General features: G+C 63.1%; 48 protein-coding genes, 1 tRNA gene and 2 rRNA genes (2 of these 51 running past the window's edge). 20 read left to right on the top strand and 31 right to left on the bottom strand.

The window, feature by feature from the left end; translation table 11 throughout:
* Window positions 1-446, top strand: partial view of a cupin domain-containing protein gene (locus JLZ96_RS00255; RefSeq protein ID WP_201009320.1) — the 3' portion only. Its footprint begins 817 nt before the window's first position; the window shows 446 of its 1263 coding nt (coding positions 818-1263); the start codon falls outside the window, past its left edge; its stop codon occupies window positions 444-446.
* A gap of 15 nt (window positions 447-461) precedes the next feature.
* On the opposite strand, the gene JLZ96_RS00250 is transcribed toward JLZ96_RS00255, so the two are convergent.
* Window positions 462-1223 carry an SDR family NAD(P)-dependent oxidoreductase gene (locus JLZ96_RS00250; protein ID WP_027497177.1) on the bottom strand — a complete coding sequence of 254 codons (762 nt, stop codon included), beginning with the start codon at window positions 1221-1223 and terminating at the stop codon, window positions 462-464.
* A 34-nt stretch (window positions 1224-1257) separates the two neighbouring features.
* Window positions 1258-3054 (bottom strand): acyl-CoA dehydrogenase, encoded by a 1797-nt coding sequence (locus JLZ96_RS00245; protein WP_032366162.1) that lies wholly within the window; start codon window positions 3052-3054, stop codon window positions 1258-1260.
* A 332-nt stretch (window positions 3055-3386) separates the two neighbouring features.
* On the opposite strand from JLZ96_RS00245, the gene car reads away from it, so the two are divergent.
* Together car and JLZ96_RS00235 are read left to right on the top strand one after the other, a co-directional pair.
* The gene (car, locus tag JLZ96_RS00240) at window positions 3387-6932 is read left to right on the top strand and encodes a carboxylic acid reductase (protein ID WP_201009319.1); all 3546 of its coding nucleotides are present in this window, start codon (window positions 3387-3389) and stop codon (window positions 6930-6932) included.
* Window positions 6933-7004: 72 nt separating this feature from the next.
* Complete coding sequence (locus JLZ96_RS00235; protein ID WP_032366161.1) at window positions 7005-7301, top strand: DUF503 domain-containing protein; 297 nt, start codon at window positions 7005-7007, stop codon at window positions 7299-7301.
* A 41-nt stretch (window positions 7302-7342) separates the two neighbouring features.
* On the opposite strand, the gene JLZ96_RS00230 is transcribed toward JLZ96_RS00235, so the two are convergent.
* On the bottom strand, window positions 7343-7906 hold the full coding sequence (locus JLZ96_RS00230) for a dihydrofolate reductase family protein (protein ID WP_032366160.1): 564 nt from the start codon (window positions 7904-7906) through the stop codon (window positions 7343-7345).
* Between the two features lie 103 nt (window positions 7907-8009).
* On the opposite strand from JLZ96_RS00230, the gene JLZ96_RS00225 reads away from it, so the two are divergent.
* The 4 genes from JLZ96_RS00225 (at window position 8010) to JLZ96_RS00210 (ending at window position 9604) form a co-directional block, all read left to right on the top strand.
* On the top strand, window positions 8010-8312 hold the full coding sequence (locus JLZ96_RS00225; protein WP_032400726.1) for a hypothetical protein: 303 nt from the start codon (window positions 8010-8012) through the stop codon (window positions 8310-8312).
* 48 nt (window positions 8313-8360) lie between these two features.
* Window positions 8361-8789 (top strand): hypothetical protein, encoded by a 429-nt coding sequence (locus tag JLZ96_RS00220; protein ID WP_201009318.1) that lies wholly within the window; start codon window positions 8361-8363, stop codon window positions 8787-8789.
* Window positions 8786-9097 (top strand): transcriptional regulator, encoded by a 312-nt coding sequence (locus JLZ96_RS00215; protein WP_032366157.1) that lies wholly within the window; start codon window positions 8786-8788, stop codon window positions 9095-9097. The genes JLZ96_RS00220 and JLZ96_RS00215 overlap by 4 nt, the downstream gene beginning before the upstream one ends.
* A gap of 87 nt (window positions 9098-9184) precedes the next feature.
* Window positions 9185-9604 carry a VOC family protein gene (locus JLZ96_RS00210; protein ID WP_032366156.1) on the top strand — a complete coding sequence of 140 codons (420 nt, stop codon included), beginning with the start codon at window positions 9185-9187 and terminating at the stop codon, window positions 9602-9604.
* Between the two features lie 24 nt (window positions 9605-9628).
* On the opposite strand, the gene JLZ96_RS00205 is transcribed toward JLZ96_RS00210, so the two are convergent.
* From JLZ96_RS00205 to JLZ96_RS00190, 4 genes are all read right to left on the bottom strand, one after another.
* Window positions 9629-10900, bottom strand: coding sequence for an MFS transporter (locus JLZ96_RS00205; protein ID WP_032366217.1), 1272 nt, complete (start codon window positions 10898-10900; stop codon window positions 9629-9631).
* A gap of 13 nt (window positions 10901-10913) precedes the next feature.
* Window positions 10914-11546, bottom strand: a complete 633-nt coding sequence (locus JLZ96_RS00200) for a GyrI-like domain-containing protein (RefSeq protein ID WP_201009317.1) — start codon at window positions 11544-11546, stop codon at window positions 10914-10916.
* A gap of 106 nt (window positions 11547-11652) precedes the next feature.
* Entirely contained in the window at window positions 11653-13197 is a 1545-nt protein-coding gene (locus JLZ96_RS00195; RefSeq protein ID WP_032370587.1) for a sodium:alanine symporter family protein, read from the bottom strand.
* Window positions 13198-13284: 87 nt separating this feature from the next.
* On the bottom strand, window positions 13285-14502 hold the full coding sequence (locus JLZ96_RS00190; protein ID WP_236253795.1) for an EAL domain-containing protein: 1218 nt from the start codon (window positions 14500-14502) through the stop codon (window positions 13285-13287).
* A gap of 172 nt (window positions 14503-14674) precedes the next feature.
* Here JLZ96_RS00190 and JLZ96_RS25115 point away from each other — a divergent pair, with 172 nt between their 5' ends.
* The 4 genes from JLZ96_RS25115 to JLZ96_RS00170 all read left to right on the top strand — a co-directional run bounded on the left by JLZ96_RS25115 (window position 14675) and on the right by JLZ96_RS00170 (window position 20689).
* Window positions 14675-16009, top strand: a complete 1335-nt coding sequence (locus JLZ96_RS25115; RefSeq protein ID WP_268963029.1) for a serine/threonine-protein kinase — start codon at window positions 14675-14677, stop codon at window positions 16007-16009.
* A gap of 31 nt (window positions 16010-16040) precedes the next feature.
* A complete protein-coding gene (locus JLZ96_RS00180) occupies window positions 16041-17384 on the top strand; it encodes an NAD(P)/FAD-dependent oxidoreductase (RefSeq protein ID WP_201009314.1) in 1344 nt (447 codons plus the stop codon).
* A 157-nt stretch (window positions 17385-17541) separates the two neighbouring features.
* The gene (locus tag JLZ96_RS00175) at window positions 17542-19605 is read left to right on the top strand and encodes an AMP-binding protein (protein ID WP_201009313.1); all 2064 of its coding nucleotides are present in this window, start codon (window positions 17542-17544) and stop codon (window positions 19603-19605) included.
* A 415-nt stretch (window positions 19606-20020) separates the two neighbouring features.
* A complete protein-coding gene (locus tag JLZ96_RS00170; protein ID WP_032366150.1) occupies window positions 20021-20689 on the top strand; it encodes a response regulator transcription factor in 669 nt (222 codons plus the stop codon).
* A gap of 7 nt (window positions 20690-20696) precedes the next feature.
* Here the strand turns inward: JLZ96_RS00170 and JLZ96_RS00165 are convergent, their stop codons facing one another.
* Window positions 20697-21065: a response regulator transcription factor gene (locus JLZ96_RS00165; protein WP_236254032.1), complete on the bottom strand. Its 369-nt coding sequence runs from the start codon at window positions 21063-21065 to the stop codon at window positions 20697-20699.
* A gap of 75 nt (window positions 21066-21140) precedes the next feature.
* On the opposite strand from JLZ96_RS00165, the gene JLZ96_RS00160 reads away from it, so the two are divergent.
* The 8 genes from JLZ96_RS00160 (at window position 21141) to JLZ96_RS25110 (ending at window position 30215) form a co-directional block, all read left to right on the top strand.
* A complete protein-coding gene (locus JLZ96_RS00160) occupies window positions 21141-22961 on the top strand; it encodes an ATP-binding protein (RefSeq protein ID WP_201009311.1) in 1821 nt (606 codons plus the stop codon).
* A 117-nt stretch (window positions 22962-23078) separates the two neighbouring features.
* Window positions 23079-23900: an alpha/beta fold hydrolase gene (locus tag JLZ96_RS00155; protein WP_032366147.1), complete on the top strand. Its 822-nt coding sequence runs from the start codon at window positions 23079-23081 to the stop codon at window positions 23898-23900.
* Between the two features lie 40 nt (window positions 23901-23940).
* Window positions 23941-24774 carry an NmrA family NAD(P)-binding protein gene (locus tag JLZ96_RS00150; protein WP_201009310.1) on the top strand — a complete coding sequence of 278 codons (834 nt, stop codon included), beginning with the start codon at window positions 23941-23943 and terminating at the stop codon, window positions 24772-24774.
* The gene (locus JLZ96_RS00145) at window positions 24771-26390 is read left to right on the top strand and encodes an MFS transporter (RefSeq protein ID WP_374758016.1); all 1620 of its coding nucleotides are present in this window, start codon (window positions 24771-24773) and stop codon (window positions 26388-26390) included. The genes JLZ96_RS00150 and JLZ96_RS00145 overlap by 4 nt, the downstream gene beginning before the upstream one ends.
* Window positions 26390-26770: a VOC family protein gene (locus tag JLZ96_RS00140; RefSeq protein WP_052060882.1), complete on the top strand. Its 381-nt coding sequence runs from the start codon at window positions 26390-26392 to the stop codon at window positions 26768-26770. Before JLZ96_RS00145 ends, JLZ96_RS00140 begins: the two co-directional genes overlap by 1 nt.
* A gap of 47 nt (window positions 26771-26817) precedes the next feature.
* Window positions 26818-27636, top strand: a complete 819-nt coding sequence (locus JLZ96_RS00135) for an Fpg/Nei family DNA glycosylase (RefSeq protein WP_027497198.1) — start codon at window positions 26818-26820, stop codon at window positions 27634-27636.
* Between the two features lie 303 nt (window positions 27637-27939).
* The gene (locus JLZ96_RS00130; RefSeq protein WP_201009308.1) at window positions 27940-29643 is read left to right on the top strand and encodes a DEAD/DEAH box helicase; all 1704 of its coding nucleotides are present in this window, start codon (window positions 27940-27942) and stop codon (window positions 29641-29643) included.
* 443 nt (window positions 29644-30086) lie between these two features.
* Window positions 30087-30215 carry a hypothetical protein gene (locus JLZ96_RS25110; RefSeq protein ID WP_268963028.1) on the top strand — a complete coding sequence of 43 codons (129 nt, stop codon included), beginning with the start codon at window positions 30087-30089 and terminating at the stop codon, window positions 30213-30215.
* Window positions 30216-30231: 16 nt separating this feature from the next.
* Here JLZ96_RS25110 and JLZ96_RS00125 read toward each other — a convergent pair whose 3' ends face one another.
* From JLZ96_RS00125 to JLZ96_RS00115, 3 genes are all read right to left on the bottom strand, one after another.
* Complete coding sequence (locus tag JLZ96_RS00125) at window positions 30232-30696, bottom strand: SRPBCC family protein (protein WP_027497200.1); 465 nt, start codon at window positions 30694-30696, stop codon at window positions 30232-30234.
* Between the two features lie 645 nt (window positions 30697-31341).
* A complete protein-coding gene (locus tag JLZ96_RS00120; protein ID WP_032387383.1) occupies window positions 31342-31764 on the bottom strand; it encodes a hypothetical protein in 423 nt (140 codons plus the stop codon).
* Between the two features lie 1726 nt (window positions 31765-33490).
* Window positions 33491-33670 carry a transporter substrate-binding domain-containing protein gene (locus JLZ96_RS00115; RefSeq protein WP_236253793.1) on the bottom strand — a complete coding sequence of 60 codons (180 nt, stop codon included), beginning with the start codon at window positions 33668-33670 and terminating at the stop codon, window positions 33491-33493.
* 264 nt (window positions 33671-33934) lie between these two features.
* Between JLZ96_RS00115 and JLZ96_RS00110 the strand changes: the two genes are divergently transcribed.
* Window positions 33935-37678, top strand: coding sequence for a DUF4365 domain-containing protein (locus tag JLZ96_RS00110; protein WP_201009307.1), 3744 nt, complete (start codon window positions 33935-33937; stop codon window positions 37676-37678).
* Window positions 37679-38437: 759 nt separating this feature from the next.
* Here the strand turns inward: JLZ96_RS00110 and JLZ96_RS00105 are convergent.
* From JLZ96_RS00105 to JLZ96_RS00010, 20 genes are all read right to left on the bottom strand, one after another.
* A tRNA-Pro gene (locus JLZ96_RS00105) sits at window positions 38438-38511 on the bottom strand.
* A gap of 85 nt (window positions 38512-38596) precedes the next feature.
* On the bottom strand, window positions 38597-40045 hold the full coding sequence (gene der, locus JLZ96_RS00100) for a ribosome biogenesis GTPase Der (RefSeq protein WP_032377998.1): 1449 nt from the start codon (window positions 40043-40045) through the stop codon (window positions 38597-38599).
* A complete protein-coding gene (cmk, locus tag JLZ96_RS00095; protein WP_032385014.1) occupies window positions 40042-40725 on the bottom strand; it encodes a (d)CMP kinase in 684 nt (227 codons plus the stop codon). The genes der and cmk overlap by 4 nt, the downstream gene beginning before the upstream one ends.
* Window positions 40725-41906, bottom strand: coding sequence for a pseudouridine synthase (locus tag JLZ96_RS00090; protein WP_201009306.1), 1182 nt, complete (start codon window positions 41904-41906; stop codon window positions 40725-40727). The genes cmk and JLZ96_RS00090 overlap by 1 nt, the downstream gene beginning before the upstream one ends.
* 12 nt (window positions 41907-41918) lie before the next feature.
* The gene (gene scpB, locus JLZ96_RS00085; protein WP_094652691.1) at window positions 41919-42602 is read right to left on the bottom strand and encodes an SMC-Scp complex subunit ScpB; all 684 of its coding nucleotides are present in this window, start codon (window positions 42600-42602) and stop codon (window positions 41919-41921) included.
* Window positions 42599-43435, bottom strand: coding sequence for a ScpA family protein (locus JLZ96_RS00080; protein ID WP_032384282.1), 837 nt, complete (start codon window positions 43433-43435; stop codon window positions 42599-42601). The genes scpB and JLZ96_RS00080 overlap by 4 nt, the downstream gene beginning before the upstream one ends.
* Window positions 43432-44451: a ParA family protein gene (locus tag JLZ96_RS00075; RefSeq protein WP_236253792.1), complete on the bottom strand. Its 1020-nt coding sequence runs from the start codon at window positions 44449-44451 to the stop codon at window positions 43432-43434. Before JLZ96_RS00075 ends, JLZ96_RS00080 begins: the two co-directional genes overlap by 4 nt.
* Before the next feature lie 110 nt (window positions 44452-44561).
* The gene (gene xerD / locus JLZ96_RS00070) at window positions 44562-45476 is read right to left on the bottom strand and encodes a site-specific tyrosine recombinase XerD (RefSeq protein WP_027497213.1); all 915 of its coding nucleotides are present in this window, start codon (window positions 45474-45476) and stop codon (window positions 44562-44564) included.
* 5 nt (window positions 45477-45481) lie between these two features.
* On the bottom strand, window positions 45482-46117 hold the full coding sequence (locus tag JLZ96_RS00065; RefSeq protein WP_201009305.1) for an NUDIX hydrolase: 636 nt from the start codon (window positions 46115-46117) through the stop codon (window positions 45482-45484).
* Window positions 46114-47847 carry a CTP synthase gene (locus tag JLZ96_RS00060; RefSeq protein ID WP_027497215.1) on the bottom strand — a complete coding sequence of 578 codons (1734 nt, stop codon included), beginning with the start codon at window positions 47845-47847 and terminating at the stop codon, window positions 46114-46116. The genes JLZ96_RS00065 and JLZ96_RS00060 overlap by 4 nt, the downstream gene beginning before the upstream one ends.
* A gap of 155 nt (window positions 47848-48002) precedes the next feature.
* Entirely contained in the window at window positions 48003-48950 is a 948-nt protein-coding gene (locus tag JLZ96_RS00055) for a copper transporter (RefSeq protein WP_201009304.1), read from the bottom strand.
* Window positions 48947-50131, bottom strand: a complete 1185-nt coding sequence (gene steA / locus JLZ96_RS00050) for a putative cytokinetic ring protein SteA (protein ID WP_032366203.1) — start codon at window positions 50129-50131, stop codon at window positions 48947-48949. Before steA ends, JLZ96_RS00055 begins: the two co-directional genes overlap by 4 nt.
* Window positions 50132-50215: 84 nt before the next feature.
* Window positions 50216-51985 carry a DNA repair protein RecN gene (recN, locus tag JLZ96_RS00045; protein ID WP_201009303.1) on the bottom strand — a complete coding sequence of 590 codons (1770 nt, stop codon included), beginning with the start codon at window positions 51983-51985 and terminating at the stop codon, window positions 50216-50218.
* Window positions 51986-51987: 2 nt separating this feature from the next.
* Entirely contained in the window at window positions 51988-52953 is a 966-nt protein-coding gene (locus JLZ96_RS00040; protein WP_027497219.1) for an NAD kinase, read from the bottom strand.
* Window positions 52950-53777, bottom strand: a complete 828-nt coding sequence (locus JLZ96_RS00035; protein WP_201009302.1) for a TlyA family RNA methyltransferase — start codon at window positions 53775-53777, stop codon at window positions 52950-52952. The genes JLZ96_RS00040 and JLZ96_RS00035 overlap by 4 nt, the downstream gene beginning before the upstream one ends.
* Before the next feature lies 1 nt (window position 53778).
* A complete protein-coding gene (locus JLZ96_RS00030; protein WP_032408217.1) occupies window positions 53779-54021 on the bottom strand; it encodes a hypothetical protein in 243 nt (80 codons plus the stop codon).
* Between the two features lie 64 nt (window positions 54022-54085).
* Window positions 54086-55075 carry an HAD-IIA family hydrolase gene (locus tag JLZ96_RS00025; RefSeq protein WP_032384277.1) on the bottom strand — a complete coding sequence of 330 codons (990 nt, stop codon included), beginning with the start codon at window positions 55073-55075 and terminating at the stop codon, window positions 54086-54088.
* Window positions 55072-55953 (bottom strand): M48 family metallopeptidase, encoded by an 882-nt coding sequence (locus JLZ96_RS00020; RefSeq protein WP_080729252.1) that lies wholly within the window; start codon window positions 55951-55953, stop codon window positions 55072-55074. Before JLZ96_RS00020 ends, JLZ96_RS00025 begins: the two co-directional genes overlap by 4 nt.
* Before the next feature lie 74 nt (window positions 55954-56027).
* Window positions 56028-56144 (bottom strand): 5S ribosomal RNA (gene rrf / locus JLZ96_RS00015).
* Window positions 56145-56279: 135 nt separating this feature from the next.
* Window positions 56280-57671, bottom strand: a 23S ribosomal RNA gene (locus tag JLZ96_RS00010); it runs 1394 nt beyond the window's last position.

Below are 57671 nucleotides of genomic sequence, written 5' to 3'. Positions count from 1 at the left end.
GGGACCCGACCGACTCCGAGTCCGTTCTCCCCCACGTACGCCGCGTGCTCGGCAACATGCGCCGAGCACTCGACGAGTTGGATCGAGATCCCGAGGCGCTGCATCGGATCACCGAGCGTATTGCGAGTCGGTACGACGAGCTGGTTCGACCCGAACCGGTGCGCCCCGTTCGCAGTGTTGCCCAGATGGGCGCACTGCGGGGTCAGGACTCGATTCGGCTCAGGGCCGGGGTGATCGCGCGAGTGGTGCGAACCCCCGAGTCCGCGGCTGTCGTGCTGCGCGACAAAACCGTGTCGATGCCGCCTCAGTGCGCCGATGCCCTCGAATTGTTGCTCGAAGGATCGCCGTGCCGGTTGGATTCTCTGCCCGGCCTCGACACCGACGATGCTGTCGTGGTCGGTCGCAGGCTCGTGCGCGAAGGCATCGCAGTCACCGCCATCGAGTGATGGTGACCCCGACCATCAGGTGATGGTCACGCCGCCGTCCACTGCGATGGTCTGGCCCGTCACGTATCCGCCCGCGTCGGAGGCGAGCCAGACCGCGGTGGCGGCCAGTTCTTCGGGGTCACCCTTGCGTCCGAGGATCATTCGGGGAGCCAATGCCTCGAGGTATCCCGGCTGGTAGGAATCGGTCATCTCGCTCTCGAAGAAACCAGGCGCAATAGCGTTGACGCGGATGCCTTTTCGAGCGCCCCACTGTTGCGCGAGGTCACGAGTGAGACCGACGATGGCCGCCTTGCTGGCACTGTAGGCAGCCTGAGGCAGACCGGCGGTGGTGAGCCCCAGAATGCTGGATATGTTCACGATCGAGCTTCCGGGCTGCATCACCCGTCCACACGCCTGAGCGGCCCAGTAGGAGCCGTTCAGGTTGATGTCGATGACAGAGCGGAACTGCTCGGGAGTCTCACGGGTGGCGGGGTACGCCGTGCCGACGCCGGCGTTGTTGATCAGCACGTCCACCTTGCCGAACTCGGCGACGGCGGCCTCGACCATGGCCGTGCACTGGTCGGGATCGACCACATCGGTTGCCACGCTCAGCGAACGCCCACCGACGCTGTCGATCAGTGCGGCAGTCTGAGCCAACTTGTCGACGCGACGGGCGGCCAGCACCACGTCGGCTCCGGCCTCGGCCGCCGCTTTCGCGAAAGACACTCCCAAACCGGACGATGCGCCCGTGACGATGACGACGCGGCCGTCGAGGCGGAATTTGTCCAAGATCGACATGTTCTGAAATCTCCTTGTATCGGGTGTCTCGTGCTCAGAACCAGGCGGGTGACATATCGAGGGTCGTGCGATCGAGTAGCGCCAGCAGATCGAGCTGTGCATCGACCTTCGGTAGCTCGTAGACGAAGAAGTACCGTGCAGCAGAGCGCTTTCCGTCGTAGAAGTCTCCGATTCGGTCTCCCACGGCAAGCAGCTGCTCGAGCCACATCCACGCGATGACCGTGTGGCCCATTGCCTCGAGGTAGGCCGTGGAATTCGCCAACGCCACGGCGGCGTCACCGGTACCCCAGACTGCGGCGGTGACCTCGACGATCCTCGAGAACCTGTTGTTCAGCTCAGTGCCGTACTGCTCGGCCGCTCCCCCGTGAGTCGATGCTCGCGTCACGGTCTCGGCGATTCGCTCGGAGAGCAGCGCCAACCCGGCACCGTTCTGCATGACGACCTTGCGGCCGAGTAGGTCCAAGCCCTGAATGCCGTGTGTACCTTCGTGAATGGGGTTGAGCCGGTTGTCGCGGTAGTGCTGTTCCACGTCGTAGTCGCGGGTGTAGCCGTAACCCCCGTGCACCTGAATGGCAAGACTGTTGGCCTCGAGACACCACTGCGAGGGCCAACTCTTGGCGATCGGTGTCAGTACGTCGAGCAACAGTGTCGATCGAGCTGCGTCGGCGGCGTCCGATGCCGAATCCTGGTGGTCCACCAAACGCGAGCAGTAGAGCCCGAGGGCCAATGCCCCCTCGACATACGACTTCTGCGCCAACAACATTCGGCGCACGTCGGCGTGCTCGATCAATGCGACCGGAGGCGCGGCCGGATCCTTGGCTCCCAGTGGCCGTCCCTGGGTTCGCGTCTTCGCGTACTCGACGGACTTCAGGTAGCCGACGTAGCCGAGTGCGATCGCCAGGAATCCGACGCCGATCCGGGCCTCGTTCATCATGTGGAACATGTACGACAGACCACGGTTCTCCTCCGCGACGAGATAGCCGACTGCCCCGGCTTTCCCACCGGGAGAATGGGTTCCGTCGCCGAACGCGAGCAGGGTGTTGGTGGTACCGCGGTTGCCCATCTTGTGATTGAGCCCGGTCAGCACGATGTCGTTACGTTCGGCGATGCCGCCCTCACCGTTCGGCAGGAACTTGGGAACGATGAACAGCGAGATCCCTTTGACGCCGGGAGGTCCACCCGGCGTCTTCGCCAGAACCAGGTGCACGATGTTCTCGGTCAGTTCGTGATCTCCACCGGAGATCCACATCTTGGTTCCGGTGAGCCGGTAGCTGCCGTCGTCCTGCGGCACAGCCTTCGTGGTGATGTCCGCCAGCGACGACCCGGCCTGCGGTTCGGACAAGCACATGGTGCCGAACCAACGCCCGTCGATCATGGGCCGCACGTAGTCGCGCACCTGCTCCGGAGTGCCGTAGGTGGCGATCAGATTGGCGTTGGCCATCGTCAGGAACGGATACGAGGACGTTCCAGCATTTGCAGCCTGGAAGAACGCCATCGCAGCACGAGAGACGGTGGCGGGCAACTGCATACCGCCGATCGATTCGTCGAACTGCCCGGCGATCAACCCCGCGGCGCGGTACACGTCGAGAGCGGCCTTGACCTCGGGGATCAGCTCCACCGAACCGTCCCTGTTCATGGTGGGCTCGTGTGCATCGGCCTTCTTGTTGTGCGGGGCGAAATGCTTGTGGGCGATGTCTGCGCTCAGGTCCAGTACCGCATCGAACGTTTCGCGCGAGTGTTCCGCAAAACGTGGCCGCTCCGTCAACGCAACCACATCGAGCCATTCGTACAACAGAAAATCCAGGTCGCGGCGTGAGAGAACGTCCGACATTTCGCTGCTCCGATCGAGAGGGGTGACGCGTGAGCCGACGGCGTGAGCTCTACGAGGGAGCGGCAACCGCGTCGCACGTGACGTGCAACTCACCATACAAGTCGAGTTCGGTCGTCCACATCGAGTACCTACGCCGCCCGGATACGCGACGGTTGCCCGGCGTAGCAATACGCGAGAAAGGTTGAAACACAGACATTTCCGGCCAACTGGACTATGAGCAGCGTCACGATTACCTACTCGGCCACGGGCATATACTTACCTTTGATAACGATATTCGACGTACGAGCACGATGATCCGGCGTCGTCCGGTGCATCGTGGAGGGGAGCGAAGCATGACCCGAACAATTGCCATGAAAAGCACAGGGGCCGTCGACAGCGAACACGATCGAGACATCCGCCAACGAGACCGTTTCCAGCATCTGCACGACAGCGATCCGGAGTTCCGGGCTGCCGAGCCGGATCGGTCGGTTGCCGACGCGGCTCGTGAACTGGCACCCAACCTCGCTCGCGTGGTTGCCGAGATCATGACCAGGTACGCCGACCGCCCCGCCCTGGGACGCCGCGCGCGCATGATCGAGGACACCGAAGGCAGCACTACCGCTCGCTTGCTCCCCCGATTCGACACGGTGACCTACGGGCAGGCCTGGGCCGACGCAGGAGCCTTGGCGTCCGCCCTCGGTCACGACGACGGCGGCATCGCTGCAGGCGACTTCGTGGCCACGCTCGGTTTCGCCGGCATCGACTACGTGATCACCGAACTGGCCACCATCCGTGTGGGCGCAGTCGCAGTTCCACTGCAGGCCGGAGCCACCGCGGGTCAACTGAGGGCCATCGTCGACGAGGTCGAGCCGGTGGTCCTGGCCTCCGACGTGGACAACCTCGCCGTCGCGATGGAGGTCGCCGGTCACTGCCGGTCGATCCGCACAGTGGTCGTACTCGACTACGACGACCGAATCGATGCCGACACCCGCGCGTTGACATCCGCGCGCGAGGGTGTCCACGGGTCCGGCATTGCTGTTCGACCGCTCACCGAACTGGTGGACGAGGGTTCCCGACTCCCCCAGGTGCCGTTGTTCGACGTCGAGGATCCCGAGCGCCTCGCCGCGCTGATCTACACCTCCGGCAGCACCGGTACTCCCAAAGGGGCGATGCATACCGAGCAGATCGTGTCCGGTGCGTGGACCGGGGCCTGGCATCGGACGGGTGCCTCGTCCGAGGGTGTCGACGAGCCGGCTTTTCCCGTCATCACTCTCGACTACCTACCGATGAGCCACCTTGCGGGCCGCGGGCTCGTTTTCTCGACTCTGGCGGCGGGCGGCACGGTTCATTTCGCCGGCTCCAGCGACCTGTCCACGTTGTTCGAGGACTTCGCTCTCGCGCGCCCTACGCTGGCGTTGTTGATTCCGCGGGTGTGCGAGATGATTCGCCACACCGTGCTCGCCGAAATCGATCGTGCGGTCGACGGTACCGATGCGGGCGAACACGAGCAGATTTCGCGAGGCGTGCTCGAGCGCGTGCGGTCCGAGCAGTTCGGTGGACGAATCCTGGCTGCAATGGTGGGCACCGCACCCATCGCCGCCGAGGTCAAGGATTTCGTGACCGACTTGCTCGACGTTCGGGTGCGCGACAATTACGGTTCGACCGAAGCCGGAATGGTACTTCTCGACGGGATCGTCGCCCGGCCACCGGTTCTCGAATACAAGTTGGACGACGTGCCCGAACTCGGCTATTTCTCCACCGACACTCCCCATCCACGTGGTGAGCTCCTGCTCAAGACGACGTCGATCATCCCCGGCTACTACAAGCGGCCCGATGTGACCGCAGACGTCTTCGATTCGGACGGGTTCTACCGCACCGGCGATGTCGTGGCCGAGCTGGAACCGGACCGGCTCGCATACGTGGATCGTCGCAAGAACGTATTGAAGTTGGCCCAGGGCGAATTCGTCGCGTTGGCGCGCCTGGAAGCGGTGTTCGGTACGAGCGAGCTGGTGGACCAGATCTTCCTGTACGGCAACAGCCAGCGGTCGTATCTGTTGGCGATCGTCGTTCCTGCCCACGCGAACTCGACTGCGGGCGCGATCATGGAGTCGTTACAGCGGATCGCTCGCGCGGAGTCGTTGAATTCGTACGAGATACCTCGCGAGGTCGTGCTCGAACGCGAGCCCTTCACTCAGGACAACGGTCTGCTGTCGGGTGCCGGAAAGCAGTTGCGTCCCAAACTCGTCGAGCGGTACGGCGACCAACTCGAGCGTCGCTACGCAGAACTCGAATCGGGGCAGACCGATCGACTGCGTGAGCTCCGGCGTTCCGGTGCCCAGGCACCCGTGCTCGCCACGGTCGGGGACGCCGCCCAGGCTCTGCTCGGCTGTTCGGGCGCGGACATCCGGCCCGATGCCCACTTCACCGATCTCGGTGGTGACTCGTTGTCGGCGTTGACGTTTTCCACATTGCTGCGCGACATCTACGACGTCGACGTCCCGGTCGGGGTGATCACCGGACCCGCAATGGACTTGGCGGCTCTTGCCGACTACATCACGTCCGCAATCGACAACGATTCCGACACAGCGACATTCGCGTCGGTTCACGGACGCGACGCTTCCGTCGCGCACGCATCGGATCTGACCCTGTCGGCATTTCTGGACGCCTCACTGCTCGATGCCGCTCATCGAATTCCAGGCCCTCGGACGGTAACGAACACCGTGCTGCTGACGGGAGCGAATGGCTACCTGGGCAGGTTTCTGTGCCTCGAATGGCTCGAGAAGATGGCAGCCGCCGGCGGAAGAGTCATCTGCCTGGTGCGCGGACGCTCCGATGCCGATGCCCGCGCTCGGCTCGACGCCGCCTTCGACAGCGGGGACGCGACGTTGTCCGATCGATACCGCGCCTTGGCCGACGCCGCACTCGACGTGATTGCAGGCGATCTGGGCACTCCCCGGTTCGGGTTGACCGACGATGTCTGGGAGGAACTTTCCCGCCGCGTGGACCGCGTCGTGCACCCGGCAGCACTGGTCAATCACGCGCTGCCGTACGAGCACCTCTTCGGACCGAACGTCGTCGGAACGGCCGAGGTGATCCGGTTGGCCTTGACCGACCACATCAAGCCGGTGACCTACCTGTCGACGGTCGCGGTTGCCGTCGGTGTCGACGACTTCCACGAGAACGGTGACATTCGGGTGGACAGTCCGCAACGAGCAGTCGACGAGTCGTACGCCAACGGTTACGGAAACTCCAAGTGGGCAGGCGAAGTGTTGTTGCGCAATGCTTTCGACGAGTACTCGCTTCCCGTCTCGGTCTTCCGGTCCGACATGATCCTCGCCCACAGCACCTGGTCCGGTCAGCTGAACGTCCCCGACGTATTCACGCGACTGATCCTGTCGGTGGTCGCAACCGGGCTGGCACCGAGAAGCTTCTATGCCACCGACACCGGAGCGCCCACCGACGAGCAGGGCAGGCCACTGGCTCATTACGACGGATTGCCTGCGGACTTCAGTGCAGCGGCCATCACCTCGATCGCGGGCGACGACGTGGCAGGCTACCGAACCTTCGACATCCTGAACCCCCACGACGACGACATATCGCTTGATACGTTCGTCGATTGGCTACGTGACGCGGGCTGCACCATCGAGATCGTCGACGACTACGACGAATGGTTCGAAAGGTTCAGCGCGGCAGTTCAGGAACTACCGGAGAAACAACGGTCACACTCGTTGTTGCCGCTGATCCACTCCTACGCGCATCCCCAGCACCCGTCGTCGGGAGCAATCCTGCCGGCAGACGAATTCGCGTCGGCTGTCGGCGATATCCCACACCTCGGGCGAGAATTGATCGAGAAGTATCTGGCCGATCTGGTAGCACTCGGCCTGGTGGCCAAGAGCTGACCGTTACCTGGTGCGGGCCCTTCGGCTCGCACCAGGTAGCCCCGCCCACTGCCGCGGTACAGTCGAAAGCCTATGTGGATCGGATGGATAGAACTGGATTTTTTGTTGGGCGACGTGCACTCCCTGAAGGAGAAGCGCTCGGTGATTCGGCCCGTGATCTCGGAGCTGCATCGAAAATTCGCGGTGTCGGTCGCCGAAACCGACCATCGCGACCTGCACAGACGGGCCGAAATCGGAGCGTCGGTGGTAGCCGGCGACCTCGAGCACGTGACCGACATCCTCGACCGGGTCGAGCGGATGGCGGCGTCCCGACCCGAGCTTCATCTCGTAGCCGTTCGGCGGCGCACCCTGAAGAGCGACGACATCTGAATCGCGCGCTGTCGACGAATCCGGGTCTTCGACGATTACGGTTATCGACGGACGTCGAACACCTGCTTCTGGATGCCGTTGCCGTACACCTCGTGCTCCACCAGATCCAGGTGGGTCGTGGCCTTGTCACTGGAGCTGAACAGCCGCTTGCCCGCGCCGAGCAGCATCGGGAAGACCAACAGGTGGTAGCGGTCGACGAGACCGGCGTCGGCGAGGCTGCGACCCAGCGTCGCGCTGCCGTGCACCGAGATCGGCCCGCCTTCGGTCTCCCGGAGTTCGGCGACGTCGTCGATGCTGCGCAGAATGGTTGCCGGCCAACGGTCGTCGCTGCGCTCCAACGTCGTCGACACCACGTATCTGGGCATCGAGTTGTACCCGGAGAAGTCGTCCATTGTGGGCCAGATCGGGGCAAATGCCTCGTAGGAGGTTCGGCCCAGCAGCATGGCCGTGGCCTCGTCCTGCTCACGGCCCTTGATTTCGTACGCCGCAGGATCGAATTCGATGTCCTTGAACGTCCACCCTGCGTTGCGGTAGCCGACTTCCCCACCCGGTCCCTCCATGACGCCGTCGAGCGAAACGAACGCGGTCACGATCACGGTGCGCATGGGCAATCCTCAGTTCGGTTCAAGGAGAAAGCGGAGCAGGTGCCGGAATCGTAAACCACGCGTCGAACCGACCACAGACGTTGCTGGGTGGCAAGGTGGTCTCATGGCCGAGCAAGTGGAACGCACCGAAGACGGTCACTATGTCGTCATCAAGGGTCGACGGTGGCGCGCTACCGATCCCGATATTCCCGAGGATCGCAACGCCGAATTGCGCTCGATCCTCATGGCGTGGCGCAGAGACGTCAAACGCACCTCCGGTGCCACAGAGTCTCGCGCGGGCGTTCAAGCCGCCAAAGTCGCTCTGGGAGAACGAGGTACACCGTGGTGGGAACAGTCCCCGGACGAGCGACGGGCTCGATGGGAGGCCGAGGTGCCACGGCCGACCGACACCGGTCCCGAGAACTGATCACACGAATCGTTGCCATATCGGAAACTATCCGATATGGTTTCCGATATGGAAAGCATCGATACGCCCACCTCGTCCGAAGCTCGAACGACTCTCGACGACATCGACCGAGTGCAACGCGCCGTGCGCGACACTCCGTGGCCGGCCTGGTTGTACGCCGTCAACGCAGTGCTCATCGGTGCGTTGGCACTCACGCCGCTGCTCACCGACTCCCACCGCACTGTCGCCCTGCTGATTCTGGCCGCGGCCATTGTGGCAACGAACGTGGTCACCGGGTACCGAATGGGCACACCGTGGGCGCTGCCTACCAGCCGTGGATTTTTGGCGTCGGTCGCACTGTCCGTTGCTTTCGTGGTGGTAGCACTCGCATTCGCACAGCCATCCCTGCCGAGCTGGGCGTTGGTGCTCCTCGCTGCAGCAGCGACGGCGACCTACTCGTTCGGTTCGATCGCTCACTACCGGAGCACACACCGATGACGGACGATCTGGATCCGATCATTCATCCGGCGAACCGGCTGCGGATCTGCGCGCTGCTGGCGGCCGGTACGACGCTCGAGCTCGCCGTCGTCAAGGAACACAGTGGATTGAGCGCATCCGCGCTGAGCAAGCAGGTGGCGGCTCTGGTCGACGCCGGCTACGTGGACCAGCAGAGATCACGCACCGACTCGCGGCGGATGTGGTTATCGCTGACGAGGGAGGGAAAAAACGCCTACCGCCGCCATGTGGCTGCCCTCCGCGCCATTCTCGCGGAGGCCGACGCGAGCCCATCCGAGCCCGGGCGGTGAGTTCTCCCCCAGCTCCGTGTCTATCTTTCGACGGATGCAGTCGATGCAGCCCGCACTGGTCGTTCGATTCGAGAAGGAGTCCCTGCCATGCCCACACTCAGTCCGTACCTGTCGTTCCGTGACAATGCGCGCAACGCTATGGAGTTCTACCGCACGGTCTTCGGTGGAGAACTCACCATGACAACGTTCGGCGAGGGCCAGGCCACCGACGATCCATCCGAGAAGGACCTGATCATGCACGGCCAGTTGACAACTCCCAGCGGATTCACACTGATGGGGGCCGACACCCCGCCGTCGATGGAACACACACCCGGAAACACGATGAGCGTCTCGCTCTTCGGTACCGAGCACGAGGAATTGACGGGCTACTGGAACGCGCTGGCCGTCGACGCACAATTCACGATGGGTCTCGACGCAGCACCGTGGGGTGACGTATTCGGCATGCTCACCGACAAGTTCGGTGTGCAGTGGATGGTGAACATCTCCGGCTCGGTCGTCGAAAGCTGAGCGACGGAGGAGCAGTGGGCACCTTCAGTGGGTGCGCGATTCGACAGAGATGACCTCGTGCAGCCCTGTCGGCCCCCAGCCCCTGTCGAGCGCCACGATCAGCACCGCGCAACCGACTGCGGACAGCACCAGTGCGGAACCGAACAATGCGGTGTAACCGAACACGTCGCCGATCACGCCCGCCGTAAGTCCGGACGCACCCTGCGCAAAGACGATTGCACAGGCCATCAGTGTGTAATCGCTTCCTGCATAACGTTTTTCCGATGCGTCCATCATCAGCGCGAAAACGGCAACGGTTGCCGCGCCGCCCAGCACGTGTTCGGTGACGTTGGCCGCGACCAGAAGCGGAAACCCGCCGATGCCGAACGATGCCGCTACATACAACGCAAGACTGAGGGTTTGGGCGATTCCGCCGACCAGCAGAGCCTGACGACGTCCGAAGCGAAAGGACAACCACGCGCCGAGCGCAGCACCTCCGAGTGCTGCCACCGACGACAGGCCGCCCTCGACCAGCGCGATCTGAGTCAAGGTCAGTCCGTTGTCCGAGAGGAACGGGCCGACCAGCGCCGAGCCCATCGAGTTTCCGAATTTGAAGCCGACGATGAGAAGAATGAACGCGACCATGCCAGGCCTGCGCAATCGGGACCACCAGGCCACAGCAAGTCGCGCCGGGCTCTCGGACTCGGGCTGCCGGTCGGTGTCCACGTCTGCCGCGGCCAGTTGCCTGTTCATGAACCAGACCGGGGCCGTCGCCAACAGGATCAGCAATGCCATCGCAACGAAGAGCACCTGCCATCCGGCAAAGGTGAACAGCCACAACAGCACTCCCCCGCCGCACACCATACCTATCCGGTACGCGCCCACCTGCAGACCGTTGCCCAGGCCGCGTTGCGACACCGTCAACGTGCGGACCGCTATCCCATCCGTTGCGATGTCCTGGGTGGCCGACAGCGCGTTGATGACGAAAATCCCGACGAAGAGCCAGCGCAGCGTCGAAGACAGATCGAGCAACGACAGTGCAAGCGCCACCAGCGCGGCGGACACCTGCAACGTCAGGAGCCACCGCCGCCTGGAACCGTAACGATCGACGTACGGTGCCCACAGAAATTTCAGCGCCCACGGCAGAAACAACACCCCGGTTGCACTGATCTTCACCAGCGAGAAACCCGACTCTCGAAGCACGACGGGCAGGGCCTGCGTGAAGAAGCCGAACGGCAGACCCTGTGCGAAGTACAGGGCCCCGAGCAACGTGAGGGTGCCGACGGTGAACGACGCCGGACGCACCGCATTGGTCATGCCGGTCATCGTGTCAGAGCGAGGCCTCGTCCGCCGAGTACCGCACCGGTTGCCGAAGAATGGTGCGCAGCTTCGCCGGTTCGACCCGTCGTGGGTCACTGAGGTAGATCTCGTGATGACGACCGGTCATCGTCAGCCCGGCCTGCGGGATGTAGTGGTCGTGCATCTCGTCGAGCACCGCGGCCTCGTCATCGTAGGAACCGATGTGCAGAGTTTGCACGCACAGGCCCTCGTCGAGAGTGTCGAAGCGCATTCGGGCACGTCGGTCCGAACGGTTCTCGGATGCGGCGACCCCTACGGCGTGCTCGAACATCGTGTGGTCGATCCAGTCGGGCACCATGATCATCACAGTCCAGAGCCAGTTCGACTTGTCCCGGCGCGTGGTGAAGGCCGCCATGTCCGGCGCCCACCACAAGGCTTCGAGCGGTGGGACGACGTAGTCGCGCTCCAGGTCGTTCTTACTGATGAATTTCAGCCGATACGCAACGGGGAACAGCGTAGATACAGCATCGGCATATTCCGGCGCGGTGTTCGGATCCCCGTGTCCGTCGATCATCAAGTATTTCGTCGGTGGCACGGTCAGAACTCGAAACACGTTGCGCCGTGCCGAATACGAGTCGAGGGTCTTCTTGAAATCCGTCTTCATGCCCTCACCTCCTGCCGACTGCGCGTCAGTGTACCGACACTCCGGGCTGGGGTGCCATGGTGAACGCTCTCCTGTTCGGAAGCAGTTGGTCGGTCGACCGACACTGTCACAGCTCGGCGTCGACTGCCTTCGATTCGCCCCGACGCACTGCCATGTAGTCGGACAGTTCCCGTTTGACGACCGGCAGCAGCAAGTAGAGGCCCGAGATGTTGACCAACGCCAGGAGGAAGAGTGTGGCGTCGGCGAAGTCGAGCACCGAGCCGAGCGACAGTACGGTGCCGATGACGGTGAAGGTACAGAACATGAGGTTGAAGAAATTACGCGACAACCGGCTGCGACCGAACAGCGATGTCCAGGCCTGTAGTCCGTAGTACGCCCAGGTGATCGCCGTGGACAACGCGAACAGTGCCACGGCGAGAGTGAGTACGTACGGGAACCACGGCAGGACGGTCTCGAAGGCGTCGGAGGTGAGCGTGACGCCGCCCGCCGGCAACTCACCGGTTTCGGCAACTATGGCGCGCTGGTCCTGCCAGGACACAGTATTGGCGATCACGATGGTCAGGGCCGTTGCCGTGCAGATGACCACAGTGTCGATGAAGGGCTCGAGCATTGCCACGAATCCTTCGGTGACCGGATGTCTGGTCTTGACGGCCGAGTGAGCAATGGAAGCCGATCCCAACCCGGCCTCGTTGGAGAAGGCCGCGCGCTGGAACCCGATGATCATCACTCCGAGTACTCCGCCTGCCACGCCCTCGGGTGAGAACGCGCCGTCGAAGATGGCACCGAACGCCGTCGGAACGGACCGGAAGTTCACGGCGATGACGACGCCGCACGCGACGACATAGACCAACGCCATGGAAGGAACGAGTTTTGCGGTGACGGCCGAAATGGACTTCATGCCGCCGATGATGACCAGGCCGATGATGAGTGCGATCACGAGTCCGAACACTGCCTTCGCACCGTCCGAACCGAGGAAGCCTTCGTCGCCACCGGTAACCGAGCGGACCTGCGCGTACGTCTGATTGGCCTGAAACATGTTGCCGCCACTGATGGCGAAGAACGTGATGATGACGGCGTAGAAGACAGCCATCACCTTCCCGACCTTTGCAAGACCTCGCTCGGCGAGTCCCTTGGTGAGGTACTTCATCGGCCCGCCCGAGACGGTGCCGTCCTCGTTGATATCCCGATATTTCACGCCTAGGGTGCACTCGACGAACTTCGAGGCCATTCCCAGCAGTCCGGCGAGGATCATCCACAAGGTCGCCCCTGGTCCACCCAGCGTGACTGCGACCGCCACACCTGCAATGTTCCCCAGTCCCACGGTTCCGGACACTGCGGCCGTGAGAGCCCGGAAGTGGCTGACTTCGCCTGGTGCATCGGCTTCGTCTTCTTTGCCGCTCACCAGGATCAGAGATCGCTTGATACCGCGGAACTGAATGAACTTGAACGTGACGGTGAAGACGACGGCACCCAGAATCAGCCACAGAACGATCAGTGGAACTGCGGCACCACCGATGTTCACGGTGAAGAACACGAAGCTGGAGACAGCGGCGGAGATCGGATCGAAAGCATTGTTGATCGCTGTCTCGATGGAACTGATCGTGCCTCCGTCCGCGGCCGAATAGTCGATGGCGAGACGGTGAAAACTCATGACGTCGAGTCAACATCATCCCGGGCACACGTCACGGTCTTTATCAAAAAACGGGCAAATATTTACATATTCTTGACTTGCAGCGGCTCATTCACGGGTCCGAGCGGGCAATCGGCGGAGCAGAAGCGTCGCCGCATCGAGGACCATGTGTCGGTCGTAGGTCAGGCAGTAGTCGTACAACACGCTTCCGTCGTGGGCAGTTCCGCTCTCCACCGCGATGAGAGCAACGCTGGACATCGGTGCCACGATGACAACCGAGCGCTCCGACGCCAGTGGTTCGTCCTCACCGACCGCAACGGTCCGAAACCGATGCTCACCCGGCATCGGCCGCGAGTCGAAGACGGCCAGGAGAGCCGTGCGCACAGCGAGGTCGTCGAACAACGCGACACGCTCGGCGGTCGACCCGGCCGACGCGTTCGTCGTCGCCAATACGACGGTCGACGCACCTGTGCCGTAGACACTGCGAAGCAGACCGTTCTCGATGTCGTCGAGAAGCCGTGCGTCAGCGCGTCGACGGGTTCCGAATCGATGGACCAGACCGTACGGCGTCACGGCAACAGGGGCCCGGACGGTTATTGCCGGCTCCAACTCGAGTGTGTCGGCCGTACCGCCGGTGGCTCCGAAGGTGGGTAGATGAGTCGGAGCGCCATACAAGTAGCCCTGGCCGAGAACCGCACCCATGTCGTGCGCAGTCGCTTCGTGCTGCTCCGTTTCGATTCCCTCGGCGAGCACCAGCGCACCGCTGCGTTCGGCCTCTGCGGCGACCGCGGACACCACGGACGCCGTGGCATAGCTCGAACGGCCCTGCACGAGAGACATATCCAGCTTGATGACGTCGGGCCGGAGCAGCGGAATAAGTGCCAGACTCGACGAGTCTGCACCCACATCGTCGAGCGCGACCCGCCATCCCAGGTCGCGGGCATGCTCTACCGCACGCAGCAGCCCGGCGGGGTCACCCATCAGATCTCGCTCGGTGATCTCGACGATGATCGACAACCGAGATGCCTCGGCCATCAATGGCAGGCACTCTCTCGGAGGTGGCGCGTCCAGGGCGGTGGGTTCCGCGTTGACGAACAACGCGAGTCCTTCGGGGAAACCGGCCTCGACAGCCCCGCTCAGGGCGCTGAGTCTGCACCGCCAGTCGAACTCGGCCGACTCGCCTCGATCGGCCGCCTCGCGCAGCAGCTGCGGCGGCGAGATCGCTTGCGCGTCGCCGCAGGTCCGCACCAGGGCTTCGTAACCCACTACAGCTCGGCCGTCCAACGCGACGATCGGCTGGTAAGTCGACGTGATATCGATCGTCATCGGCGAAAATTGCGCGTGCGAGGCGTCACGATGCACAGGCGGACCTCCCTCGGTACCCCTCGACGGTCCCCACCCGGGGAACCATCATGCCCGATGGTCGCCGGCCGCGCCCTCTTCCCTCGCCGACGGGCTATAGGGTGCTCGGAAGACTTCGGATCGGCGGTGAACATTGGTGGGTGCGAACTCCGACGATCACCTGTTCGCGGGCAGATATCGTCTGGGCAACGTCGTGGGGCGCGGCGGAATGGCAGATGTCGTTCGAGCCGACGACGACGTCCTCGGTAGGCCCGTTGCCGTGAAGATATTCCGTCAGGGTGAACCCGCACATACCGATGCACGGATCGATGCCGAGATCAGGACGCTCGCGTCGCTGTCGCATCCTGGCCTGGTGACGTTGTACGACGCGGGTACCGCCCCCGACACCGGCGGTATCCGAGTGCCGTTTCTGGTGATGGAGTTCGTCGACGGCCCCACTCTGAACGGCTACCGCGCAGGCCGCGCACTACCGGGCGATCTCGTCGCCCGGATGGGACACGAGATCGCTCGAGCCCTTGCCTACATCCACCACCGCGGCGTCATCCACCGCGACATCAAACCGGCCAACATCCTGGTCGCCCGAGAGCCGGCGTCGGGCACGGGGCACTGCGTGAAGCTCACCGATTTCGGTATCGCTCGCATCGTCGACGCCGACCGCCTCACCGAGCACGGCACCACCGTCGGCACCGCTCACTATCTCAGCCCGGAACAGGCGACGGGCACCTCTGCGGGGCCTGCAACCGACATCTACAGCCTCGGATTGGTTCTCATCGAATGTCTCACCGGCGAACTGGTGTTCGACGGCAGCGCGGTAGCCGCAGCCGTGGCGCGCTTGCACCGCGACCCCGAGGTACCAGAGCAACTCGGGCCCCAGTGGCATTCGCTGCTGACGACGATGACGGCCAGACATCCCGAAAACAGGCCGACGGCGGACACCGTGGCCGACGCCTTACACAGTCTCTCCAGCGAACCGCCACCACTGCCGGCCACTGCGGTCCTGCCCCTCGCGAACTCGACAGCGGTTGTCGCCGAGCAGGATTCGGCCCCTCGACATACGGAGGGTTCACGGCGTCGCGGTCTTGTCCCTCTGGCTGCGGCTGCACTGTTCGTCGCCGTCGCGTCGGCAATTGCCTGGATGGCAACCGGAACAGGCGACGAGCCGATCGAGACATCGCCGTCCACATCGGTCACCGCTCCGACTAGCCCGGCACCCGTGACAACCTCATCCGAGTCCTCGATGCCGGTTGTCTCGAACCTCCCCCAGGACGTGCCCGCCCGCGCCGTCGAACAGGTGCCCGCCGAGCCGACACAACCTGCGGCTCCACCGCGAAACGGGAACAACGGCAACGGTAATGCGGGCAATGGCAACTCCGGCAACGGGAGTCCAGGCAACAGCAACGGCAACGGCAACGGCAACGGCAATTCAGGCAACGGGAACTCCGGCAACGGCAACCCCGGCCGTGGGAACTGAGCATGTCGGCAACCAATGGAACGGACAGAGCATGACGCACGTCGACACCGTGGTGGTGGGAGCCGGCATTTCCGGCCTCACCGCAGCACGCATTCTGCACCGTGCGGGTCACCGTGTGGTCGTTCTCGAAGCCCGCGACCGCGTCGGCGGACGAGTGCACACCCTGCGGACGAACGGACAGATTTTCGATGTCGGTGCGTCCTGGGTTCATGGAATCGACAACAATCCGCTGGCCGACGCAGTACAGGCTTTCGGCATTCCGACCAGTGAGTTCACGGTGGGGAGTTTTCAGCCGGACGGACGACCCATCGCGTACTACTCACCGAACGGACGGCGTCTGAGCGAGGACGAGGTTGCGAGCTTCGCGTCGGACGTACACGTCGTCGACGAGCTGCTGGCGGCGACCATAGCGACATCGACCCTGGGCACGTCGTACAAGGATGCCGTGAACAGCACCGTGAAACGGCTCGCATGGGATCCTGATCGAATCGAACGGGTCCGGGAGTTCCTGGGTCACCGGGCCGAGGAACAGCTGGGTGTCGACCAGGGGATGCTCGATGCGCACGGGTTGGACGACGACGCGATCGAGGGTGACGAGGTCGTGTTCCCCGAGGGGTACGACCGGCTCGCGGTCTGTCTGGCCGACGGGCTGAATGTACGACTCGGCCATGAAGTGACACGCATCGCGTGGGGATCGAACAGCTCCTCCGTCGAGACTCTCACCGAGACGTTCTCGGCCGACCACATCGTGGTGACGGTTCCGATCGGCGTCCTGAAGTCACCGACCTTGCTTATCGAACCGCCTCTTACCCATCCGGTGTCGACTGCGCTGGACGGACTCGAGATGAACGCGTTCGAGAAGGTGTTCCTACAGTTCCCGCATGCATTCTGGGACGAGGACGTCTACGCGATTCGGCAGCAAGGGGAGGCCGGGCGTTGGTGGCACTCGTGGTATGACGTGACCGTGCCGCAGGGGTTGCCCACGCTGCTCACGTTTGCGGCGGGGCCGTGTGCGCAGACGATCCGGCAGTGGTCCGACGCACGTATTGCCGAGTCGGTGCTCGACGCGCTTCGTGGCCTCTACGGCGAACGCGTGATCTCCCCGCAGCGGGTGCATGTCACGCGATGGCAGGACGACCCGTTCTCCCACGGTGCTTACTCGTACCCGGCGGTCGGCTCGCGACCGAGCGACCACGACGATCTGTCGACCCCGGTCGGCGGAGTTCTACACCTGGCCGGCGAGGCAACGTGGACGGACGATCCGTCGACGGTGACCGCGGCATTCCTGTCGGGACACCGAGCGGCGGAGCGAATCCTGGCCCGCACGGTTCCGTTCGACGAGATCTGGGGCGGCGGCGAACTTCGTCCCAATTAGACGTAGATTCGCATTTCCTTCCCGAAACCGCGCACCGGGATTACTATGACGACTTCATCCAGGCGGATGACCCGTTACCGATGTGCGCTGCCATTCTTCTGGTCGGTGCCGATGTGGCAGCGGCGCTGTTCGACACGGCAAGGCACAGGGGTGGACCATGGTTTCCGACGTCATCGACTGCAGCACGGTCTTCGCACACGACGTCGAGCAAGTGTGCGGGGTGCTCAGTGCGGTCGAACTGTACCCGCGATATTTCCCCGGACTCGGGTACTGCCTTCTCAGCGAGTCGGCGAACCGCTACACGTGCGGCGTCGGTGGGGTCGAGCACGCACTCGAAGTCGTGGTGAACAGACGTAACCGGCCGATCATCACCGTCGAGCACGTCGAATCCGGCGGTTTCATCAGATTCACCCTCAGCGCGCGTTCACCGAGCGAGACCAAGATCGATGTGACGATCTTCAGAGCCGGCCTGGCCGGAACCTACTCGCCGCAACCCGAACACAATCGGGCAGTGGTCGACTGGGTCATGGGTGGCCTGAACAGGTTGGCCGAGTCCCTCTCCGGCGCAACGACATCGATCGTGTCCAACGCCGGCGATTCCCGGTCGCTACAGCTTGCGGTCCTCAAAACGATGATCGGTACCGGCGTCGTTCGCGCCGCGCGTCCTGATCGCGCATACCGGCAGCTGAACTCGCTGGCGAAATGGGGCTTCACCCTCGGCGGTGGCTTCGCGGCCGCCGCCGCCAAGTCACCGGACGAAATTGCCGTGATCGACGATCGCGGTACTCGCACGTTCGCAGAAATCCACCTGCGATCGCATCGGATAGCAGCAGGGTTCGCCGCATCCGGAATTCGCCCGGGAAGCACGGTAGGAGTCCTGGCCCGCAATCACACTGCCATGATCGAATGCGTCGTCGCCTGCGGCATGCTCGGTGTCGAGGTCGTACTTCTCAACACCGGCCTCGCGGCCCGCCAGATCGAGACCATCTCGAGTCGTCACCAGCTGCAAGCGTTGTTCGTCGACGACGAATTCGACAAGATGGTTCGCTACCTCCCCAACGACGTCCTCCGCGTCAGCCTGTCGGCTCATACCGTCGTCGCGGGCCGTCGCACTCTGGAGCATTTCGTCGCGGCTCCGTCCGCCACGTTCGACAGACCGCAACGGCCCGGATCCGTTGTCGTGCTGACCTCGGGCACCAGCGGGTCTCCCAAAGGTGCACTTCGCCCGACCCCACGCGGCTTCGGGACCGTCGCGGCCATGTTGTCCCGCATGCCACTTCGTATGAACGAGCGCATGCTGATCGCCGCGCCGATGTTCCACAGCTGGGGGCTGGCGGCGTTGCAGATCAGTACACCGCTGCGGGCAACCGTGGTTCTGCAGGATCGATTCGATCCGGAAGAGTGCTTGCGGGCGATTCAGACTCATCGGTGCACGTCGCTGATCGCTGTCCCGATCATGTTGCAGCGCATTCTCGATCTACCCGAAGCCGTGCGATCGCGCTACGACACGTCCAGCTTGAAAGTCGTCGCGTGCAGCGGTTCGGCGTTGACGGGGTCGACCGTCTCGCGGTTCATGGATGCGTTCGGAGATGTTCTGTACAACTTCTATGGTTCCACCGAGGTCTCGTGGGCGACCATCGCCACACCGCAGGATCTGCGTGCAGCTCCCACTACCGCGGGTCGGCCGCCGCTCGGCACGACCATCGCCGTACTCGACGCCGACGGCGCAGTGGTTCCGACCGGCACTCTGGGCCGGATATTCGTAGGTAACGACATGCTCTTCGACGGCTACACGAACGCCGAGCCACCGTCGACTGCTTCGGCTCGCGGTGCAGCACTCATGGATACCGGCGACCTCGGGTACATCGATTGCAACGGGCGGCTCTTCGTGTGCGGGCGGGACGACGAGATGATCATCTCCGGCGGCGAGAACGTGTTTCCCGGGCCGGTGGAGGACGCCATCGCCAACCTTCCTCAGGTCGGCGAGGTAGCGGTGGTCGGTGTACCGGACAACGAGTACGGTCAGCGCCTCGCGGCGTTCGTCGTCGGTCGGGGTGCTGCAGGCCTCGACGCAGATATGGTGCGGGCCTACATCCGAAATCGACTGAGCCGGTTCTCGGTGCCGCGAGACATCACGTTCCTCGAAGAACTCCCCCGAACCGCGACCGGCAAAGTGATCAAGAGGATGCTGATCGAACCTCCCACGGCCGCCGGTATGTAAGCCGGCACGTCGACTTCCTCACCACCCCGCCTTCCGACTCCACCCCGAGAACTCTCAGTTGTTTGACTGTTCAGAATCTGAGACTATTTGGGGAGGAAGCGACACCCGTTCTGCGGGTAAGGGACGGAAGGGACGGAATGGCGATGTCGAGGTCATCGGATGAACCCCGTCAGGCTCGCGCCGCCCAGCCCGGGGATGCGTCGTCGTCCTTCCTGCAGTTGTTTTTCGAGGCAACCCGTGAGAACGACCTCTCCCCCGGGCCGAGTCCGAACCGTGGAATCCACGACGACCGATCGAGCGACTGAAGAATCGCGAAACCGAGTCGACACTCGAAGCGCGCAATAGAGTCGAATGACTGATGACAGCTCACGACGCCGCAGCCGATACTTCGAACCCGACGGGTTCGAGGAGCGTGATGTCCCAGATACGAGTAGTCATCGCCGATGACGACGTGTTGCTGCGAGAAGGCCTGGCCAGTCTGCTCACCCAGGCGGGCCTCGATGTCGTGGGCCGGGCCGGTGACGCCGAGGAGTTACTGGCGTTGCTCGAGAAAGATCCACCGGACCTGGCGATCATCGACATCAGGATGCCGCCGACCTACACCGCCGAGGGGCTAGACGCGGCCGTGAAGATCCGCGACCGTTTCCCCGACGTCTCTCTGCTGCTCCTGTCTGCTCACGTCGAAGTCGATCACGCACTCGAACTGCTCGACAGCGCGAACAACACCGCCAAGGGTATGGGTTACCTGCTCAAGAGCCGTGTGACCGACATCGCCGACTTCGTCTCGACGATAGATCGGATCGCGGCAGGATCGTCGGTCATCGATCCTGCTCTTGTATACGAACTGGTTGCGGCCAAGCGCCGAGGTGATCCCCTCGGCGCGTTGAGTTCTCGCGAACGGGACGTCTTGACCTTGATGGCCGAAGGGCTCTCCAACGCGGGCATAGGCAGACGCTTGTGGATCACCGAAGGAACCGTCGAGAAGCACGTCCGAAGCATCCTGACCAAGTTGGACCTGTCGGAGACGGCCGACGATCACCGTCGCGTGCGAGCGGTGATCCTGTATCTGGACACCGTCGGGTGACCCGCCGTCAGGTGCCCAGCAGGGCTTCGATCGCGCTCGCCGACAGCTCGAATTTCGACAGGAAACCCAGGGCAGAACTGTTGTTCACCAGGTCTGCGAAGTCCTCCTCGTCGTGTGTCGACACGAGAATGACGGCAGGCGGAGGCGTCAGATCCTGGGCGTCGATCGCTTCGACCACCTCGAATCCACTGTCGGCACCCAAGTCGATATCGACCAGCACGAGATCGGGGTGGGTGGACAGCACTGCATCGATCGCCGAGGCGAGTGAGGTCGCCGTGCCGACCACCGACATCCCTGCCGATTCCAACAGTCGGCGTGCAGCGACACAGAAAGCGTCGCTGTCGTCGACGATCAGGCACTGCAGGCGGGAGGGCATCACTCTGTCGAGAGTGTCAGAGACTGCTCGGGTCGGCATTACCGCTAGCGGTAATTCGAGCAGTCGGATGTGCCGATGACGTCGGACACCGCCCTCCGCGACCGGCTCGTCACTGTGATACTCCGGCCGAGTGCGCCGCCGGTCGCCTGCGGAATCGCAGTGGCCGCAGCCGCCATCGCCGTCGAGATACTCGTTGTGCTGACGCTCAAACGGGTGTCACCCGAGAATGCTTTCGGTGCGATATTCCTGTTCGGAGTGCTGATCGTGTCTGCGGGGTGGGGCTTTCGTCTGTCGATCGCGACATCGGTCGCCAGTGCCGGCGCGTACGCCTACATCCATGTACTCGAAAGCAGTGAGAGCCTCGTCCCTGCACTGATCGTGTTTCTGGCACTGGCGCTTCTGACCAACGTGCTGGTTGGCCAATCACGTTTGCGCGCAACCGAATCCGATCAACGTCGACGAGAAGCAGATATGTTGGCGGCGTTCGCCAAGACCATCTTGCGCTCGGACCACACCCCGACGATGCTCGATGTTGCCAGCACCCGCCTGGCTGCGGTCCTCGACCTGCCCTTCGCGGTGTTGAAGCAAGGGAAGGCCGACGCGTCCGTGGGGCAGGAGAAAATCCTGCTTCGGGACGGGGACGTCGTCACCGCGTCGCTGCTGGTTCCCGCCGATCTCGATAGCGTCGATGCCCGCCGTATCCGCCGTGTCGTGCCTTCGTTGGAGGCTCTTCTTGCCGCCGCCCGCGACCGTCAGGACATGCACCTGCGTACCGTCGCGCTGGCACGCCAGCAAGCGTCACTTCGGAAGGTCGCAACATTGGTGGCGCTGCGGGCCGATCCGGATGACGTGTACCTCGCAGTCGCACACGAACTCACCGTCGGGTTGGACAACGAACATGTTTCGGTGATCCGCTACGGCGACGGGTATTACACGATTCTGGCGATCCGCGACGAATCCGCCGGTGAGCGCGTGCAAGCCGGTGACCGACTGCCGATCGGTGGGCAGAACGTGGCCACGATCGTCGCCGACACCGGCCGCGCCGCTGCCGTCGACTTCACCGAAGCGACCGGCGGTATCGCTGAGCGACTGGAGGGCAGGGGTATTCGCTGGGTCGAAGGTGTACCGATCACTGTCGACGGCAATACCTGGGGTGCCGTCATCATCGGCACGACAGCTACGCAGTATGCGGCCGGCGGTGAGACCCGAGATCGACTGGCCGACTTCGCCGACCTCGTTGCCACTGCGGTCTACAACCACGACACACGAGTTCAGCTGACGCGGTCCCGGTCCCGCGTGGTCGCCGCAGCCGACCAAGCCCGCCGAGGTATCGAGCGTGACCTGCACGACGGTGCCCAACAGCGAATCGTCTCTCTCGGAATGGAATTGCGCGGCGCCCAAGCCGCTGCCCCGGAGAACCTGACCGAGCTCCGCGCGATGTTGGACCGCAGCGTCGAGACGCTGTCGCAGGTGCACACCGACCTCCGCGAACTCAGTCGCGGCATCCATCCCGCAATCCTCTCGCGCGGAGGACTCGCACCGGCACTCAAGACGTTGGCCAGACGCAGTCCGATTCCCGTTGCCCTCACCGCCGACATTTCCTCCCGGATGGACGAATCGGTGGAAGTGGCTGCGTACTACGTGGTCGCCGAGGCGCTGACGAACACGGCCAAATATGCCGAGGCCACCGAAGTCGACATCACCGCGCACCTGACCGAGGACAGCTTGGAACTGACCGTAACCGACAACGGCCGCGGAGGTGCCGATCCGAGCACAGGGTCGGGTTTGATCGGACTACAGGATCGGGTGGCCGCAGTCGGCGGCGAACTGACCATCGTCAGCCCACCCGGGGGTGGCACGACACTGTCGGTCCACATCGGTCTGTCTACCGGCTAGCAGGTAGCGGCGCCACCGGAATCTCCTCCCCCGCGTTGGATGGCAGCGGCGACGCTTTCGACCCGGGAACGGACGAATGTTGTCGGTATCCAATCGAACCGAACCAGGGAGCAGGCCATGCCGTACATCACCACCACCGACGGAACCGAGATCTACTACACCGAGCAGGGCACCGGAAAGCCAGTTCTGCTCAGTCACGGCTGGCCACTGTCCTCGGATGCCTGGCAGCTCGAACTGAAGCTTCTCGCAGACGCCGGCTACCGCGCCATCGCACATGATCGCCGCGGCCACGGCCGGTCCTCGCAGACTGCCGTCGGCCACGACATGGACACCTACGCCAAGGATCTGGCCGAACTGGTCGAGGCCCTCGACTTGCAGGAACTCACCCTCATCGGACACTCGACCGGTGGCGGCGAGGTCGTGCGGTACGCCGCGCAGCACGGTGGCAGCCGCGTCGCTCGGGTGATCACTGCCGGTGCCGTTCCCCCGGTCATGCTGAAGTCCGAGGCCAACCCCGAGGGCACGCCGATCGAAGCACTCGACGACATCCGCAACGGCGTTCTCTACGATCGATCGCAGTTCTACAAGGACTTGTCCGAGCCGTTCTTCGGTGCCAACCGTGAGGGCTCCGCCATCTCCCAGGGCGCCAAGGACGACTTCTGGCGACAGGGGATGCTGGTCAATCTGACTGCTGCATACGACTGCGTGAAGGCGTTCTCCGAGACCGACTTCACCGAGGATCTCAAAGCGCTGACCGTCCCGATCTTCATCGCCCACGGTGACGACGACCAGATCGTGCCGATCGCCGCGGCGGCACTGAAAACCGCAGAACTCGTCCAGCACGGCACCCTCAAGGTCTACCCCGGTGCACCGCACGGAATCTACGGCGATTACCAGAAGGCCTTGGACGCAGACATTCTCGCCTTCATCGCCCAGTAGCAGCCCCGCTCTCGCCCTCCGGAACAAAGGTGACAACACGATGATCAGACCGTACGCAGTCGTCGGAGCAACCGGAGGGCAGGGCGGCGCGGTGGTGGATGCCCTGCTGGCGCAGGGGCTACCGGTGCGCGCAGTGGTGCGGCGTCATTCGGCCCGCGCGGATCGGCTACGTGAGCGAGGTGCCGAGATCATCGTCGCGGACATCACCGATCGGGAATCGTCCGCGGCTGCACTGAGAGACGGTGCCGGTGCGTTCGTGATGACGACGCCGTTCGAGGACGGTCCCGCGGCCGAATTGGCTCAGGGCGCAGCCCTCGTCGATGCGGCGATCGCCGCGGAGGTTCCGCACGTGGTGTTCTCCTCGGTTGCGAGCGCTGACCGCCGCACCGGCATACCGCATTTCGAGACGAAGGCCGAAACCGAGGCATTGCTGCGTCGAGCTGGGCTGTCGTACACGATCGTCGGCCCCACCTACTTCTACGACAATCTTCTCGGCGGACTGGACGACGTCAGGGCCGGCCGCCTCGATCTGCCCTTGCCGCTCCACACTCCACTGCAGCAGCTGTCGCGGCGGGACCTGGGGCGGTTCGTCACCCTCGTGTTGACCGAACCCGCGCACTTTCGCGAGATGCGAATCGATCTCGCGTCGGACGATCCGACGTTGGAGACCATGGCGAACACTCTCGGCGACGTTCTCGGAACCTCGGTGCAGCCGTATTCGAGCCGGGCACGGGACATAGGTTCCGAGGACATGAGAGCGATGTTCCAATTCTTGACCGACGTCGGATACGACGCGGACATCGACGGCTTGCGCACCCGTTATCCCGAGGTCGAATGGCAGACATTCGCGCAATGGTCGGCGGGACTGGCGTGAGCACCACCGACACCACGCCGGCAGCACCGTCCGCGTGGTCGCCGCTCCGAAATACCGTCTACCGCAGCCTCTTCATCGCACAGCTGGTCTCGAACATCGGCGGCTGGATGCAGACCGTCGGTGCGCAGTGGTTCCTCGTCGAACGTGAGGCGTCGACCACGATCATCGCCGCCGTGCAGACAGCAAGTCTGTTACCCACCCTGTTGCTGGCTCTGCTGGCAGGCGCGCTCGCCGACGCGCTCGATCGCCGCGTTCTGCTCATCGCGGTCGGTGCCGGCTCGATGCTGACCGGAATTGTGTTGACCGCACTGGCATGGACCGACACCTTGTCTCCGTGGGGATTGCTCGCCTGCACATTCGTATTGGGTTGCTGGACATCACTGTCCGCTCCCGCCTGGCAGGCGATTCAGCCCGAGCTGGTGAGCCGTGAAGAAATCCCGGCCGCCTCGGCGCTGGGCAGCGTGACCGTCAACGGGGCGCGGGCCGTCGGACCGGCGCTTGCCGGTGTACTGGTGGCATTGGCCGGGCCGACGTTCGTGTTCGCCATCAACGCCGCCTCCTTTCTAGCAACGTTGAGCGTGCTGATTGCATGGAAGCGCCCGAAACATCCACAAACGGATCGAGAAGGCCTTGCCGAGTCGATCCTGTCCGGGGTCCGCTACATCCGATCCGGCCCGATCGTTCGACGAATCATTCTGCGCTCGGCGCTGTTCGCCTTCCCCGCATCTGCATTGTGGGCGCTACTGCCATCGGCTTCGTCGTCGGTACTGAAACTGGGCTCGGTGGGATACGGCGTGTTGTTGGGCGTACTCGGGGTCGGAGCCGTGATCGGCGTTGCCGCGACGCCGATGCTCCGAAAACATTGCGGCGCAAACACCTTGCTCGTCGGCTCTGCTGTCGGGTACGGCGTGGGAATGGCAGCGCTGGCGTGGCTTCCGCTGTGGGCGGTGGTCCCGGCGCTGTTGTTGTCCGGCATTGCCTGGATCACGACGTTGACCGCACTGAATGCGTCTATCCAGCTTTCGCTCGCCACCTGGGTTCGAGCGCGCGGGATGTCGGTCTACCTCCTGGTCTTCATGGGTTCTCAGGCCATCGGCTCGCTCGTGTGGGGATGGTTGGCGTCGAAGATCGGCATCGTCGACGCACTCGCGGTCGCGGTAGCCGCCTTGGCATTCGTCGCTGCGAGTGTCGCAGTCCTCCCCCTGCGACCCGAGACCGGCGTGCTCGACCGTGCGGTGTCCATGGCGTGGCCGACCCCGACCGTGATGTTCGAACCCGATCCGGACGACGGGCCGGTGCGGATCACCGTTACGTACCGAGTGGTCGACGACGCTCTGGAGCAGTTTCTGACGTCGATGGCTCCGGTCGGGATCGCGCGGAAGCGAACGGGGGCGTACGCCTGGAACCTGTACCGGAGTCTGGACGTCGAGGACACCGTGGTCGAGCAGTTCACTGTGCCGTCGTGGAGCCAGTACCGACGTCAGCGAGAAGAACGGTGGACCGGCTCCGACCACGACGTGGTGCAGAAAGCGCTGGCCCACACCGTCGACGGTGCTACGCACACCGAAACCCATGACATCGCACTGTCGGTGCGAGCGAACCCGAACGGACAATGATGGACAACGCACTCTCGGGCGTGGGGAACGTCTTCTACTTCGCAGACGACCTCGCCGCCGCCGTCGACTGGTACCGAACGCTCCTGGGCACCGACCCCGTCGACGTACACGAGCAACTCGCCGCGTTCGACGTCTCCGGTACGCGACTCACCGTCCACGTCACCGATTCGTACAACCGCCCCGCGGGGACTGCAGGATCGGTCTCGTACTGGAACGTCGACGACGTGGACGCAGTGGTCGCCAACTGCGTCGATCGCGGAGGCGTCGTGCATCGAGGGCCGAAATCGGTGTTCACCGGTGAACGTCTGTGCCAGGTTCTCGATCCGTTCGGCAACCTGATCGGCTTCAGACAGTTCGCCAACGGTAGGAAGCGCGCCTGACGACACAGGCTCGCGCATAGAGCCGGCGAATTGGGTACACCCGCTCCATGCCCGAACTACCCGAAGTCGAAAACGCTCGACAGGTCGTCGAAAAAGCCCTCGGACGCGTCATCGTCGATATCGATGACACCGACTCGTTCGAGTGCCGTCCACACATGCCGGGCGATATCGCTCACGCCCTGAAGGGCGGCAAGCTCACCGAGGCATGTCGACGTGGCAAGGCGATGTGGTGCGAAACCGTCACCGCCGACGGGTCCAGCGGTCCGACGCTGGGAATCCATCTCGGAATGGGCGGCCGCGTCATCGTCACCGCTCCCGACGGCGATCGCACGTCGCAGTACGGAGGCGGCGATCCGCACGTGGGCGAGCGCGACACCGACAAGCCCGAGTGGACGCGCTTTGCCATGACGTTCGAAGACGGGGGTCAGCTCCGGCTCTTCGACAAGCGCCGGCTCGGCCGAGTGCGCCTCGAACCCGATATCGATGCGTTGGGGCCCGATGCTGCGGAGATCACGCGCGACGACTTCCGGCACCGAATCGGTTCCAGCGGAGCACCTCTGAAGGCACGTTTGCTGGACCAAGCAGCAATCGCAGGCGTCGGCAATCTGTTGGCCGACGAGGTGCTGTGGCAGAGCGAGCAATCTCCGTCCAGACGGGCAAAGACTCTCACCACCGAGGAACTCGACGAGCTCCGCGTTGTTCTGCGTCGCGCCATCAGGTCGGCGATCAAGAAGGGTGGCGTGCACACCGGTGAGATCATCCCGTTCCGCAAGGCGGACGCGGCGTGCCCACGCTGCGGTGCTCCGATGACTCGCGGAACGGTGGGCGGCCGCACCACGTGGTGGTGTTCGCGCGAGCAATCCTGATCGGTTCCACGCCGCTGCCCGCTGCTCGATAGCGCTGTAGGACAGCACTTTTCGGAATTGTCAAGCACTGTTGAATGCGGCGAAATCCCGTTCGGGCACGTACCGTGTGGGCAGCTTCGGGTCTACCGAAGCGTTCACTCGGCTGGAGGTTGCATGCTTTCGACGACCGATACGGGCCTCGCTCCGCAGGTCACCTACCTGCCCCGTCGACACTGTTTCGCTGTCTGGCAACCTGATTCCACAAGGACGGCCACCGCAGCGACGACGCCGATCGACCTAGCGATACCCGATACGGGCGGCTCCGTGACCGTACGGACCGTCGAAGCACAGCTCGTCGATCCGCGTCGCGTCGAACTCGAAGCGGCACTGGCACCATCGGCAGGCCTCCCGGAAAGCGCGTCGGCCCGGGGGTGGCTGGCGGTTCTGGACCACCTGGAACATCGGCCCCACTACGCCGAGATTCCTGCATCGCTGCTGGAGTCACTCCCCCCGGCCGCGTACGCGGTACCCAACACGGGTGGGTCCAGCGTGTCGACCGCGCACGGTGCCGTCGACGCCCTACGCACCAGCCTGCACATGCAGGCCAATCTGGGCGACAGTGCGTCCACCTTCACCCCGCGGCCGTATCAGGTGCACGGTGCGTCCTGGATTCCGACCGTCGGAGAAGCCGGGGGTGGAGGAATTCTGGCCGACGAGATGGGGTTGGGCAAGACTCTGCAAGCCATCTCGCACATGATTGTGGGAGCCTCGCGGGGTGAAGGCAATTTTCTGGTGGTGTGCCCGACATCCCTGATCAGCAATTGGCGACGCGAGATCGAGAAGTTCTCCGCCGGCGACCTGACGGTCAATGTCTACCGGGGACCGAACCGCTCGCTCGGTGGATGTGGCGAGGTCGGCTGCGTGACCGTGACCGGATATCCGACATTGCGCTCCGACACCGACCGTCTGGCCGAGATCAGTTGGAACACGGTCTTCTTCGACGAAGCGCACGTCATGAAGAACTCGCGCACGCAGGTTTCCCGTGCCGCGCGACGACTGAGCTCGACAACTCGCATCGCACTGACCGGCACCCCGGTCGAGAACCGCATGGACGAACTGTGGGCCCTGATCGACCTCACCAACCCGGGTCTGCTCGGGACCAGAGCACGCTTCACTCGGCGATTTTCCGCACCCATCGAGAACGCAGGTTCGGCGGCTGCGCTTGCGCACTTGTCCCATTCCATAGCTCCGGTCGTCCTCCGACGGACGAAAGACGAAGTGGCGACCGACCTTCCACCCAAACAGCAGATAGACGTACTGTGCCCGATCACGAACGAGCAAGCGATGCTGTACAACTCGACGGTCGAGGCTGCATTCGACACCGGTTTCGGTTCTACACAACGCCGAGGGACTGCGGTGCTCGCTTTGCTGACCTCTCTGAAACTGATCTGCAACCACCCGGGTCTCGTGAACGGCGACATGTCTTCGTCGCCCGACCGTTCCGGGAAACTGGACAGGCTCACCGACATCATCGAGGAGCTCGCCGAATCGTCGCAGACAGCATTGGTTTTCACCCAGTATCGCAAGACCGGTGAGTTTCTCGCCGACCATCTCGCGCGTGTCACTGGAGCCGCCATACCGTTCTTCCACGGCGGACTCGACGTGGACCAGCGCGAGAAGATGGTGGACGAGTTTCAGGGCGGTAGCTGTCCCGTGATGGTGCTGAGCCTCAAAGCGGCCGGCTATGGGTTGAACCTCACCCGGGCCAGCACCGTCATCCATTACGACCGGTGGTGGAATCCGGCGGTGGAATCGCAGGCAACCGACCGGGTACATCGAATCGGACAGACCTCACCTGTGACAGTCATGGCGCTCACCACCGAAGGAACGTTGGAGGAGTACATTGCGTCGCTGCACGCCCGGAAGAAAGCAATTGCAGGGTTGACCGAGGGGAACAACGAGACAGCGCTTGCCGCACTGGATGATTCGACACTCAGACAGACGTTGTCGCTCTCGGTGGCACGGTGATGGCATCCACTCCCCAGCCCCCGCCGTTCGGTGCGACTCCATGGGGCAAGGAATGGCTGCGTCGAGTCGAGCCGATCACTGCTACCCGACCCAATCCCATGCTTCCTCGAGCGCGGAGCCTGGCTCGTAGCGAGTCGGTCATCGTGGATACCAACACGATCGGTTCTATTCGCTGCGTGGTCTCAGCAGGAAAGAAAATGGAGACCGCGACACTCACGGTGCCGCGCTATTCGGCGGCTCACAAAAGGACGGCTCTGCGCATCGTCACCAGTCATCCGACTCACGGCAGAGGAAGCGGGGATCTGCCTGACGCGCTTCACGCGGAGCTGGTATCGGGGGGTCTGGCGCCGGTTCCCACGGACGTCGACACGGCATGCACCTGTTCCAGCAGAACTGATCCTTGCGTTCACGTCACCGCAGCAACGTACGCGATCAGTCTGATCGTGGACCAGTCACCCACGACGGCGTTGGCTATACGTGGCCTGGACCTCGCCGAAGCCGCTGCGCCGACGGACTTTCCAGCTCGATGGATGCCCATCGAGCGCGTCGACGCAGCGGCGTTCTACGGCTGAACGTACGCCCGAAAGATCAGGACGTTGCCTCGACAGCGAGGCGTGCAAGTGTGTCGTTCAGCTGATCCTCGGTGACCAGGGGAAACCCGATCTGCTGGAGAAGCTTCTTGTCCGTGACCTTCGACCAGTCGTAGGTGTGCCGCACCAATGTCTCGTTGGGTCCCTGAGACTCCAGTTCCCACAACCATTCCCATCCGGGAGGCTCGTTGCCGGCCGGCGCGGTCTTCCATGCCAGTAGCTTGTCCTTGGCGTACCCGGTGACGACATTGTCGGTCTGGTATTCCCCACCCATGTGATCGCCCTGCATGTTCATCGTGAACTTCTCGCCGACCTTCTGAATTCGGTCTGCGTGGTCCACGCCGCGTACGAATCCCGAGCCGTCGAGTGCCTGATGCCGCTCGGGGTTGGACAGGACGTCGAAAATTGCGTCCACGGGCGCTTCGATGGTGCGTTCCACTGTCAGCTTTGCGTTCTCTGTCATATCTGCACGATGCCCAATACGCCGGATCCTCAATCATGAATACAGCCGAAAACAGGTGGACCGCGAAGGCTGCCTGGTGAGATGCTCGGCCGACACCGGGATTGCGGCACCCAGCGCAGCGGGACGGAGGCATGACGAGAATGTCCACCGATCTTGCTCCTTCCACTGCCACCTGGGTTCTCGAACACCTCGAACCCGGCGAACGTGTGACGGCCGTGGACTCGATGACCGGAGGCATCACGGCCGAGCTGCGTCGGCTCACTGTGGCAGATGATCAGCACGCCGTTCGCGTGCTCGTGTTGAGGAGCTACACAGCCGTGTCCGTCTCGGCTAACTGTCGTTGCCGAAGAACCACCAAGTGAGGACAATCGCTACGACTGCGGCAACAGTAAAAAGGACGGCGTTGAGCCAATGTGGGTTGCCAGTATCGAGATCTGCCAGTGCCATGATACTCGCCCATCTGTCCGCCCTAGTGGACAAAACCGACTTCTGCAGTCGAGCCTATACACAATGGAACGGATAAGTCCTCATCGTTCGACATCTATCCGATCAATCAATCGCGCGCCATCGTGGTCATTGGAATCGAGCAGACTTCGGGAATCTTTATTCCAAGGCTGGGCCGACTCGCCGTACCGATGCGTGGGTCTACTTTTCGGCCAGACCTGTTGCCGTCGCCAAGTATTCGCGTGAATCTCGAAACGTCTGCGCTACACCGCGTCCTGCGATCGCGTGATACCGACTGATTTGGTCGTCATCGAGAGCATCGAGAACAGTGCTGGAATCTGCGTGCATCCAACCACCATCTTGGACCAGTTCATGGGCGCGTTTGCCGTGCAGGGCAGAAATTCCCTCGACTCTGATCCCCTGGGGATCGGTCGACGCCGCAAGGTAGTAGGCCTTCTTGCCGGGGTAACCGGCCTTGACCTTCTCACGCAACCGGAAGACGGCGGCGGCTGCGTCGTCGATGGCCGACGCCTGCTCGTCGGACCCGGATTCGGAGGCCGAAACTCGCGCGATCTCCGCATCCAGCGCAGCGAGCAAAGTGGCGAGGTACTCGAGATCACTCATAGGCCCATGATGCCCTAGTGCAGTGTGCTCTCGAACCAGCACCTGACGGAAAGAAATCGACGATGCCCCCGTCTCGGGGTCCGCGACGCGACGTACTGACACGCCGACCGTCTACAACTCCGTGACAGCGCCGGGGTTTGTCCCTCGCAGTTCGGGGGTCAAAAGGGTCCTGTCGGAAGTCCCGATACCCGACGATAGGGTCATGAGCCGCCGACGACGCGGAGCTGTCCGGACGGTTCGTTGCACCACCTGCAGCTCCCGTCGATGTAGTCGTGGCCGTCTTCACGTTCGCACTCATCCACCGCGCATCCGCTGCCGCAAGACAGCATCTGTCCACGTTTGCACCGCTCGCCGTCGCACCCTGGGTGTGAAGCGTTCGCGGCGGGGAGTCGCCAGCGACGAGTACGTCCGCCGAAACAGACGGCCACTGCGCCGGAAACCGCTCAAGGCAACCCTGACTCATCCGGATTTGTCTCAACAACAATATCTCTCAGCCTCGATCGCCTCATGGAGAGTACTAACATAGTCAAAGCTGTCGCCATTGCTGCCATGAATCGCTATTACGTGCTGGCCGGCCACAACCTTCAGGAAGATTAGAATCCCTTTCCAAGCCGGACCAAACCTCCCTCATCAGGACACCCACCATTGCCCAGTGGCCTTTCCCCATACAACCTCACATGTCCTCGCCGACGCGTATCGAGTAGCAAAGATGCGTACCGACACAGCTGATCCGCGCCTCGGTCCCAGCCTAAGGATCGGGCGCTGTATGCGGGGAAACGACCGAGGCTAGACCGGGTCGGTTGGCGGTGTTCGGCATTCCTTATCGCGGCGACGGATCGCGTTGCTGATACCCGCCCGGACGCGGCACCACAAACAGCGACAGTGAGTCCGAGCCGGATTCGGTTCAGATCGCCGAACGCAGCTCGGCTTCGCTGACTACTGAACGGTTTTCGTCGTGGCAGACATGTTGCCCAGCGAGAAGGCCGGCTAGGACGACCGCGCGTGCCGCATGGGCCAAGATCTCACCTGGTAGCGGTGGACCATCGAGGGTTCGAATTGGCATGGTTGTCGGTATCGCGTTGGGTACCGACAAGGAGCTGTCCCGCGACACTTCCGGTGCGGCTATGGGGGTCCGTGGGGTGTCCATGGCATGCATACCTCGCGCATTCTCAACCGGTGCATGTGCGGTGGCCGTATCGCGCCTCGCCCAAACCGCCTGTTTCGACTGGCGGTCTGCCCTGCAGACAGGCCCTTGGGCTTAGGCGACCAAGGTGGCCGTTCGGATGGAGATGGCCGGCCGACCAGGCATCGAGGTCGAGGGGCTGCACTTCCCATCCCAGCACCTGACCCTCGCCCTGGCTGCGCTTCTTCCTGATCGCATCGATCGAGGCCAGCGTTGCGCTGAATCGATCGATGTCACCGACACCTCTCCAGAGGACAGTCCAAGTGGAGGTCAGCAGGAGCGGCATTTGGCGCGCGATGCCGGATCTATCGGCCGGAAGGACCGACGGTCGGTACCTCGCTAGTTGCTCGAGCGCCCGGTGGTCAGGACGGCCGCTCCAGTGATGGATCTCCGGGGCGTCGTCCCGGTCCTCGGGACAGGCGCATATCGCGTACCAATGCCATCAGCACCTCCCGCCAAAGTCTATCGAGCCAGTGGTAGATCGGTTGGCACCTCATCTGGTCCGGCGGCTTCGTGCAGGAGCGTAGAACATTCCGGTGTCGATCATGTCCCACCTGCCCGCTTGCAGAACGGAGATCTGCGCCCTGAACTCGATGTGACGAACTTCGGAGTCAGAAACAGGCGCTTGGAGGTCTCCTTGCCGAGGTCGATGCGCATGCCGATCACGTCGCCGTTCGGATCGACGTACTGCATGGGCGGCAGCGTTGCATTTCCGGCTGACATGGCTTCTGCGCGATCATGCACGGACGCCCCGCCCACTGCAGGGCTCTCGTCGCGCGAGCGGATCCGGGGCACGACGAGGGCATGCCAGTCAACCAATAGAAGGTCTACCGCCCCTGGAAGAAGGAGGGTCTCTAGGACCTACCATCCCGCAAGCGCGCCGGCATCAGCTCCTATCCACAAAGCGAAGCAGATGCACCGAAAGTGGTGCCAGCGATGCACGGTAGGTCCACCCCACGTAACGTGACTTCATATAGAGAATCGGTCATGGGGGAGGTAATAGCAATCGTCGATACCAGCGGAACCGACAGGGAGGCAGTCCATCTTTCCGGTCTTCGAATCGAGCGCACGTTCAAATTCGCTTTTCGCGAACAACAAACTTCCGACTACGGCATCGACGCCCATGTCGAAATCAAACGCGCTGCCATCGCGACGGGTCGCCTCGTAGGACTGCAGATCAAAGGTGGGGATTCTTACTTCAAAGAGGAGAATTCCGATGGTTGGAAGTACCGTCCCTCTAAACGACACGTCTCATACTGGCTTGAGCACTCACTGCCCGTTTTCCTGCTTCTCGCCGATCTGACGACCGATGAGATTTACTGGCAGGAAATTTCGGAGAGGACGATTGAATCCGGCCCCCGAGACGGTTTGTTTATTCTGGTTCCACGCGCGAATACCCTGGATTCGGCAGGCGCGGCATGGGAGGCCGCGGCTGATCGCTTCGCCGATACCGCCTACGAACAGTTTGAAGACAACCTCAGCAGGCTGCCACCACAGGTCGCTGACAGACTTAGGGGCGCGGCCGAAGAAATGCGAGAGAGTGCGGCATTGCTGGCAGCCCACCTCGCACACGGCCGTCGAGCTCCGAGAGCTGTGCTGGAGACACTACTGGATAGCGATCCTCCCTGGTTGGCGGCATTTGGGCCAAGCCGAGGCCTTTTGTCAATGGCGGACTACGCGCACGCACACGAGATAAATGACCTCAGCGCAGATATTTTCGTCAAAGCCGCCGAACTAGATGCGAAGAACGCATGCCGTTACATCACGAACGGTGGTCTCGTGCTGCTGGACTCAGATAATGACAGAGCTCAGAATCTGTTTCGCCGCGCGGTCGCTATTAGCAAGGAAGTTACAGATCCGCGACTTGCGGTTGGCCTCGCAATCCTCGAACATCCCGCCAATAGCGCCAAGCCGGTCAGCCTTGCTTCCGATGTCGAGGCCTTACTCGAAGCCAGTAACGATGATTCGGTCGTGTTGAGCTTTTTGGCAAGACGCAAAGAGTTCGGACGCGATTTGAATGGTGCCGTATCAATCGCAGAGCGCGCCCAAATACTGGCACCGAAGTCTGCTGGCGTCGCAGAAATGCTCGCCGATATACTAATCCAGCGAGCGATGTCGAATTGTAGCGTACCTGGAGACCTCAAGCGCTCACTAAGTTTGGCTCAAGCAGCAGTAGACCAGATACACGAATGGAACGGGCCAACGAAGTCGGCCCTCACCACCCTTCTCAAGTGCCTGATGGCAGCTGGCGACTTTGCTGATGTACTCAACCGTTCTTTGGCCTCTCCGCAGGGGCGGGCGACAGAAATAGAGTCTCAGCGATCCGATGTGCAAGCTGCAGCCGCGATCGCCGCTGCAGCCCTAGGAAAACTCGACCTCGCTGTCCGACTAATTGACGAGATGCCGGACGGAATCGACAAAAAGGTGGCAGCAGTTCGGATCCACACAACCGAACATTCAGAGGATGAGCAACGTCAACGTCTGACCGCCCTCTTCCCTGACCTCGACGCTGATCGTCCAGACGCCTTGCTCCGAATTGTGTTGCGGTTGAGCGATCTTGGCGTCGACGAATCGGCTCGCCTTACACCTCTGGTCGAACGTGACATAATCACGGCGAGTTGGCAACAGATAATCTCCACGAATGCTGCCGCTGTTGTGGATCTCGACGCAAATCTACCCGCGTTACGAATTCTCGCCGACACGGAGGAGTTCGCTGCAACTAAACTCGTAGAACTTTTAGCGCGCGGAAATAGGGGTGATGATGCGCAAAACGCAGCGGACAGGGCATATGGCCGCTACAGGAGTGTTGGCTTCGCAGGTCGACGGTGCGAGCTGTTGAGGAGTCTTAACCGCGGGGATGAAGCAGCTATTGTCGCGGGGGACGTCCTGTCGTCATCAACCGTCGACCCATTCAACAGACGAATCGCGCGTCGCACCATCGCACGACACTCAATTGACACCGCGCATGCTACTAACGGCGAGGCGGCGTCATCGCTTCTGCGTAGAGCCGAACGTCAAATTCTTGAGTGCATCAGTGATGGTGACGGACTAACGATCGACCCACAAGATGTTTGGCAGCTCGCAGAAGTACAACACAACCTGGGATCTTTCATAAAGGCATACGCAACTATTTCATCATACGATCCGCCTATCAAAAACATCGACGAAGCACATCTGTGGTTCGCGATTGTCTCAAGGCAAGTCGCGCTACCACCGACAGCTTTTGCCCGCATGCTCGATCTCGCCGAACAATTTGCAGACAACGCTGGATTTAGCGCGTCTCTCCTGGGCACAGTTATCACCAGAACCCGTGATACGGGTGACGAGCCCGCCACCCAGGCTGATCACCGCCCAGAACTCGACAACGATCTCCGCCACACAGCATTTGACGCTTTGCAATCCCATATAGCTCGCCATGGCACAGCGAGTCCGATTCAAGTCCTGGACGCACATACAACCGAAACACTTATCTCCAGGATGGCCGACATCATGCGGCGAGATGACACGCCGCTCTTTGACATTTTGGAGATGCTTCACCAGGCTCGGCTACCGCTCGGGGCTCTAGCCAGTGCAGTCAGCCGTCCATACTCCGCGATCTTGGCAGTCCGTCCACTGGGCTACTACCTGGCGGCGACCGCCCGCGAGGGTGACGCAGCCGCGGAGGAGTCAGCCGTGGGATCAGCCGTCGGGTCGGACGTTGTAGCTGATGCCTCTGCCCTACTGATTGCGACTCAACTTAACGAGTACCAAAATGTGCGCGGGATGGTGCGTAATGTCTTGGTTGCTTACAGCACATTCGATGACATCGTCCGCGGCAGGCTCGACCTCGACGGACGATCAGCGGGCAGCACTTTCATTTCTTACGACTCAGCTGGTGACTCGATCGAGTTACGCCAGCTAGACCTCAACGAACATCTAGGCGCTCTCCGCCGCATGGCAATGCTGGAGGAGACTGCCTCTACCGTTCAGATCATTGCAGATGTTGACCCATCGATACTGGAAGATTTCAAGCTCTCGAGGGCATCACCATGGTTGACCCCAATTGCCCTCGCAAAGGCACGAAACGTACCGTTGTGGTCAGACGATGTGGCACAGCGTCGATTGGCTCAAGAGTACGGCGTACCTGCTTTCGGCACTATTACGCACCAGGAAAGGCGGGCTACCAACTGGCTGGAGTCGCGAACGCTTTCACCTGAAGATGTCGACGAAATCCTCGAACAGAGGAAAGACGAAACAATGCGTGCTCTATCCGCTCGGATCGCAGACGTGCCAACCGACGCGTCAACTGTGATTGCACAGGCCCGCGCCGAAGACTGGCATGTGGCCGTGGCACTGATAACAGTTGGCCGCCCCGGGTGGTGGCATTTGGCGGGCAATCCCTGGCTGGACCTGCAAGCAATATTGGGTTCAGCGGCGACAGAGTCTGCACAGGTCAACGCGTGGCGGGTGCAAGCGATGTGGGGTGTGGCACGATTAGCTGGCGACGAGCCCTCACGAATGGCGACTTTACTCGCTGCCGTTGCAATCATGCCCGAACATACCGGCGCCAACAAATACGACGTGATCAGTAATCTAAGACAAGCCCAAGAGATTGCGTCGTCGTCGAAGGCTGACAGTCCTGCGGACCACTTGGGCGAGGCGGTGACTACGCTTGCCAGCGCCGGATGTTTGGACAACGCATCGGAGCATCTCGCCCAAGTTCAGGAACTATTAACAGATGCGGGTCGGTAATCAACTCTGGGCAAGGCAATACCCAAACTCCGGATACCTTTTTCGGAACGGGGCGTTGGTCTATCGACTCGCCGCCGTTTGCAACCTGAATTAAATTGACGGGTAAGGTCACCTACTCCGTAGTTCTAAATAAAAAAGCCCAGATTCCCAGCTTTCGACTACGCCCCAAGGTCGTCCTACAGCGATTTCGTGTGCTTACTAAGCTGCGTGTGCATGGCCACCGTTATCGTATCCACCCGGTTCAGTTTTAGCTTCTGAGAACCACCTTGAATTAGCCCGAATGACTCCGTCAGACACCGAACCCACGCCCACAACATGGTCACCGTTGTCGACTGCCGCATGACCTGGTCGCGGCCCTAAGCAACTCCTGGAGCAAGACCGAGTGCATTCGCTCGAAGACGAGCGTCGGGGCAGTTAATCGGTTCTCTCCGGTGGAGCAGGTCGACGGCTGGAGTATTAGCCTCGCGGATCGCAACCACAAGCGTCTTGGACGTCTCGTCACAAACCACGAACAATGGGATGTGCGCAGATCGGCGTGGACTCGAAGTATCCTTGACCGCGATTTTGCCGAATCAAGTGGCTCCGTCCGTTGACGTCCATCGAGCCCATCGCTCAGGTGCCGAGATCAAACTCGACGTCGCTTCACATGGACTCCCGCATTTCTGCGTCTTCGCCCCTGCGAGGGGTACAACGCTCCCGGCACACAGATGACACAGGCGGCTCCGGGTTTCTTCGGAGCCGCCTGTGTCCTGCATTCTGTCGGGCTGACAGGATTTGAACCTGCGACCACTTGACCCCCAGTCAAGTGCGCTACCAAGCTGCGCCACAGCCCGCCGCGCCTCGAAAGGCGCTTGCTGAGATTACCCCAGCCCTACCCCTGAGAGGAAATCGCCTGCTCAGGGGCCGGGTCGGACGAGGTCAGCGGTTGTTGCCCTTGCCTGGCCGTTCCCGCTTCTCGCGGATACGTACCGAGACGCGAACGGGGCTGCCGTCGAAGTTGAACTCTTCACGCAGACGCCGCTCGATGAATCGGCGGTAGCCGGCCTCGAGGAAGCCGGTGGTGAACAGCACGAACGTCGGCGGGCGTGTGCTGGCCTGCGTCGCGAACATGATGCGAGGCAGGCGTCCGCCACGCATCGGCGGCGGGGTGGCTGCCACGACCTCTTTGAGCCACGTGTTGAGGCGTCCGGTGGGTACACGCTTGTCCCACGACTCCAGAGCCGTCTCGAGAGCGGGCACGAGCTTCTGAACCGCACGGCCCGTCTGCGCCGAGATGTTCACTCGCTGCGCCCACGGCACGCGAGCGAGATCGCGGTCGATTTCCTTCTCGAGCTGTTGACGACGATCGTCGTCCACGAGATCCCACTTGTTGAACGCCAACACCAGCGCGCGGCCGGCATCGGAGACCATGCTCAGCACGCGCAGATCCTGCTCCGAGATCACCTGTGAGGCATCGAGAAGCAGAATTGCGACCTCGGCTGCTTCGATCGCGGACTTGGTGCGCAGCGACGCATAGAACTCGGCACCACTGGCATGACTGACGCGCTTGCGTAGTCCGGCCGTATCGACGAATCGCCATGTCTTGCCGCCCAATTCGACCAACGAGTCGACCGGGTCGACGGTGGTGCCTGCAACATCGTGTACCACCGAACGCTCGTCACCCGAGAGCTTGTTGATCAACGACGACTTGCCGACGTTCGGCTTACCGACCAGAGCGACACGCCTCGGTCCCCCACCGGGGATACCTTCGCGCGGAGTCTCCGGCAGGGCCTCGAGCACACGGTCGAGCAGATCACCGGTACCGCGGCCGTGGGTGGCGGACACCGACAACGGCTCCCCCAGACCCAGAGACCACAGTGCAGCGACCTCGGACTCGGTGCGACCGTCGTCGACCTTGTTGGCCACCAACAGAACCGGAGTCTTCGACCGACGCAACACTCGTGCCACTGCCTCGTCCGTCGTCGTCGAACCAACGCGGGCATCGACGACCAGCAGGATCGCGTCGGCGGTGTTCATAGCCAACTCGGCCTGGCGCGCAACGGACTGTTGCAGCCCCTTGGCGTCGGGCTCCCAACCGCCGGTGTCCTGCACCAGGAAGCGTCGACCACTCCAGTTCGCCTCGTACGACACACGATCGCGAGTGACGCCCGGGACGTCCTCGACCACTGCTTCGCGGCGGCCGATGATGCGGTTGACGAGCGTCGACTTGCCGACGTTCGGTCGGCCCACCACGGCGAGAGTCGGTACGGCAACGGCATCTTCACCGTCTTCACCCTCGTTGAGGTCGACGTACTCCCACTCGCCCTCGTCGCTCCACGTTCCGTCGCCCGCGGTTTCCGCTGCGCCGGAGAAGAATTCTTCACTCACTGCACTGCTCCACTTCTGTCGTTCACCACGAGCAGCAAACGCTCGATCACGCCGTCGAGATCCAGCTCGCTGGTATCGACGATCACCGAATCCTCAGCGGGACGAAGCGGTGACACTGCCCTCGTCGAATCTGCATGATCGCGGCGCTGCACATCCGCGAGCACGGATTCGTAGTCGTCGCTGCGACCCTGTTCGATGTTCTGTTTGTTCCGCCGTTCCGCACGCGCCTCCGGTGAGGCCGTCAGGAACACCTTCACGTCGGCGTCGGGAAGCACGACGGTGCCGATGTCGCGACCCTCAACCACAATTCGCGTCGACGAGCTCGCGAGGTCGCGCTGCATCTGCACCAGCAGCTCGCGAACCGCAGGCACCGCGGACACGGCCGAGACGGCCTTGGTGACTGCATCGCCGCGGATTTCACCGCTGACGTCCTCTCCGTCGAGCAAGACGGTCTCGGACAGAGGATCTTTTCCGATCTCGAGGGGAAGCGCAGCAACAGCTTTCGCGACTGCGTCTGCATCGGTCGGCTCGACGCCCGAACGCAGCACCCATACCGTTGCGACGCGGTACATCGCACCGGTGTCGAGGTAGCTTGCTTCGAGTGCCGATGCGAGCCGGCGCGATACCGACGACTTACCGGTGCCCGACGGCCCGTCCATCGCCACGACGAGCGCACTCATCACAGGCCTACGGATTCGTAGAGCTTGCCGATCTCGCCGCGGCCGAGAACACGCAGTGTTCCGGGACGCTGATCGCCGAGCACGATGTTGCCGACGTCGGTACGCACGAGGCGTCCCACCGGGAATCCGACCTTGTCGAACAACCGACGCACGATGTGCTTGCGGCCCTCGTGCAGCGTCACCTTGACGAGCGACTTGCCGTCCGAGATATCGAGCAGCTGGAAGCCGTCGACCTTCACCGGGCCGTCGTCGAGGGTGACGCCTTCGCGCAGCTGCTTGCCGAGCGTGCGGGGAATGGTGCCGAACAGCGTCGCGAGATAGGTCTTGGACACCTCGTACGACGGGTGCATCAGCCGGTGAGCAAGGTCACCGTCGTTGGTGAACAACAACAGTCCCTCGGTGTCGGCATCGAGCCGACCGACGTGGAACAGACGCTGGCCCGCCTGCACGCGCTCGGCGACGATGTCGCCGACGCACGGACGACCCAGATCGTCCGACATGGTGCACTGCCATCCGCGCGGCTTGTTCATCGCGAGATGAACCAGTTCTTCCTTCACGACGACACGAGTGCCGTCGACGCGAACGACGGCGATGTTCGGATCGATGCGGATGCCCTGCTCGGTGACGATGCGTCCGTCCACCTCGACGCGACCGTCGGCGATCAGCTCTTCCGCGGCCCGACGCGACGCGACACCGGCCTGCGCGAGCACCTTTTGCAACCGAACACCCTCACCGGCAGGCACGTGCTTGCGCGGGGACGAATCGGCGTACTGATGCTTCGCCGGCTTGGCGTTGCTGATGGTGGTTGCCGGAGCCTGCTTCTTCTGCGGCTTCGGCGGCTTGGGGCGCGACGGCTTCTTGCGGGGCACCGCGTCGTTGCTGCGATCGTTGATGCCCGTCTCGACGGGCTTGTTCTCGAACGATTCCCCCTGCTCGACGCCTCTGCGCGGGGCCGGTCGGCCACCGGTGCGGGGAGCGCCTGCGCGGGGTCCCCCGGTGCGAGGGGCACCGGTTCGGGGTGCACCGGCGCGGGGAGCGCCGTCCCGGGGTGCGGCGTCGCGGGTGCGATCTCCGCGGCGTGCGTCACGCGGGGTGTCCGACCGACCTGCGGTGGGCTTCCTGCGTGGGTCTTGTCTCTTGTTACGGTCCGGTGTGCCATCACGGCGAGCGGGCTTGTTCACTTGTCTTACCTATCAGTCGTCCGAGTCGAGCTCGGCTGCCGGATCGGGTTTCGATCCGCGGTTCTTGGTGGAGCGGGTCGTTCTGGGGTCGGTGTCCATGCTGTCACTGATCTCGTCGATCAGGTCCACTCCCGGCAACAGCGGTGCCAGTTCGGGTAGATCACCGAGCGATGCGAGCCCGAGCCGTTCGAGGAACAGCTCGGTGGTGCAGTACATCGTGCCGTTCGTCTCCGGGTCCGTTCCTGCTTCGGAGATCAGTCCACGGGCGAGCAACGTACGCATCACTCCATCGACATTGACTCCACGTACGGCGCTGACTCGTGCGCGGGTCAACGGTTGACGATAGGCGATCACGGCCAGGGTTTCCAATGCTGCACGTGTGAGCTTGGACCGAGCGCCGTCGAGAAGCAGCCGTTCGACGTACGGCGCATAGGCGGTTCGGGTGTAGAAACGCCACCCGTCGCCGGCGTAGCGGAGGTCGATTCCGCTGCGGCGTTCTGTCAGTTTCGCGGCCATCCGCTTCAGCTCGGCGCGTACGCGGGCCACCGACGAGCCCACAGCCGATGCCAGTTGTTCGTCGGAGGCGGGAGTATCGACGATGAGCAGAACCGCCTCGAGTGCCGACGCGAGCGTGTTGTCGTCGAGTTCGCCTGACTCGTCGACATCCTCGAGCTCGAGTTCCGGGTCGGCATTCATGCGTAGTCCTCTTCCGTGACCACGATGGGTCCTTCGTCCTTGCCGGTCCAGCTCACTCGAAGATCGCCGAGTGGTTCGGGTTGCTCGAAGGCGATCACCTGTTGCCGGAACAGTTCCAGCAACGCGAGGAAGCGCGCGATTATTTCGACCTGCACCTCGCAGTCCTGCACCAGCTCCGAGAACGATGCCCACTCGTTGAGTCCTCGGCCCTGCAGGTTCTCGAGCAACCACTCTGCCTGCTCGGGGATCGAGACCGCATGCTGATGAATGTGGTCGAGGCCCACTTGCGGGATCGGCTTGGGCCGGAACGCTGCGGCTGCGATGTCTGCGAACCTGGCCGGATCGACCCCCAGCAACACCTCGGGAATCAGATCGGCGAATCGATCTTCCACCGACACCGAGCGCGGATAACGCCGCAGCGCAGCGGCTTCCAGCTCACCGAACAGCAGCGCGACCTGCTTGTAGGCGCGGTACTGCAGCAACCGGGCGAACAGGAGATCGCGCACCTCGAGCAACGCGAGATCCTCGGCGTCCTCCACATCACCCGACGGCAGCAGACGAGCCGCCTTCAGATCGAGCAACGTCGCCGCGACGACGAGGAACTCCGTTGTCTGATCGAGTCCGACATCGGCCCCGAGCGATTTGGTGAACGAGATGAAATCGTCGGTGACCGTGTGCAGCGCCACCTCGGTGACATCCATGCGGTGCTGACTGATCAGCGACAGCAGCAGATCGAACGGGCCCTCGAAGTTGAGCAACCGAACCCGAAATTTCGACGGATCCGCGTCGGCGGGAACCTCGATCGGGGCCTCGTCGGCAGCGTCGACCGTCACGGACCCGACCGGTAGATCACCTCGCGCGCAAGAGCGCGGTACGCCTGCGCGCCGCCGGATTTGGGAGCCCAGGTGGTGATCGGCTCACCGGCAACGCTGGTCTCGGGGAACCGGACCGTGCGAGTGATCACGGTGTCGTAGACGACGTCGCCGAATACCTCGACCACCCGCGTCATCACCTCGCGCGAGTGCAGCGTGCGGGCGTCGAACATAGTCACAACGATGCCCGCCAGCTTCAGTCGCGGGTTCAGCCGATCGCGCACCTTCTCGACGGTGTCGTTGAGGAGAGCCAGGCCGCGAAGACTGAAGTACTCGCACTCCATCGGAATGAGGACCTCGTCGGCACAGGTCAGCGCATTGACCGTCAGCAGGCCGAGCGAGGGCTGGCAATCGATGAGCACGTAGTCGTAGCGGTCGAGAATGGGGTGCAGTACCCGTCCGAGCGTCTGCTCACGCCCCACCTCGGTGACCAGCTGGATCTCGGCGGCCGACAGGTCGATGTTGCTCGGCATCAGATCGAGATTGTCGACGCGAGTCCGCATGATGATGTCGTCGGCCGACACCTTCGCCTCCACGAGGAGGTTGTAAACCGTCAGATCGAGTTCGTGATGTGCGACGCCCAAGCCCGCGGACAGTGCGCCCTGCGGGTCGAGGTCGACGAGCAGCACGCGACGGCCGTAACCGGCCAGCGAGGCACCGAGATTGATGGTCGACGTCGTCTTGCCGACGCCACCCTTCTGGTTGCACATCGCGATGATCTTGGCCGGGCCGTGACTGGCCAGCGGCTGCGGATCGGGAACCGGCCTCGTCTTGCGACCTGTGGGCCCGAGCTCGTTCGGAGCAGGAATGATGTCGCGTGTCTCCCGACTGGATTCCGGTTGACGTGTGTGGAAAAGAGCGCCATCGCTGTGCGGATGAGACGAATGCGTTTCGCCGGTATCGGGGGTGGCGGCGGGCTGCACGCCCCACGACGGTTCCGAGGCTGACTCCGCCGCTGGCGGCTGCGGTGTCGACACGTTCCAGCGCTCCCCTGTCCCGTTCGTCTTCGAGTAGTTCACGCAAACGCTACCGCTTGACGCGACGGCATTGTCATCGGACACGCTGACACACGATTGCCGACCGCGTGCTAGCGCGCTCGCGGGTGCGCACCCGCCCACACTTCACGCAACGTCGTGACGGTGACGAGGGTGTAAATCTGCGTCGTGGTCACCGACGCGTGGCCCAGCAACTCCTGCACGACACGGACGTCGGCACCTCCGTCGAGCAGGTGCGTCGCGAACGAGTGCCGGAGCACGTGCGGTGACACCCCGGCCGTGATTCCGGCCCGCTGCGCGGAGTCCTGCAATACCTGCCAGGCGCTCTGCCGCGACAGTCGACCGCCCCGCACATTGAGAAACAGCGCCGGATTCGAGCGGGCGACGAGCCCCGGCCGCCCGCGCACGAGGTATGCGTCGACCGCTTCGATGGCCGGCCTCCCCACCGGGACGACTCGATGTTTCCCGCCCTTACCGCGCAGGAGCACCGAGCGAGCCTCGGTGTCGATGTCGTCCACATCCAGACCGACGGCCTCGGAGATGCGCGCGCCGGTGGAGTACAGCAGTTCGAGCAGTGCCCGATCTCGCAGACCACGCGGCGCATCGGGACCGGCGATGGACGCCGATTCGAGCAGCGCCACGACCTGGTCGACGGGCAGCGACTTCGGTAGTCGTTTGGCCGGCTGCGGCGGCTTCACCTCGCTCGCGACGTTGCGCTCCACCATGCCCTCGGCCAGGGCAAAGCGGTGCAGACCACGCACGGCGATCAGCGTCCGGGCCGCCGAACTGGCTGCGAGAGCCGGGAATTCGTCGTCGCCGCGCCGGAGGTACAGCACGAACTCGGTGATGTCGTTCTCGGTCACCTTGGCCAGATCGGAAATTCCGTACCCGCTCAGAAACCGCTCGTACCGCACCAGATCGCGACGGTACGACGACACCGTGTTCGGTGCCGACCCGCGCTCGACCACCAGATGATCGAGATACGTCGCAATCTGATCGCCGATCACGGTGGCTACTTTCGTGAACTCTTCCGAGACTCGAATGCCGTGGGTCGATCCACCCACGGGGCGTCGGCCGGACGCAACTCGGTGCCGGTAGCACGAGCTGCCGCCAACGCGAGCACTCCCGACACGGCCGAGGCGTTGACGATCTCCCCGGCCAACGCACGACGGACGGCCTCGTCCATCGGCACGAAGGACAGCTCGATGTCTGCCTCCTCGTCGTGTGCCTCCGGGCGATCGACCTCACTCAGATCCTCGGCGAGGAAAATGCGTACCGCTTCGTCGGTGAATCCGGGCGAGGCCAATACGTCCACCAACACCGACCACTTCCCGGCCGCGAGACCGGTCTCCTCGGCCAGTTCGCGCTGCGCCGCCAGCACGGGCTCCTCCCCCGGCTCGTCGAGCAGGCCCGCGGGCAGCTCCCAGAGACGACGCCCGATGGGGTGCCGGTACTGCTCGATCATCGCCACGCGGTCCTGATCGTCGACGGCAAGAATGCCGACGGCGCCGTGATGCTCGATCACTTCTCGCTCGGCGCGACGCCCGTTCGGCATCGCCACCTGATCGAGCCGCAGCGCGAGGATTGCGCCGGAGTACGGAACCTCCGAACCGAGCGTCGTGAATTCGTGTCTGGAGTTCTCGCTCATCCGACGGTCTCGGCCTCGGCGTCCGACTTCTCAGCCGCAGCGGTGTCACCGTGAATGTCGACCGGCAGCCGCTCGGCAGCCTTGTACTTCAACGCCGCGTTGATCAGCGATGCGAACAGCGGATGCGGACGGGTCGGCCGGCTCTTGAGCTCGGGATGCGCCTGGGTAGCAACGAAGAACGGGTGCACCGATGCCGGCAACTCCACGAACTCGACCAGATGACCGTCCGGCGACGTACCGCTGAAGACCAAGCCGCTCTTGGCAATTCGATCACGGTAGACATTGTTGACCTCGTAACGGTGACGATGCCGCTCCGAGACGTTCTCGGTGCCGTACGACGCCGCGACGACCGAACCCTTCTGCAGCGTCGCCGGGTAGGCACCGAGACGCATGGTGCCACCGAGGTCTGCATCGCCGGCGACGGCGTCCTCCTGGTCGGCCATCGTGGAGATCACCGGATCCTTGGTGTCCGGATCGAACTCGGCCGAATTGGCATCGGTCAGGCCGACCGAACGAGCCGCCTCGATGACGACGCACTGCAAACCGAGGCACAACCCCAATAGTGGAATCTTGCGGGTACGAGCGAACTCGATGGCACCGAGCTTGCCCTCGATACCGCGAATGCCGAATCCGCCGGGAATGAGCACGGCATCGACATCACCCAACGCAGCCTGAGCCCCCGCAGGCGTCGAGCACTCGTCGGACGGAACCCACTTGATCTCGACCTTGGCGCGATGAGCGAATCCACCGGCACGCAGCGCCTCGGTGACCGAGAGGTAGGCGTCGGGCAGGTCGACGTACTTGCCGACGAGGCCGACGCGCACGGTTTCGCGGGGCTGGTGGACGCGCTCGAGCAGTCCGCCCCAGATGGTCCAGTCGACGTCACGGAACGGCAGACCGAGCTGCCGGACGACGTAGGCGTCGAGGCCTTCCTTGTGCAGCACCTTGGGGATGTCGTAGATCGACGGGGCGTCGGGTGTGGAGATGCAGCCGTCGACGTCGACGTCGCACATCAGCGCAATCTTGTTCTTGAGCCCGGGCGGCACGTCGCGATCGCACCGCAGGATCAACGCGTCGGGCTGAATGCCGATGCTGCGCAGTGCTGCGACGGAGTGCTGAGTGGGCTTGGTCTTGAGTTCACCGGACGGTGCCAGGAACGGAACCAGCGACACGTGGAGGAAGAACACGTTGTTGCGGCCGACGTCGTGACGGACCTGCCGCGCCGCTTCGAGGAACGGCTGCGATTCGATATCGCCCACGGTGCCGCCGATTTCGGTGATGACGACGTCCGGCTGATGGCCCTGAAGATCCGGACCGTTCATGGCCAGGATGCGACGCTTGATCTCGTCGGTGATGTGCGGAATGACCTGAACGGTGTCGCCGAGGTACTCGCCGCGACGCTCCTTGGCGATGACCGTCGAATAGACCTGGCCGGTGGTCACATTGGCGAATCCGGACAGATCACGGTCGAGGAAGCGCTCGTAATGGCCGACGTCGAGGTCCGTCTCCGAGCCGTCCTCGGTGACGAAGACTTCACCGTGTTGGAACGGATTCATCGTGCCGGGATCGACGTTCAGATACGGATCGAGCTTCTGCATGGTCACACGCAAGCCGCGTGCGGTCAGTAGCTGGCCGAGGCTGGACGCCGTCAGACCTTTTCCGAGCGAAGACGCGACGCCTCCGCTGACGAAGATGTGCTTGGTGTCGGAACGCGACTGAAGGCGTGACAATGAGGCTCCCGTGACGAGTCTGCAGGGCTTGCTCCTATCAGGGGGCTGATAAGAGAGGTAAAGCGTGGAAATTGGGCCTGCTACCCACGGGACTTCACGGTAACACCAGTACGTACCTCACCGCCAACGACACGCGTATTCGACGCGAGCGCCGATCAACTCACCGGCGCACCCACGGTGACGGCGTTCGCGTTCGCTCCGGTGCCGTAACGGCCCGACGCACCGTCCAGTTGCTCCGCCAGGGCGAGAACTGTGGTGATTCGACCTGCTTCGCGATCGACGTTGTCCACCGTGCTGAGCGCAGACGACAACGCCGAGTCGGCTCGTACTACTGCGATCGAGCCGTTGCCCTCGGCCGCACCGGAACGACCTGCCAGTACCGCACCTGCTCCACGTGAATCGAGAGCTCCGGCGAAGCGAGCGACGATGGCACCGCGGTTGCCGTCCTCGACATCCGAGGCACCCGAACCGGTGACCACCACGGCCAACTGCGCCGGTGCGACCGCACCGTTGTCGTAAGCGATGAATCCGCCGCTACGCAACGTCTCGAGCGCGAGAGACAGCTCCTCGGGGGTCGATTGCGGCTGCGCCGTCTGCGCATTGAGCAGCAACACCGAGCCCAGCAGGTCGCCCGCCAGACTTCCCTGGTCGACCGCCCCGGTACGCAACTGCACACCGGCCGGAATGACGTTGGTCAGTCGCGTGCGCAGATCGTCGCCGTTCGCCGCGGACACGAACGAATCCGTCAGCGACACCCGACCCGTGACCGTGGCACCGGACGCCCCGATCGAACGCGTGACTCCGTCGACATCGCCGGGATCTGCATCGGGCGTGGTGATGACCACGACACTGCGATCGACGAGGGTGTCTCGGAGTACTCGACCCGAGACCGCCGCATCGAAACCGTCGGCCGAGTTCAGCTGCTCGCCGAGCTGATTGTTGGTCGACTGCAGATCGTCGACCTGATTCTCGAGACTCGTCTTGTCGTCTCGCAGACCCGAGACCAGTCCGCTGGACAGCAGGCCCGAGCCGAGGACGATGCCGATTGCCAACGCAACGAACACGGCAGCCAGCGAAATGGCATGTTGGCGAAGCGAAATCACGAAAGCAACCCCTGGAACCACAGTGCGAATCGGTTCCACAGATCGATCGCCCAATCCAAGGATTCGCCGCCGATGTTGGAGACGGCCAACGCCACGATCACCGCAACGAGCGCAGCGAGAATGAGCAGGGCAATTGCACCGCCCGACACGCGGCTTCGGTACAGCGTGGCCACTGCCTTGGCGTCGACCAGCTTGGCACCGACCTTCAGACGCGTCATGAACGCAGCCGGGTTGGTGTTGCGTCGTCCGCGATCGAAGAATTCGTCCAGGCTGGCCGGGCTACCGACCGACACGATCAGCGACGCGCCGTGGTGGTCGGCCAACAGCAGTGCGAGGTCCGCAGCAGCACCGGTCGCCGGGAAGGTCATGGCACCGATACCGAGATCCTGGATGCGTTCGAGACCTTGCGCGTGTCCGTCCGAATCGGCCGGAAGTACCACTTCTGCACCACATTTGAGTGTCTGCGCCGTGACGTCCTCCGGATCGCCGACGATCAGGTCCGGGCGGTGTCCCGCTTTCATCGCTGTGTCCGCGCCCGCACCGACGCCGATGATGACGGGCGAGTACTCCTTGATGAACGGCTTCAGATTCTTCAGGTCCTCCGCGTGCCCCGGCCCGTCGGCAACGATCACGACGTGACGACCCTTGAGGTCGATGTCGATGTCCGGTACCCCGACGCCGTCGATCAGCAACGGGCTCTCGGTCCGAATGAACTCGATCGTGTTGCCCGAGAACGCTTCCAGATGGTCGACCAAACCGGTCTTGGCCTCGATCATCTTGTCCGAGATCTCGGCTTCGCTCTGTTCCTCACCCTTGGCGAGGCGGCGATCGCCGGTGTAGACGCCACCGTCGTTGAGCCGGATCTTGGTGCCGTCCTTGATCTTCTTGAAGATCTCGGTGCCGGCCGAGTCGATCAAGGTGATCCCGTTGGCGACGATGACCTCGGGGCCGAGGTTGGGATAGCGGCCGGAGATCGACGGCGACGCGTTGACGACCGCGAGCACCCCGGCCTCGACGAGCGCATCTGCGGTCAACCGGTCCAGATCGAGCTCGTCCAGAACGACGATGTCGCCGGGGCCGACCCGCTTGAGCAGCTTGGCCGTGTTGCGATCGACTCGCGCGATCCCGGTGATTCCGGGCAGCGAATCCTGACTACGTGACAGCAGTGCCGGCATCTTCATGCCCACCATGATGACCCGATCGATACGCCCGGCCATGGAGGCGCGCCGAAACAACTACCACACTGATCACATCAGCACCAAAAGTTACAGGGCAGCTCGATCCGCGTTTGCGGTGGCCAACAGCTCTTCGGCGTGTGCGCGACCGGTCTCGGTGTCGTCGAGCCCAGCGAGCATCCGGGCGAGTTCGACGACGCGTTCCGAGGACGACAGCGTCCGGACTCCGCTGTTCGCCGCCCCCTTCTTGGCGTCGGACTTGTCCACCACCAGATGCGTGTCCGCAAACGCAGCCACCTGCGGCAGGTGGGTGACGACGATGACCTGATGGGTACGAGCCAACCGACCGAGCCGACGACCGACCTCGACCGCGGCCCGACCACCGACTCCGGCGTCGACCTCGTCGAACACCATCGTCGCGCCCTTGTCGGAACCCGCCAGCACCACCTCGAGCGCCAACATCACCCGCGAGAGCTCGCCGCCCGACGCGCTCTTGCTGATCGGCAACGCCTGGGCGCCGTCGTGCGCGGACAACCGGAACTCGACCTCGTCGACCCCGGTACTACCCGCATGCAACTCGGTACCGTCGACGACGATCGGTGCCGTGTCCGACGGTCCGGCCGGCAGCGATCGAACATCTATCTGCAGCTTGGCTTTTCCCATCGCCAGTCCGGCCAGCTCGACGCTGACGGCTTTGGACAGCTTCGTCGCCGCTTTCGACCGGGCAGCGCTCAGCTTGGACGCGGCCGCCGCGACGTCGACAGCAGCCGACTCGACACGCGCACTCAGCTCCGCGAGCGCGTCGGCAGAGGTATCGATGCGAGACAGACGTTCCCGAGCGTCCTCGGCCCACGCGATGACGCCGTCGACGTCGGCGGCGTACTTGCGCGTCAAAGACTTCAGCTCGGCCTGCCGGTTCAGGATCGTGTCGAGAGCTCCCGGATCCGACGGGAGGTCCGACAGATAAGAGGTCAGATCGGCACCGATGTCGCCGACGACGGCCATCGCGTCGTTCAACCGGGGCAGCAGTTCTGTGAGAGCAGCATCGTCGGCGTGTTCGAGACGCGATCGTGCCTCGCCCAGCAGATACAGCGCAGACGTGGTGTCCGACGCCTCCTCGGTACTCCCGACGAGAGCCGCGGCGGCACCCTCGGCGGTTTCCCGCAGCGAATCGAGGTCGCCGAGCCTGCGCACATCCTCGGCCACGGAGCGATCCTCACCCGGCTCCGGTGCCAGGGAGTCGATCTCCTGCAGGCCGAACTGCAGCCGGTCCGCTTCCTGAGCCAATTCACGGCTGCGTTCGGTGCGGTCGATCAATTCGTTGCGTGCGTCGAGCCACGTCTTACGGGCGGCGCGATACTTCGCCACCAGAGAGGCCACCGAATCACCGGCGAATCTGTCGAGTGCACCGAGTTGCTGATCGGGGCGCAGTAGCCGCAACTGATCGTTCTGGCCGTGCACTGTCAGCAGCGAATCGGTGAAGTTCGACAGCACCGATGCGGGGACGCTTCGTCCACCCAGATGTGCACGTGAGCGGCCGTCCGAATTGACCGTTCGCACGGCGATGATCGAATTGTCTTCGTCGCGTTGACCTCCCGAGGATTCGAGCACCTTCTCGACGTCCTCGATCACCTGTTCCGAGGCGGTGTCGGTGCTGAATCGACCCTCGACCACGGCCCTTTGGGCACCGAGCCGCACCCGACCTGCATCGGCGCGCGCACCCGACAGCAGATGCAAGCTGGTGACCACCATCGTCTTGCCCGCACCGGTCTCGCCGGTGAGAACCGTCAACCCCTCGTGAAATTGTGCACTCGCACCGGAGATGACTCCGAGGCTGTCGATCCGAATCTCTTCGAGCATCCCTACCTCGCTCTCCCCCGCCACCCGGTCACGGGCAGTTCGAATTTCTTGACCATGCGATCGGCGAACGGTGCCGAATCCAGGCGAACCCACTTGATGGGCGATGCTCCCCGCACGACCTCGACGCGTGCTCCCGCCGGCAACCCCAATGTGCGGCGGCCGTCGCAGAACACGAAACCATCGTGCCCGCCGGCATCGATTTCGACGGCGATGATCGACTCGGGGCTGGTGACGAGCGGACGCGCGAAGAGGGCATGGGCGTTGCTCGGAATGACCAGTATGGCTTCGAGTTCCGGCCACACCACCGGCCCGCCTGCAGAGAACGCATACGCCGTCGACCCCGTGGGTGTCGACACGAGCACTCCGTCACAGCCGAACGCAGAGACCGGACGGCCATCCACTTCGAGAACGACCTCGAGGACCCCGAGCCTGGAACCGTTCTCGATGCTTGCCTCGTTCAGGGCCCACCCACGCTCGACGACCTGGTCGCCTACACGGATGGCAATGTCCAACGTCATCCGCTGTTCGATGCGATAGTCGCCGGCCATCACCCGCGCCAGCGCGTCCTCGAGATGGTCGGCCTCCGCCTCGGCGAGAAACCCCACGTGGCCGAGGTTGATACCGAGAACCGGGATGTCGGCCGCCTGCGCGAGCTCGGCCGCTCGCAGGAACGTTCCGTCACCACCGAGAACCAGAACCATCTCGCACCCGGCGGCCGCATCGGGACCGAACTCGACGACGTTGAGCCTCATGTCCGCCACGAACACATGGTCGTGTTCCTCGGTGTCCGATGCCTCGATCTTGGACGGTTCCACTTCGTCGACGAGAACCCGCAGACAGATACCCGCTTCGTCGAACACTTTGCCCACTCGACGCGCGGTCTCGGCGATGTCCGGCCGGCCGGGGTGTGCGACGAGAAGAATCTCCCGAACGGACTCCTGTGTCGGTGCTGCATGGGACGGAGTCACTGTGGTCCTTCCTCGATCGCGTGACGGACCAACTCGGTGACGTCCACGTCGGTACGCGGCGAACCGTCACCTGCGCCCGCCTTCAGCCACAAAAAGTACTCGACGTTGCCCGAAGGTCCCGGCAGTGGGCTTGCGGCGACCGCCTCGACTCGCAGGTTCGACGAAAGCGCGGCATTCGCGACGTCCTCGACGGCCTCCGCCCGCAGCGCCGGGTCACGCACGACGCCGCCGGAACCGACGCGGTCCTTGCCGACCTCGAATTGAGGCTTGACCATCAACACCATGTCCGTACCCGACGTGGAGCACGCGACGAAAGCGGGAAGAACGAGCTTCAAAGAGATGAACGACAGGTCTGCCACAATGACGTCGACAGGGCCCCCGATCGTGTCGGCATCTATCGAGCGCACATTGGTGCGATCGATGACGTGCACGCGTTCGTCGGATTGCAGCCGCCACACGAGCTGGCCGTAACCCACGTCGACCGCAACGACCTCGCGCACACCGCGACTGAGCAGAACGTCGGTGAAACCTCCCGTGGAGGCACCGGCGTCGAGACACCGCGCGTTGTCGACGGTCAGACCCAGCGGCTCGAACGCGTCGAGGGCACCGAGCAATTTGTGCGCGCCGCGAGACGCCCAGCTGATTTCGTTGTCTTCCTCGGCCACCAACAGCGGAGTGCCCGGCTCGACGGCGGTAGCGGGCTTCGACGCCACGGTTCCGGCAATCTTCACCCGGCCTGCTTCGATGAGTTCGGAGGCGTGTTCACGAGATCTGGCCAATCCACGACGGACCAGTTCTGCGTCGACACGTGCGCGGCGGGCCACGTCAGGTCTTGTCGACGGTGGTCAAGGCCCGAACCAGCACTTCATGGGCCCGGTCCAGCACACTCGCATCACGCGCCAGGGCGTCCGAATCGACGGCCTCCGAGTCGAGGTCTGCCTCCGACCCGATGGTGAGCTGCGCGAGCAGCGACGACACCTCGGCCCTGATGCTGTCCGGGTCTGCGGACGACTGTTCGCCGACCGCATTCGGCCGGTGTTGTCCTGGGAGTGGAATCGACGCGCTCATCACCTCTCACGCTATCGGATGGGTCCGACGAACGCCCGCTCGCGGCCGACTGCACGAACCCGTGTCAGCAACCCAACAACGAGCGCAGATCGGCGAGTCCATCCCCGTCGAAGCGAACATCCGAGAATTCCGAACCCGACCACGCAACATCGAGGACGGCGAGCAGACCCTCGAAGGCATCCATCTCGGCAGCACCCTCGAACCGCACGGACAGGACCTCGTCGTCGATACCGACCGTCCAGCCATCCTTACCGGCTACCCTCGACGCCGACTCGTCCTTGTTCAGAACCCCGAGATCACTACCGATGTGCGTGGGACGCAGGTGCTTCGGAGCACGAAGCAACTCCGGAGCCGTACTGACACCCGTCAGGACCAACAGCGACGGGAGGGCAGCTTCGTTCGCGCCTGCTATATCGGTATCGAGCCGGTCTCCGACCACGAGCGCCGACTTGGCACCACTTCGCTCGACGGCGTCACGCATGATGGGAGCCGCGGGCTTGCCTGCAACGATGGGCTCGACGTCGGTGGCATTGCGCACTGCTGCCACCATCGAACCGTTGCCGAGAACGAGGCCGCGCTCGGTCGGAAGAGTCGCATCGACGTTGGTCGCGACCCACAGCGCGCCCGCACGCACCGCCAGAACCGCCTCGGCCAACATGGGCCACCCTGTATCGACGGAATGTCCCTGAACCACCGCAACCGGCTGCTCGTCGGCAGAGCGCACCGGCGTCAATCCCACCTTCTCGATCTCGGTCGCCAAGGCGTCGGTACCGACGACGAGGACGCGTGAACCGGGATCGAGTCTGTCCGCGAGTACTCGGGCTGCTGCTTCGGAACTGGTGACGACAAATTCCGCTGTGGTGTCGAAACCGAGTTCGCGGAGGTGTTCGGCGACATCGCTCGGTGCGCGACTGGCATTGTTGGTGACGAAATACTGCTTCTCGGAACCACCCGAAAGCGCCTCCACTGCACCCGGAATGGGTTCCTTGCCGGCGTAGACGGTGCCGTCGAGGTCGAGCAGCAGAACGTCGTGGGCGTCGCGCAGTAATGTCACCGACTGCCCCCGGACAACTCCTCGACCCGCTCTTCTGCGTCGGTTTCTCCATCGACATCCGCCGCGGCAGCGTTGAGGAACCACTTCACACCCTCGTCGACGCGACCGGCAGCAACGAGCGCATCGGCGTAGACGTAGAACAGACGAGCCGCAGCCGTACCCGACCGGGACGCGTCGAGATCGGGAGTCTGGAGGGTGACGACGGCCTGGTCGTACTGGTTGAGATCCATACGAGCGCCGGCGACGACGATCCGAAGTTCCGACGCCTCTTCACCGGTCAGTTCCCGCGCTTCATCGCTGCGACCGAGTTCGATGGCCCGCTCGGGGCGCCCGAGTCCGCGTTCGCAGTCGGCCATGACCGCGATGAGGCCGGGGCCGCCGGCCATTCGACGTGCCGCCCGCAGTTCCGACAGAGCCTCCGCCCATTCACCCGCGTGATACGCCGCGATACCGGCTGTCTCGCGTACGACGGCAATGCGGCCGGCCCGCTGACGAGCAGCGCGCGCGTGCAGCAGCGCCAACTGCGGATCGTCGTCGAGCAGGCGGCTGGTCATCACGAGGTGACGGGCCACAGCAGTGGCATTGTTCTTGTCCAAGCTCAGCAGATCCCGGCGCACTGCCGGCTCCAGCTGCCCGGCTTCGACCTCGTCGGGCAGATCCGGCTCGTCTGGCCGCGGGGGTCGACGGTCGGACGATGCGCTGTTCCCGCGGCGATCGCCGGAGAACCCACCTTCCCCACCACGCCTGCGGGGAGGACCGTCCGAACGACGCGGGTCGGCGCGACGGTCCTGAGCGCGGGGGTTGCGATCTCGGGACTCGTTGGGGCGATTGCCACCGTCTGCTCGGGAGGGGCGACGATCGTTGTTGTCTTCCGACACGGGCGTCCTTTCGGATTTTCGGGTACAAACGCAAAAAGGGGACCCACCAAGTGGGTCCCCTTCTTACAACGGGTGTTCGGCGGTGTCCTACTCTCCCACACCCTGTCGAGTGCAGTACCATCGGCGCTGGAGGGCTTAGCTTCCGGGTTCGGAATGGGACCGGGCGTTTCCCCTCCGCTATGGCCGCCGTAACTCTGCGAAACAGTGTCACGAGCGAACCTGTCACCCACACACGTGTGGGGTGGCGGATTCGTGTATTCGGTTGTGTTATCGAACAACTACTCGTGTGTTGTTTCAGATATTGCACAGTGGACGCGTAGCTTCTTTGTGGTAAGTCCTCGGCCTATTAGTACCAGTCACCTGCATACATTGCTGTACTTCCAGTTCTGGCCTATCAACCCGGTGGTCTGCCGGGGGCCTTACCCCCTCGAGGGGGTGAGAAACCTCATCTTGGAACAGGCTTCCCGCTTAGATGCTTTCAGCGGTTATCCCTTCCGAACGTAGCCAACCAGCGGTGCTCCTGGTGGAACAACTGGCACACCAGAGGTTCGTCCGTCCCGGTCCTCTCGTACTAGGGACAGCCTTCCTCAAGTTTCTTACGCGCGCGGCGGATAGAGACCGAACTGTCTCACGACGTTCTAAACCCAGCTCGCGTGCCGCTTTAATGGGCGAACAGCCCAACCCTTGGGACCTACTCCAGCCCCAGGATGCGACGAGCCGACATCGAGGTGCCAAACCATCCCGTCGATATGGACTCTTGGGGAAGATCAGCCTGTTATCCCCGGGGTACCTTTTATCCGTTGAGCGACACCGCTTCCACTTGCCGGTGCCGGATCACTAGTCCCGACTTTCGTCCCTGCTCGACTTGTCAGTCTCACAGTCAAGCTCCCTTGTGCACTTGCACTCGACACCTGATTGCCAACCAGGCTGAGGAAACCTTTGGGCGCCTCCGTTACATTTTAGGAGGCAACCGCCCCAGTTAAACTACCCACCAGGCACTGTCCCTGAACCAGATCATGGTCCGAGGTTGAGGTATCCAATACGATCAGAGTGGTATTTCAACAACGACTCCACAGTAACTGGCGTCACCGCTTCACAGTCTCCCACCTATCCTACACAAACCGAACCGAACACCAATACCAAGCTGTAGTGAAGGTCCCGGGGTCTTTTCGTCCTGCCGCGCGTAACGAGCATCTTTACTCGTAATGCAATTTCGCCGAGTCTATGGTTGAGACAGCTGAGAAGTCGTTACGCCATTCGTGCAGGTCGGAACTTACCCGACAAGGAATTTCGCTACCTTAGGATGGTTATAGTTACCACCGCCGTTTACTGGGGCTTAAATTCTCAGCTTCGCCATTACTGGCTAACCGGTCCTCTTAACCTTCCAGCACCGGGCAGGCGTCAGTCCGTATACATCGTCTTACGACTTCGCACGGACCTGTGTTTTTAGTAAACAGTCGCTTCTCACTGGTCTCTGCGGCCCACACCAGCTCAGGAAGCAAGTTCCATCACCGGCAGGGGCCCCCCTTCTCCCGAAGTTACGGGGGCATTTTGCCGAGTTCCTTAACCATAGTTATCTCGATCGCCTTAGTATTCTCTACCTGACCACCTGTGTCGGTTTGGGGTACGGGCCGTGTAACAACTCACTAGAGGCTTTTCTCGGCAGCATAGGATCACTGAATTCGCCTCAATCGGCTACGCATCACCTCTCAGGCTTG

This window comes from Rhodococcus sp. NKCM2511, from assembly GCF_014905595.1.
Lineage (GTDB): Bacteria > Actinomycetota > Actinomycetes > Mycobacteriales > Mycobacteriaceae > Rhodococcoides > Rhodococcoides fascians.
This window is presented reverse-complemented; position numbering and strand designations above follow the sequence as displayed.

Excerpts from the sequence above, each read along its gene's own strand:
- JLZ96_RS00250 (WP_027497177.1), bottom strand. The coding sequence starts at position 1,223 with ATGTCGATCTTGGACAAATTCCGCCTCGACGGCCGCGTCGTCATCGTC.
- JLZ96_RS00245 (WP_032366162.1), bottom strand. The coding sequence starts at position 3,054 with ATGTCGGACGTTCTCTCACGCCGCGACCTGGATTTTCTGTTGTACGAA.
- car (WP_201009319.1), top strand. The coding sequence starts at position 3,387 with ATGACCCGAACAATTGCCATGAAAAGCACAGGGGCCGTCGACAGCGAA.
- JLZ96_RS00235 (WP_032366161.1), top strand. The coding sequence starts at position 7,005 with ATGTGGATCGGATGGATAGAACTGGATTTTTTGTTGGGCGACGTGCAC.
- JLZ96_RS00230 (WP_032366160.1), bottom strand. The coding sequence starts at position 7,906 with ATGCGCACCGTGATCGTGACCGCGTTCGTTTCGCTCGACGGCGTCATG.
- JLZ96_RS00225 (WP_032400726.1), top strand. The coding sequence starts at position 8,010 with ATGGCCGAGCAAGTGGAACGCACCGAAGACGGTCACTATGTCGTCATC.
- JLZ96_RS00220 (WP_201009318.1), top strand. The coding sequence starts at position 8,361 with ATGGAAAGCATCGATACGCCCACCTCGTCCGAAGCTCGAACGACTCTC.
- JLZ96_RS00215 (WP_032366157.1), top strand. The coding sequence starts at position 8,786 with ATGACGGACGATCTGGATCCGATCATTCATCCGGCGAACCGGCTGCGG.
- JLZ96_RS00210 (WP_032366156.1), top strand. The coding sequence starts at position 9,185 with ATGCCCACACTCAGTCCGTACCTGTCGTTCCGTGACAATGCGCGCAAC.
- JLZ96_RS00205 (WP_032366217.1), bottom strand. The coding sequence starts at position 10,900 with ATGACCAATGCGGTGCGTCCGGCGTCGTTCACCGTCGGCACCCTCACG.
- JLZ96_RS00200 (WP_201009317.1), bottom strand. The coding sequence starts at position 11,546 with ATGAAGACGGATTTCAAGAAGACCCTCGACTCGTATTCGGCACGGCGC.
- JLZ96_RS00195 (WP_032370587.1), bottom strand. The coding sequence starts at position 13,197 with ATGAGTTTTCACCGTCTCGCCATCGACTATTCGGCCGCGGACGGAGGC.
- JLZ96_RS00190 (WP_236253795.1), bottom strand. The coding sequence starts at position 14,502 with ATGACGATCGATATCACGTCGACTTACCAGCCGATCGTCGCGTTGGAC.
- JLZ96_RS00180 (WP_201009314.1), top strand. The coding sequence starts at position 16,041 with ATGACGCACGTCGACACCGTGGTGGTGGGAGCCGGCATTTCCGGCCTC.
- JLZ96_RS00175 (WP_201009313.1), top strand. The coding sequence starts at position 17,542 with ATGGTTTCCGACGTCATCGACTGCAGCACGGTCTTCGCACACGACGTC.
- JLZ96_RS00170 (WP_032366150.1), top strand. The coding sequence starts at position 20,021 with ATGTCCCAGATACGAGTAGTCATCGCCGATGACGACGTGTTGCTGCGA.
- JLZ96_RS00165 (WP_236254032.1), bottom strand. The coding sequence starts at position 21,065 with ATGCCCTCCCGCCTGCAGTGCCTGATCGTCGACGACAGCGACGCTTTC.
- JLZ96_RS00160 (WP_201009311.1), top strand. The coding sequence starts at position 21,141 with ATGACGTCGGACACCGCCCTCCGCGACCGGCTCGTCACTGTGATACTC.
- JLZ96_RS00155 (WP_032366147.1), top strand. The coding sequence starts at position 23,079 with ATGCCGTACATCACCACCACCGACGGAACCGAGATCTACTACACCGAG.
- JLZ96_RS00150 (WP_201009310.1), top strand. The coding sequence starts at position 23,941 with ATGATCAGACCGTACGCAGTCGTCGGAGCAACCGGAGGGCAGGGCGGC.
- JLZ96_RS00140 (WP_052060882.1), top strand. The coding sequence starts at position 26,390 with ATGGACAACGCACTCTCGGGCGTGGGGAACGTCTTCTACTTCGCAGAC.
- JLZ96_RS00135 (WP_027497198.1), top strand. The coding sequence starts at position 26,818 with ATGCCCGAACTACCCGAAGTCGAAAACGCTCGACAGGTCGTCGAAAAA.
- JLZ96_RS00125 (WP_027497200.1), bottom strand. The coding sequence starts at position 30,696 with ATGACAGAGAACGCAAAGCTGACAGTGGAACGCACCATCGAAGCGCCC.
- JLZ96_RS00120 (WP_032387383.1), bottom strand. The coding sequence starts at position 31,764 with ATGAGTGATCTCGAGTACCTCGCCACTTTGCTCGCTGCGCTGGATGCG.
- JLZ96_RS00115 (WP_236253793.1), bottom strand. The coding sequence starts at position 33,670 with ATGTCAGCCGGAAATGCAACGCTGCCGCCCATGCAGTACGTCGATCCG.
- JLZ96_RS00110 (WP_201009307.1), top strand. The coding sequence starts at position 33,935 with ATGGGGGAGGTAATAGCAATCGTCGATACCAGCGGAACCGACAGGGAG.
- cmk (WP_032385014.1), bottom strand. The coding sequence starts at position 40,725 with ATGAGTGCGCTCGTCGTGGCGATGGACGGGCCGTCGGGCACCGGTAAG.
- scpB (WP_094652691.1), bottom strand. The coding sequence starts at position 42,602 with ATGAATGCCGACCCGGAACTCGAGCTCGAGGATGTCGACGAGTCAGGC.
- JLZ96_RS00065 (WP_201009305.1), bottom strand. The coding sequence starts at position 46,117 with ATGAGCGAGAACTCCAGACACGAATTCACGACGCTCGGTTCGGAGGTT.
- steA (WP_032366203.1), bottom strand. The coding sequence starts at position 50,131 with ATGAAGATGCCGGCACTGCTGTCACGTAGTCAGGATTCGCTGCCCGGA.
- recN (WP_201009303.1), bottom strand. The coding sequence starts at position 51,985 with ATGCTCGAAGAGATTCGGATCGACAGCCTCGGAGTCATCTCCGGTGCG.
- JLZ96_RS00030 (WP_032408217.1), bottom strand. The coding sequence starts at position 54,021 with ATGAGCGCGTCGATTCCACTCCCAGGACAACACCGGCCGAATGCGGTC.